Origin of the sequence: Pleomorphomonas sp. NRK KF1 (assembly GCF_023721755.1) — a bacterium.
Taxonomy (GTDB): domain Bacteria; phylum Pseudomonadota; class Alphaproteobacteria; order Rhizobiales; family Pleomorphomonadaceae; genus Pleomorphomonas.
Genome location: NZ_JAMDLH010000001.1, coordinates 797,055 through 853,956, shown reverse-complemented (window position 1 = coordinate 853,956; position 56,902 = coordinate 797,055). Strand labels below are relative to the sequence as shown.

Sequence of the window (56,902 nt, the reverse complement as noted above, 5' to 3'; positions counted from 1 at the left end):
AAGGTTAGCGGCGAGTCGAAGAACACCCTCTACTGTTCGTTCTGCGGCAAGAGCCAGCATGAAGTCCGCAAGCTCATCGCGGGACCGACGGTGTTCATTTGCGATGAATGCGTTGAACTCTGCATGGACATCATCCGTGAGGAGTCGAAGTCCAATCTCGTGAAGTCGCGCGACGGCGTGCCGACGCCTTCGGAAATCCGCAAGGTGCTCGACGACTACGTGATCGGCCAGGACAAGGCCAAGAAGGTGCTGGCTGTGGCTGTCCACAACCACTACAAGCGCCTCAATCACGCCTCGAAGAACAACGACGTCGAGCTGGCCAAGTCGAACATCATGCTGATCGGTCCGACCGGCTCGGGCAAGACCTTGCTCGCCCAGACGCTCGCCCGCATCATCGACGTGCCGTTCACCATGTCCGACGCGACGACGCTGACCGAAGCCGGTTACGTCGGCGAGGACGTCGAGAACATCATTCTGAAGCTGCTGCAGGCTGCCGACTACAACGTCGAGCGTGCCCAGCGCGGCATCGTCTACATCGACGAGGTCGACAAGATCTCGCGCAAGTCCGACAACCCGTCGATCACCCGCGACGTGTCGGGCGAGGGCGTGCAGCAGGCCCTGCTCAAGATCATGGAAGGCACCGTGGCCTCTGTGCCGCCCCAGGGTGGGCGCAAGCATCCGCAGCAGGAGTTCCTGCAGGTCGACACCACCAACATCCTGTTCATCTGCGGCGGCGCCTTCGCCGGCCTCGAGAAGATCATCTCGGCGCGCGGCAAGTCGACCTCGATCGGCTTCCAGGCGCAGGTGACCGCTCCCGAGGATCGGCGCACCGGCGAGCTGTTCGCTCAGGTCGAGCCGGAAGATCTCCTGAAGTTCGGCCTGATCCCCGAGTTCGTGGGTCGTCTCCCCGTGCTTGCCACGCTGGAGGATCTCGACGAGGCGGCGCTGGTGATCATCCTCACCGAGCCGAAGAATGCCTTGGTCAAGCAGTACCAGCGCCTGTTCGAGATGGAGAACGTCAAGCTTTCCTTCCAGGACGATGCGCTCTCCGCCGTGGCCCGCAAGGCGATCGATCGCAAGACCGGCGCCCGTGGTTTGCGCTCGATCATGGAGGGCATCCTGCTCGAAACCATGTACGAGCTGCCGAACCTCGAGGACGTGACAGAAGTGGTGATTTCCGGCGACGTCATCGCCGGCAAGGCCAAGCCGATCTACGTCTATGGCGAGCGCCTCGACGACACGGGCACGGGTGCCTGATCGTTTTCCATGGGTGGCGGCAGAGTTTCCGCCGCCCATTCTTCCCGGCCCGGCGGGTCGGGAGCGTCGTGCGTCGGGTCAATGACGCTTTCGTGTCAAGACCTTGAAAGCACAGTCGCCGCGATCCATGTATCCGCTTACGCGGCGGCGACGGAAACGGGAACGGCGTCCGGCCTCGCGCCCATCAAGGGGCGGACTGGGCGGCCACGTAGCGGATCATCTTCTCCGGTCCTCTTACCCGTTGCCGAACTGGGGCATTCCGATCTTCCGGTCGGCAGCCCTTGCCGAAAACCGCGTGCGACGGACGCCGGTGCCGACAGGCTGAGCCGGCGGGCCACCAGAAAGGAAACCACTCCATGGCCGCATCCACTCCCGCGACCGGCGCCGAACGGGACGTCTTTCCTGTCCTGCCGCTTCGTGACATCGTCGTTTTCCCGCACATGATCGTGCCGCTGTTCGTGGGCCGCGAGAAGTCCATCCGCGCCCTTGAAGAGGTGATGACGGCCGACAAGCAGATCCTGCTGGCAACCCAGCGCAACGCGTCCGACGACGACCCCACGTCCGGCGATATCTATACGGTCGGCACTCTGGCAACGGTGCTTCAGCTTCTGAAGCTGCCCGACGGCACCGTGAAGGTGCTGGTCGAAGGCGCCCGCCGGGCCGAGGTGATCAATTTCATCGACCGCTCCGACTACTTCGAGGCCGAGGTTCGGCCGATCGAGGAAGTGGAGAGCGACCGCGTCGAAGTGGAGGCGCTTGCCCGCTCGGTGCTGGTCGAGTTCGACAACTACGTCAAGCTGAACAAGAAGGTGTCTCCCGAGGTGCTCGGCACCATCAAGGAGATCGACGACTACGCCAAGCTCGCCGACACCATCGCCAGCCATCTCGCCGTCAAGATCTCCGAGAAGCAGGACGTTCTCTCCCTGAAATCGGTGGTCGAGCGGCTCGAGCGGGTGCTCGGGCTGATGGAGAGCGAGATCTCCGTGCTGCAGGTGGAAAAGCGCATCCGCAGTCGCGTCAAGCGGCAGATGGAGAAGACGCAGCGCGAGTACTATCTCAACGAGCAGATGAAGGCGATCCAGAAGGAGCTGGGCGACGGCGAGGAAGGCAAGGACGAGCTTGCCGAGCTCGAAGAGCGCATCAAGCGCACCAAGCTCTCCAAGGAAGCTCGCGAGAAGGCGACGGCCGAGCTGAAGAAGCTGCGCCAGATGTCGCCGATGTCGGCCGAGGCCACGGTTGTCCGCAACTACCTCGACTGGATTCTCGGCATCCCCTGGAAGAGCCGCTCGAAGACCCGCGACGATCTCGCCTATGCCGAAGCGGTGCTCAACGAGGATCATTTCGGCCTCGACAAGGTCAAGGAACGCATCATCGAGTATCTGGCGGTGCAGAGCCGGGCCAACAAGCTGAAGGGGCCGATCATCTGCCTCGTCGGCCCTCCGGGCGTCGGCAAGACCTCGCTCGCCAAGTCGATCGCCAAGGCGACCGGACGTGAATACGTGCGCATGTCGCTCGGCGGCGTGCGCGACGAGGCGGAAATCCGTGGTCACCGGCGCACCTATATCGGCTCGATGCCCGGCAAGGTCATCCAGTCGATGAAGAAGGCGAAGAAGTCCAATCCGCTCTTCCTGCTCGACGAAATCGACAAGATGGGAATGGACTTCCGCGGCGATCCGTCGTCGGCTTTGCTTGAGGTTCTCGACCCCGAGCAGAACCACACCTTCATGGATCACTACCTAGAGGTCGAGTACGACCTTTCGGACGTGATGTTCGTGACGACCGCCAACACGCTGAACATTCCCGGCCCGCTGATGGACCGCATGGAGATCATCCGGATCGCCGGCTACACCGAGGACGAGAAGGTCGAGATCGCCAAGCGGCACCTGCTGCCGAAGTCGATCGCCGACCATGGTCTTCGCGCCGGCGAGTACGAGATCACCGACGACGCCATTCGCGCGGTGATACGCCAGTACACGCGTGAAGCCGGCGTTCGTAACCTCGATCGGGAGATGATGTCGCTCGCCCGCAAGGCGGTGACCGAGCTCCAGAAGTCGAAGGGCGTGCTGAAGTCGGTCACCGTGACGCCGGAGAAGGTCGAGCAGTATCTCGGCGTGCCGCGCTTCCGGCATGGCGAGGCGGAAGGCACCGATCAGGTCGGCGTCGTCACCGGTCTCGCCTGGACCGAAGTCGGCGGCGAGCTGCTCACCATCGAAAGCGTGCGCCTGCCCGGCAAGGGCCGCATGACGGTGACCGGCAACCTCAAGGACGTGATGAAGGAATCGATTTCCGCGGCGGCGTCCTACGTGCGCTCGCGGGCTGTCGATTTCGGCATCGAGCCGCCGCTGTTCGACAAGCGCGACATTCACGTGCACGTGCCGGAAGGCGCGACGCCGAAGGACGGCCCGTCGGCCGGTATCGCCATGGTCACCTCGATCGTGTCGGTGATGACCGGCGTGCCGGTTCGCCACGACGTTGCCATGACCGGCGAAATCACCCTGCGTGGCCGGGTGCTGCCGATCGGCGGTCTCAAGGAGAAGCTGCTCGCCGCTCATCGCGGCGGCATCAAGACGGTGATGATCCCCGACGAGAACGCCAAGGATCTCGCGGACATTCCCGAGAACGTCCGGAACGGAATGGAAGTCATTCCGGTCGCTCATATGGACGACGTGCTGAAGGTGGCGCTGGTGCGGCCGCTTGAGCCGATCGCCTGGGACGAATCGAAGGAAACGCCCCCTGCGGCGGTCGCCGAAGGCGAAGCTGGCGATTTGGGCGTGATCACCGCGCACTGAACCAACGTGGGACACTTGTCCAACAAATTACCGACCCGGGCCTCCAAAGCCCGGGTCTTTTTCGTCTTCGGTCAAAAAATCGCGCATAAGCGGTCTTTCCGCACTTGATTTTCCCCGGAAATCCGGGAAACGTGCCGCCGGGGTGACGGGCTAACTCCTAAACGGCAAGTCCGCTACCGACAGAGTCAGACAAAGGGACACGACATGAACAAGAACGATCTGGTCACGCAGGTCGCCGAGAAGGCGTCGCTCAACAAGGCGCAGGCCGGTGCCGCCGTCGACGCGGTCTTCGCGACGATCACCGAGGCGCTCAAGGCGGGCGACGAAGTTCGCATCGTCGGCTTCGGCAACTTCGTTGTGACCGAGCGCGCCGCCTCCGAGGGCCGCAACCCGCAGACGGGCGAGCCGCTCAAGATCGCTGCTTCCAAGCAGCCGAAGTTCCGCGTGGGCAAGGGCCTCAAGGACGCGGTCAACGGCTGACGTCCCGAATCGGCCCAGCCCGAAACAGGGTTGGGCCGACGTGACTTTGAACGGCGCGATCGGTAACGGTCGCGCCCTTTTTGCTCTGCCGTTCATGCTTGGGACGATCCGCGCGACGACCTTGCAATCGGCTGCCCGAGTGGGTAGAGCAGGAAACCTTCCGTCGTCATCCGGCGGTTTTGGGGCGGTTAGCTCAGTTGGTAGAGCGCCAGTTTTACACACTGGATGTCGGCGGTTCGAGACCGTCACCGCCCACCATCATTCCTTTGGAACTCAACATTCTCGAGGGTCGTGCGCCCTCTTTCGGCGCAGAAGGCCCCTGCCGTGAGCTCGCAGGCTCGTTCACGCAGCCGAAATGGCCGAGTCATCGCCCTCTTCGAACATGCGTGCGACGTCGTCGGCCGGTACCGGCATGCCCAGAAGGAAGCCCTGCACGGTGTCGCAGCCCTCGGCCCGCAGACGCTCGAACTGCTGCTCGCTTTCCACGCCCTCGGCGGTGGTTGCGATATTGAGATTGGACGACAGGCTGGCAACCGCCCGGATGATCGCCAGCGATTCTTGGTCGCCTTCGTCGAGATCGGCGATGAAGGAGCGATCGATCTTGATGCGATCGAAGTGGAACCGGCGCAGGTAGCCTAGGCTTGAATAGCCGGTGCCGAAGTCGTCCATGGCGATGCGGATGCCGATCTCATGCAGGCGTTGCAGGATGGCAAGCGTCATCGAGGTGTCGGCGATCAGCACGCGCTCGGTGATCTCGATCTCCAGGCGATGCGCTTCAAGACCGGACGTGGCGAGCGCCGCCACCACCTGATCGGCGAAGGTCCGGTCGCGGAACTGCACCGGCGAGACGTTGACGGCGATGCTGATATGGCCGGGCCAGGTCGCGGCGTCGCGGCAGGCCTGCTCAAGCACCCACTGGCCCATCGGCACGATCAGACCGACTTCCTCGGCCAGCCAGATGAACTCGTTGGGCGGAACCATGCCGCGCTTCGGATGGTCCCAGCGAAGGAGCGCCTCGAAGCCGATGACCTCGCGGTTGTCCATGCTGAACATCGGCTGGTAATGAAGGCGGAACTCCTCGGCGGCCAGGGCGCGGCGAAGTTCCAGCTCCAACAAGCGCCGCGTCTGGGAGCGGAGGCTCATCTCGTCGCGGAAGAAACGATAGACGCCTCGGCCGTCGGCCTTCGCCGTGTAGAGCGCCATGTCGGCGTTCTTGAGCAGGGTGTCGGCGTTCGTGCCGTCGAGCGGGGCGACGGCTATGCCGACGCTGGCTCCGATGATGATCTGCTGGCCGTCGATCTCGTAGGGCTCGCCCACGATCCGGACGATGCGGCGGGCGAGATCGGTGGCCTCTTCCGGTTGCTGGACGGGGCCGAGCTGGATGATGGCGAACTCGTCGCCGCCGAAGCGCGCCGCTATGTCGTTCTGGCTGATGCAGGATCTCAGCCGGTCCGCGACGGCCTGCAAAAGTGCGTCGCCGACGGGATGGCCGAGCGTGTCGTTGACGTTCTTGAAGCGATCGAGATCGATGCAGAGAACGGCGACGCTTTCGTTGCCGGTCAGTCCCGACAGTGCTTCTTCGAGACTGTCGCGGAACAGCAGGCGGTTGCCCAGGTCGGTCAGGGCGTCGTGGCGCGCCATATGACGGATCTTTTCCTCGACGCGGCGCCGGGCCGTAATGTCCTCGTGAATGGCGACCCAACCGCCACCGGCGATATTCTGGATTCCCAGCGCCAGAATGCGGTCGTCGCTCGTCTCGTACACGAAATGGGTCGTTCCGCCGAGATTGGCGCGCGATTCCGCCAGGACCTCTGATACCGGCGCGTAGATGCCGCCGTCCTTGAAAGCTTCGGCGAAGATTTCGTGGTAGGTGCGACCTCGCAAGGTATCCTCGGGCGCCAAACCGTACATGTCGCAGTAGATGCGATTGCAGATGATGAGCCGGTCGGCAGCGTCGAACATCGACAAGCCGACGGGCATGTTGGCAACCGCCGCTCTCAGACGCTCCCATTCCCGTTCGGCGTTGCGAGCGAACTCCCGGCTGTGGATGAGCGCGTCGCGATAGCCGGCGAGGGCGCGCACGAGCACGCCGATCTCATCGCGTCTTGGTGTCGGCTCCGGAATCGGAGTCGTGTGATCGCCGATCGTCAGTCGACGCATGGCGTGAGCGATGTCGCGGAGGGGTCCCGATATGTTGCGCTGGACCCATAGGATCGCTCCCAATGCCGCGAGGCTGGCGATCACCAGGGCGATCAGCGACTGGGTAATGGCACGCGACACCGCCGTGGAAGCGCGCGCCGCCGCGTCCTGCGACTGTGTCTTGGCGTAGGCGATGAGATTCTCGAGCTCGGTGACGGCGGCCTGGTACTGAAGGCGTGTCGTGCCGTTGGCGTACTCGGTCGCTTGTTCCAGTTCGCCGCTTTCAACGGCGTCGTTCACCTGATCGAGCGAGGCGAGATAGATTCCCCAGGCTTCGGAGAAGATCGCGAACAGCCGCTCTTCTTCGGGCGAACTGATGGTCGCCTTGAAGTCGGTCGCGGCCTGGTTGAGTTCGAGGCGCGTTTCGTTGAGGTTGGCGTCAATCTCAGCGAGATTGTGGTAGTCGATCACTTGCAAGCGGCGCATGACGACCAGGTTGTGCTGCAAGGCGAGGCGGCGGAGCTTTTCGAGCAGCTCTACCTGCGGAAGCCTGATCTCGCGGATTTCCGTGGTGACCCTGTTGACCGATATCACCTGCACGACGCCCAATGCGCTGACGGCGGCGATGAGCAAAAGAACAAAGACGACCGCTCCGGACAGTTTGGTCCGGATGCTCGCGGTCTTCGCGCTGCCGATCGGCTCGTTATGCCAGCTCATCGGTCTCGGCTTCTCCTCTTGAGTGCCTCGACGAACTCAGTGAAGATAACTGAAACGCTTCCAGAACCCATATTGGTTCCGAAAACGTACATACGACTCGTAAATCTGCTTGAATCTCGGATTGGCGGCCATCTCCTCCTCGGCGACCTTCGCCCAGGTCGCTTCGAAGGTCAGGAGAAGATCAGGCGACCAGCGGCGAAGCTTGATGCCGCGCCTTTTGATCTCTTCCAAAGCATCGGACTGCATGATCTCCGCTCGCCCGATGCTATCGCGCATGACGGCCGCGCAGACCGTTTCGATCGTCTCCTGTTGCTTTGCCGTCAGCGCGCGCCAGGTCGCTTCGTTGAAGTAAAGCTCATAGAGCGTCGACGGCTGATGCCAGCCGGGAAAATAGTAATACTTTGCGACGTTCTGAAGGCCAAGCGTCAGGTCCATGGACGGCAACGAGTACTCGGCCGCCTCGATCTCGCCCTTCTTCATGGCGTCGACGATCTCGCCGGGGGATTTCTGTATGACGTCGGCACCAAGGCGGGCGAGGACCCGACCGCCCAGACCGAAGAAGCGGATGCGCAAGCCGTTCAGGTCGTTGATGCTGCGGATTTCCTTCGAAAACCAGCCGGCTCCCTCCGGTGGAAGCACCATGCAGGGCACATTGTGGATGCCGTAACTGGCAAAGAGTTCACTCGATAGCGTGAGGCCGCCTCCCTCCAGGAACCAGGCCATGTATTCCATGGTGTCAGGCCCAAAGGGAATGGAGCTGAGAAGCTCGAAGGCGCTATCGTGGCTGGAGAACTGGCCGGCTGTGGACCAGGCGGCGGCAAGTTCGCCGGTTGCGACCCGGTCGACTGTGCTGGACGCCGGCGCCAGGTTGCCGGGCACATGAAACACCAGTTGCACGTCGCCGCCGGTCAAGCTGTCCACCTGCGCGCTCAGACGGCCGGAGGCTTCCGAGAACAATGGCAGCGACAGAGGGAAGGTGCTGGCGACATGGATCACCGTTGGGGCGCCTGCATATGCAGGAGCCACGAGGCTGGCAAACAATGCCAGTCCGGCGATCGCCGACAGCCTGATCATTCGTCCCCCCGGAGGCGCACAACCACCCGCAACCTTGTAGATAAATATATGCGAACAACGCTAGATAATAGTTAACTCGCGGAGCGTGGGGTAGTGGCTTTTTCGAATTATGTGAGGAAACGCTGCTTCGCGGGGAAAAGCAATTCCGTTTCAACTTGCTCCCCAGAGGATATCTTGCCTCACGGTCGGGCGGGCGCAGATAGTTTCACGTTCTGTGGGTTCGGTTGAGGAATGCGATTTCTGGGGATTGAACCGCCATCCTTTGCGGATCTGCCTGCTGCTCGGTTGCTCGGCTCTGCCAGGTCTGTGTCGGCGATTTGATAAGCGGGAAGAAAACCCGCCTCGCATGAGCCGAGGAAATCGAGTATCAGTCGGTTGCCCGCCTGGTAGGGACCATATGGACGCGAACGTAACCTTGATTGCAGCATTTGGCGCCGGACTGCTCTCTTTCGTGAGCCCCTGCGTGCTGCCGCTCGTTCCGCCTTATCTCGGTTTCCTGACTGGCGCATCGATCGAGGAACTGACCAGTGAAGAAATGAGTCGGCTGGCTGCAAAGCGGCGAGCGGCCGAGGTCTCCCTTTGCTTCATTCTGGGGTTTACCTGCGTTTTCGTGACGCTTGGCGCCACGGCGTCGGTATTCGGGCAGCTTCTTCGCCAATGGTCTGAAGTGCTCGGTGTTCTGGCCGGTCTGTTCATCATCGTCATGGGCTTGCATTTCCTTGGCCTGTTTCGAGTGGCTCTTTTCTATCGCGAGGCCCGGTTTCACCAGTTCCGGATTAAGGCCGGTCTCGGCGGAGCGTTTCTGCTCGGCCTCGCCTTCGCTTTCGGCTGGACGCCCTGCATCGGGCCGGTGCTCGCGACCATCCTGTCGGTGGCCGGAAGCCGCGATACCGTCGGCGATGGAGCTCTGCTGCTCGCCGTCTATTCGCTGGGCCTGGGCGTTCCCTTTCTGATCGCCGCGCTTTTTGCGGCAAAGTTTGTGCTGTTCATGCGCCGCTTTCGCCGGCATTTTCCGCTGGTCGAGCGAGCTATGGGCGGCGTGCTGGTCATTACCGGCGCGCTGTTCCTGTCAGGCGGCATGCAGCGCGCGTCGTTCTGGCTTCTGGAAAACTTCCCGGCCCTCTCCACAATCGGCTGATTCCGTGGCGGGCCGGGCAGGGCGGCTCCACAACGGCGGCTTTTTGGAGAGATCGGTCGGCGACCGGCCAAAAGCCACTTTCCCCTCCGCCCGAAATTGATCTAGAAGCACAGACCCGCCTGCCGGCGCGGGGCGAAAACCGCCGGCTTCCACGACCACACTGAGGTCAAGTCCATGAGCAACAACGAGTTCCACAAGATCAAGCGCCTCCCGCCGTATGTCTTCGAGCAGGTCAACCGGCTCAAGGCTTCCGCGCGAGCTTCGGGCGCAGATATTGTCGACCTTGGCATGGGCAATCCCGACCTGCCAACGGCGCGCTACGTGGTCGACAAGCTGATCGAGACCGTGCAGCGGCCCGACACGCACGGCTACTCGGCCTCGCGCGGCATCAACGGTCTTCGCAAGGCGCAGGCCGCCTATTACGCTCGCCGCTTTGGCGTGAAGCTCAACCCCGACACGCAGATCGTGGCCACGCTTGGCTCCAAGGAAGGCTTTGCCAACATGGCGCAGGCGATCACCGCGCCGGGCGACGTCATTCTGTGCCCCAATCCGTCCTATCCCATCCATGCCTTCGGATTCCTGATGGTCGGCGGAGTCATCCGTTCGGTGCCGGTCACGCCGGGGCCGGAGTTCTTCCACGCGCTCGAGCGCGCGGTCACCCACTCCATTCCGAAGCCGCTCGCCCTCATTCTCTGCTATCCGTCGAACCCGACGGCCGAGGTGGTCGATCTCGATTTCTACAAGGACGTGGTGGCCTTTGCCCGAAAGCACGAAGTGTTCGTGCTTTCGGACCTTGCCTACTCGGAGATCTATTTCGACGGCGTTCCGCCGCCCTCAGTCTTGCAGGTGCCCGGGGCGATGGATGTGTGCGTCGAGTTCACCTCGATGTCCAAGACCTTTTCCATGGCTGGCTGGCGCATGGGGTTCGCGGTGGGCAACGAGCGGCTGATCGCCGCGCTGTCGCGCGTCAAGTCCTACCTCGACTACGGCGCTTTCACGCCCATCCAGGTGGCGGCGACGGCCGCGCTGAACGACCCGGAGGCGGATACCCATATCGAGGAGGTCCGTCAGACTTACAAGCGCCGCCGCGACGTCATGGTCGAGAGCTTCGGCCGGGCGGGCTGGGAGATTCCTGTTCCGCGCGCCTCGATGTTCGCCTGGGCGCCACTGCCGGAGCGCTTCAAGCCGCTCGGAAGCCTGGAGTTTTCCAAGCTGCTGATCGAGAAGGCCGAGGTTGCCGTCGCTCCCGGCGTCGGCTTCGGCGAGCAGGGGGACGATTACGTCCGCATCGCCCTTGTGGAGAACGAGCAGCGTATTCGGCAGGCGGCGCGCGGGCTTCGTCGATTCTTCGACACGGCCGACGAAACCATGCATAACTACGCTCCGGTCGAGCGGGACCGCTGATCGGCGTTTCGCTCTCCCGGCAGTCCGGCAAAAGCGCACGGCGGCTTTGCGTCAGGACCGCATGACAAAGAACAGTCAGGCATTCCCGGCGATCCGATTCCCGGGAATGCCCACGCAGACAGAAAGTTTCGGAAAAGCACCATGGGTAAACCGCTTCGCCTCGGCATCGCCGGTCTCGGGACCGTCGGCGCGTCCGTCGTTCGCATCGTCCAGTCCAACCTCAGCTCGTTGACGCTGAGAGCGGGGCGGCCGGTGACGATTACGGCCGTGTCGGCGCGTAACCGCAACCGCGACCGGGGTATCAGCGTGGACGGGTTTGCCTGGTACGACGATCCCGTGGCCATGGTCGCCGATCCTAACGTCGACGTGGTGATCGAGCTGATCGGCGGGGCCTCAGGGGCTGCCGAGGCCGTGGTGCGTGCCGCGTTCGCCGCCGGCAAGCCGGTGATCACGGCCAACAAGGCGCTGCTCGCCCGTCATGGCGTCGAGCTTGCCCGTCTCGCTGAAGAAGCCGGTTTGTCGATCGGTTTCGAGGCGGCGGTGGCAGGTGGCATTCCGGTGATCAAGACGCTGAAGGAAAGCCTCGCCGGCAACACCGTCAACGGTATAGTCGGCATTCTGAACGGCACCTGCAACTACATCCTGACCCGGATGGAGAAGGAGCAGCTCTCCTTTGAAACCTGCCTGTCGGAAGCGCAGCGGCTCGGTTACGCCGAGGCCGATCCGACGTTCGACGTCGGCGGTTTCGACACGGCGCACAAGCTCGCCATTCTGGTGAGCTTGGCGTTCGGTACGGAGATCGATGCCGATGCCATCTATGTGGAGGGCATCACCTCAATCTCGCTGGAGGATATCAAGGCCGCGGACGAGCTGGGCTATCGCATCAAGCTTCTTGGCGTTGCCCGGCGCACTGACTCCGGCATCGAAGCTCGGGTCAACCCGGCCATGGTGCCGAAGAAGTCGGTGGTGGCCCAGACCTCGGGGGTTCTCAACGCCGTTGCCTTCGACGGGGATGCGCTCGGCGAGGTCGTGCTGGTCGGTCCTGGCGCCGGTGGCAGTGCCACGGCGTCGTCGGTCATAGCCGATATCGTCGACGCGGCGCGCGGACATCGCACGCCGGTGTTCGGCTTGCCGGTCAACGAACTCGGGCTCTACCAGAAGGCGGAGATCCAGGCCCACAAGGGCGGCTATTACGTTCGTCTTTCCGTCTATGATCGACCGGGCGCCTTCGCCGGCATCGCCAAGAGCATGGCCGACCGCGACATATCGCTCGAGTCGATCGTTCAGCATCGCCGGGGAAATGACGACGCGGCACCCGGCCATACAGGTGCGCCGCAGCCCGTGGTGCTCATCACCTACGCCACGCGCGAGACGGAGATCCGGGCGGCGCTCGCCGCGATCGAGGCGGCCGGCCATATCGCCGAGAAGCCGACGCTGATCCGCATCGAGAGTTTGTGAGACCCTGTTGGGCCTGTGCATGTTTACAGGCCCATCTTAGGGAATGCTGCTATCGACTTTTTGCATGTCTAGCGGTCGAACGGGCGAAAAGTGCCGGTAAATGGCGCTATTTCGGCAAGTATCGATGAAGACTCCAGGTCGCGGCATGGTTAATTCATCCGCGGAACATCCGTATTGCGTCCTATGGCGCATTGACCTCCATCGTCGGTTCTTCCTACCTCGCTAAGGTATCGACCGGGTTTCCTCCCCGTTCGCGCGCGGCCACAAGACCTCCCTCGGCCGCAGCGACGAATTCGGTCGGCTGCACGAACCGCGGGTTGTTTCATGTCGCAAAAGTTATCCAATTCTCTCGACCGTATTCTAACTCTGGAGATTGTTCGGGTTACCGAACGCACGGCCATGGCCGCCGCTCGCCAGCGTGGCCACGGTGACGAGCGCGCCGCCGATCAGGCGGCCGTGGACGCCATGCGTTCTGAGCTCAACCAGTTGCCGGTTCAGGGCACGATCATGATCGGCGAGGGCGAGCGAGACGAAGCGCCGATGCTCTACATCGGCGAAGAGGTCGGCAGCGGCAAAGGGCCACGCGTCGATATCGCCGCCGACCCACTTGAGGGCACCACAATGTGTGCCAAGAACCAGACCAACTCGCTGGCGTGCATCGCGATCTCCGAGCAGGGAGGTCTTCTGAACGCTCCCGACGTCTACATGGACAAGATCGCCATCGGCCCTGGCTTCGCGCCTGGCCTGGTCGACCTCGACGCCACGCCGACCGACAACATTCGCGCGCTCGCTAAGGCCAAGGGTGTGCCGGTATCGGCCATTACCGCCTGTATCCTCGACCGGCCGCGCCATGCCCGCCTGATCGATGAGGTGCGTGGGCTCGGGGCTTCGATCCGGTTGATTGGCGATGGCGACATCGCGGGCGTCATTCAGACGACCGACCCGGAGGAGACCGGCATCGACATCTATCTCGGCGTCGGCGGCGCACCCGAGGGCGTGTTGGCGGCGGCGGCGCTGCGGTGCCTCGGCGGCCAGATGCAGGGCAGGTTGATGATCAACCGGCCCGACCAGGTCGAGCGCGCCCGGCGCATGGGGATCTCGGACGTCACCAAGAAATACGTCATGGAAGACATGGCTCAGGGTGACGTGCTCTTTGCTGCCACCGGCGTGACCAAGGGCAATCTGCTCGACGGCGTGCGCTTCAAGAACGGAAAGATCATCACCGACACCGTGGTGATGCGCTCGTGGACCGGTACCGTTCGGCGGATCAAGGCCGAGCACATCGACCGCGACAGGCACGACGCCATCTGACGCGCTGCATATGCATGAAGAGGGGCGCCCAACCGGCGCCTCTCTTCATGTCAGCTCTTCGTTGCGTCCAGCTCGGCGGCAATTCGGCGCAAGGCGTCGACCAGAACCTCGGAAGTCTGGGCGCCGGAAATGGCGAACTTGTTTTCGACGATGACCGTCGGCACGCCGGTGATGCCCATGCGACCGGCATGGGCGATGTCGGCCTTCACCGCGTCAAGGTCGACGCCGTCTTCCAGTTTCATGGTGACCTCGTCCTCGTCGAGGCCGACTTCTTCGGCGGCAGCGATCAGAGTTTCTGCATTGGCAAGATCGGCGCCTTCCTCGAAGAACAGGGAGAACAGCCGTTCCAGCATGGGGTCGCCGAGGCCCTCCGCCGCCGCCCAGCGAACAAGGCGATGGGCATCGAGCGTGTTGGGGGTCTTCTCGATGAGATCGAAGGCGTAGGTGATGCCGACATCGGCGCCGAGGCTGAAGAGACGGGCGTGTGCCTCGTCCAGGGCATCGGCACTGCCGAACTTGCCGATGATGTACTCCTCGCGCTCGATGCCTTCCGTGGGGATGGTCGGGTCGAGCTGGAATGGCCGGTAGCGAACCTCGATGTCGAGGTCGTCGAGCTCGGCGATCGCCGCGTCGAGTCGCCGCTTGCCAAGGAAGCACCAGGGACAGACGACATCGACGATAACGTCGAGGTGGAGCTTGGTTTTCTGCATGGGTACTCCCGGGTGATTGCCCTGACGGGCGACTTTTCGGCCACCCTACCACCGATTACGGACGAGGGTGGACACGGACTCGACCATTGTTTCATGGCAGAGGGGTGCTTTGCCCCTTTACATAACGGCCGGTTATAGAGGGCCCGACGTGATCGAGAACCGCATCAAACATAGGCATCTGAGCTCCTTTGTGGAAGTTGCCCGCCTGAAAAGTATCGGCAAGGCGGCGGTGTCGCTATCCATCAGCCAGCCGGCGGTATCGAAAACCATTCGGGAACTTGAGGAAATCCTGGGCGTCGAGCTGTTCGATCGCAGTCACCGGTCGGTGGTTTTGTCCTATTATGGCGAGGTGTTCCTTCGCTTCGCCGGGGCGTCCATCGCCGCGCTTCGCCAGGGTGTCGAGTCTGTCGAGCTGGCGCTGAAGCAAGGCGCCTCGATCGTTCGGGTCGGCGCTCTCGCCTCGGCTTCCTCGCGTGTCCTGCCCGGGGCGGTGACGCGCTTCCTCGGCACCAGCGTCGGAACGACGCCCGTCATCATAACCGCCGACAATGTCTCCATCCTTGGTCAGCTGAAGGCCGGAGACTTTGATTTCGCCTTGGGGCGCATGGGTTCGCCCTCCGACATGGTCGGGCTTGCCTTCGAACACCTCTACACCGAGAGGGTGGCCGTGGTGGCGAGGCGGGAGCATCCCTTGTTCGCCATGGGAGGCGGACTCGCTCGTCTGTCCGACTATGTGGTGCTTGTGCCGCCACCCGGTTCGATCATCCACGACCACGCCGTGGAACTGTTGATCAGGCTTGCCGTCGGACCTCAGCTTCGAAGGGTCGACACGGTATCCACCGTGTTCGGCCGGGCTTTCGCCACCACCACCGACGCCATCTGGATCGCCCATTATGGCGAGGTGGCCGGCGACCTCGCCGCCGGCACGCTGCGCGAACTGCCGGTCGACACATTGGATACCTTCGGACCGCTCGGGCTTATCGTCAGGTCGGGGGCGTCGCTCACGCTGGGCGCCGAACTGATGATGGCGGCGATACGAGAAGTCGCCGCCGACGTGCGGGCCGAAGGCGAGCGCTAGAGCGCTGTTCGATCTGATTGAATCAGATCGGCGCCCTAGGCCTTTGTTTGCAAAGCATCATCTTTTCGATCCTCGTTTCACTCCGGTGGGATGATGCTCTAGGCGCCTCTTCAACCGGCGCGGATCAACCGTACCGCTTCATCGCGGCCGAACAGATAGAGCAACAGCCGCAGGGCTTCCCCGCGCGGCCCTGCCAAGCCGGCGTCGCGGGCGAGAAGCAAGGCGGCGTCGTCGCGGGCGGTTTCCATCAGCGCGCCATGGTGCTGGGCGCGAACGAAGCGAAAGCCGGGCAAGCCGCTTTGCCGGGTACCGAGCAACTCGCCCCCGCCGCGCAGCTTCAGGTCTTCCTCGGCGATGCGGAAGCCGTCTTCGGTATCGCGCATCACCTTCAGACGCGCTTTCGCCGTCTCGCCGAGCGGCCCCTTGTAGAGAAGCACGCAGGCCGATGACTTGTCGCCGCGCCCGACCCGACCCCGCAACTGGTGCAACTGAGCAAGGCCGAAACGCTCGGCGTGCTCGATGACGATGATGGTCGCATCCGGCACGTCGACGCCAACCTCGATGACGGTGGTGGCCACCAGGATATGGGCCTCGCCGGCCTTGAAGCGGGCCATGGCGGCATCCTTCTCGCCAGCCTTCATGCGGCCGTGGACGACGGCCACGTCGTCGCCGAAGTGTTGGCGGAGGTCGGCGTAGCGCTCCTCGGCGGCGGCAAGGTCGATGCTCTCGCTTTCCTCGACCAGCGGGCAGACCCAGTAGACCTTGGCGCCTTCCAGGCGAATGGCCGAACCGATGCGCCCGACGATCTCGCCGATGCGTTCCTGCGGCACGGTGACGGTGGCGATCGGCTTGCGGCCGGCAGGCTTCTCGGTAAGGCGGGAGACGTCCATGTCGCCGAAGTAGGCGAGCATCAGCGTGCGCGGAATGGGGGTCGCCGTCATGACGAGAAGGTCGGTGGTCGATCCCTTGGCGGACAGCGCCAGGCGCTGGTGAACGCCGAAGCGGTGCTGCTCGTCGACAACTGCAAGGGTCAGGTTGCTGAACTCGACCGCCGACTGGAACAGGGCGTGGGTGCCGACGACGATATCCACCTCTCCGGAGGCGATCCGTTCCAGCGTCTCCCTCCGGCCTTTCGCCTTGTCGGCGCCGGTCAGTAGCGCGAGGCGCAGGCCGGCTGCCTCTGCCAGGCTCGACATGGAGCGTGCATGCTGGCGGGCCAGCAGCTCCGTCGGTGCCATCACTGCCACCTGGCCGCCGGCTTCCACGGCGGCCGCCGCGGCGAAGAGGGCCACCATGGTCTTTCCCGAGCCGACGTCGCCCTGGATGAGCCGCACCATGCGCGAGGGTGCCGAAAGGTCGGCGACCGCGTCGGCGATGGCCGCCTCCTGCGAAGCCGTCAGGGAAAAGGGCAGGGCGGCGAGGAGACGGCGGGCGATATCGCCTGTCGGCAGACTTCGACGGTCTGCTACTCCCTTGAGCTGCCGACGAACCAGGGCGAGGGCCAACTGGTTGGCGAGCAGTTCGTCGTAGGCGAGGCGGGTCAACGCCGGGCTCGGCGTGTCGGTCGTCTCCGGTTCTTCCGGCTTGTGGAGATGCCTCAGTGCCTCCGCAAAGGTCGGCCACCCCTCCCGGCGGAGGTGGGCTTCGTCGAGCCATTCGGGTAGCTGTGGCAGTCGGGCAAGAGCGGCGTCGGCGAGGCGAGCGATCAGTCGGCCGCCTATGCCGTCGGTCATGGGATAGACCGGCTCGAAGCGAGGTAGCTTGTCCGCCTCGGCCTCCAGCACCACGTGGTCGGGATGGCTCAGCTGGAGCGCGCCGTTGAAGCGTTCGACGCGCCCGGAGACGAGCACCGTCTCACCCGGAGGATAGAGCTTTTCGAGCCAGCCCTTGTCGGCGCGGAAATAGGTGATGGTGAGCTCGCCGCTCTCGTCGTGGACTGAGATGCGATAGGGCGCTCGCGATTGCGGCGGCGTCGGCCGGTGGCGGTCGACATGGACACGCAGCGTGACGATCGCGCCTTCGGGCGCTGACTCGATCAACGCCTCATGGCTGCGGTCGATCAGGCCGGTCGGAATATGAAAGAGAAGATCGAGCACCACGGCGTCGCGCGCGGTTTCGCCGCCGGGGCCGACAAGCTTCTCAAGTTTGGGCGCCGTGCGCGGCCCGACACCGGGGAGCGACGTGAGCGGTTGGAACAGCGGGTTGAGGAGATCGGGACGCATTGGAGGATGTTAGGGCATCCGCCCGAAAAGTTGCAGACTTTCTGGACAGGCGGATGCCGGGAGAAGTGCACATCCGCCCGAAAAGTTGCAGACTTTCTGGACAGGCGGATGCCGGGATGCCTGTGGATCCCCTGGCCGCGTCGGCCCAAAAAAACGGACGCCCGAAGGCGCCCGAAAATGTGGCTGGCGAAAACAGCCGGCTGCTGTCAAATGCTACAGGCAAAATTTACGGTTGCGCGGCCGAATGAATGCCGCAACCGCAGTTTATCTAGCTGCCCGAGGTGAGAGTTTTGTGACGATCGGCGCGCAGCGCGGATCAGCCCGACACTCGCCGCTGCTCGACAGCGCCGGTGCGAGCGGCTATGTCGGAACGATCCCTTGTTCTATTGCGTTCAGCTCCAATGATCGTCGACAGCCACTGCCATCTCGAATTTCCCGATTTCGCCGGTGAGACGGAGGCGCTTCTGGCGCGAGCTGCGGCGGCCGACGTGCGCCTCATGGTGACGATCGGCACGCGTGTCCGCGATTTCGCCACGGTGCGGGCGATCGCGGAGGCCCATCGTCAGGTCTACTGCACGGTCGGAACCCATCCGCACGAAGCGGAGAAGGAGGCGAACGTCGGCGTCGACGAGCTGGTGGCGCTGGCCTCCCACCCCAAGGTGATCGGGATTGGCGAGGCGGGACTCGACTACTTCTATGATTCCTCGCCCAGGGACGTACAGGCCGAGGTCTTTCGTCGGCACATCGCTGCGGCCCGGATCACCGGCTTGCCGCTCTGCATCCATTCGCGGGATGCCGACGACGACATGATCGCCATTCTGGAGGAAGAAACAGGGAAGGGCGCCTTTCCGATCCTGCTCCACTGTTTCTCGTCCGGCCGCGAGTTGATGGAGCGGGCCGTGGCGCTGGGCGCCTTTGTCTCCTTCTCCGGCATCCTGACGTTCAAGCGGTCCGACGACCTCAGGGCCATCGCCAGCGACGTGCCGGCTGACCGTTTGCTGGTCGAGACCGATGCACCCTATCTGGCTCCGTTGCCGTGGCGCGGCAAGCGCAACGAACCAGCCTATGTGGCGCATACCGCCAAGGTTCTCGCCGAGGTAAAGGGCGTCACGCCGGCCGAAATGGCCGACACGACGACGGCCAACTTCGCTCGGCTGTTCGCCAAGGTGCCGCGCGAGGTGTTCGCGTGATGACGGAACGGATGCGCTTCACCGTTCTCGGCTGCGGCGCGTCGCCTGGCGTGCCGCGCATTGGTAACGACTGGGGCGCCTGCGACCCCAACGAGCCGCGCAACCGTCGCCTCCGGTCGTCGCTCATGGTCGAGCGGATCGGAAAGGGCGGCATCACCCGTATCATCGTCGACACCGGTCCGGATTTCCGCGAGCAGGTCCTGCGGGCGGGGGTCGGCGAGGCCGACGCGGTGCTCTATACCCACTCCCATGCCGACCATATCCACGGTATCGACGAGCTCAGGCAGTTCTTCCACAACAGCGGTCATCGCGTGCCTGTCTACGCCGACGAGGCGACGGCGGCCCGGCTGAAGGAAGCCTTCGGCTACTGCTTCCAAACCCCGCTGGGATCGGGTTATCCGCCCATCGTCGCCGAACATCGCGTCGAAGCCGGTGTGGCCTTCTCCATTGAAGGCAAGGGTGGAACGATCGAGGTCCTGCCGTATGTCCAGACGCACGGCGATATCGTCAGCATCGGCTATCGCTTCGGTTCGGTTGCCTATTCCTCGGATGTCAGCGCCATTCCCGAGGAAAGCTGGTCGCGGATCGAAGGCGTCACCGTGTTCATCGTCGATGCGCTCCGATACAAGCCGCATGTCAGCCATTTCTCGGTGGATCAGGCAATCGAGGCGGGGCGCCGCGTCGGGGCCGAGCTGATCGTCCTCACCCACATGCACCACGACCTAGATTATCGCACGCTGGCTTCCGACCTTCCGGCCGGGGTCATTCCGTCCTTCGATGGCATGGTGATCGAGGACGGGGCGGTAGTCGGCGCGGTCGATTGACGACCGTCTCGTGACGTTACGGAAACTTGCGAGAAGAACTGCGCTTTGCGGTGCGGTTAAGTTTGCCCGAACGATCGATGAAGAAATTATGTCGTGTTTTCCGTCTTTCGCATGGCTGGCTTGCATGACCACTTCTGGTATCTCTACGACCAAAGTCTATATAAGCGACTGAGGCGATGAGAACGGAGGTCCCATTCGGGCTCCTGAGTTCGTCGCCGATCCGTATCGTTGAGAGAAGTGAAAGCCATGTTTGGTCCGCTCAAGAAGGTTGCCCGCGCCTTTCGTGTTCCCACGACCGAAGAACGCGAGCTGCAGTATCTTAGCGCCGCTGGCGACCGTATCGAGCTTGAGTATCGCCAGCGCGAGATCGATCGCGGGCTGTTTCGGCGCGGTCCCTACGGCCTTTGATTGCAAACTGTCCGTCCCGATTGGGGCGTCGTTCCATGTACACGACCTGCCAAGCGCTCCGGACCCGAAAGGGTGGGGCGCTTCGTCGTATCGGGGCGGCAATCCCCGTTGCTTGCTGGCTCGTAAGTTTATCTGAAGCCGAGCTTCAGTTCTTCTTCAAATCGGCTTTCGTCGAGCGCATGGCGGCGTTGCGATCTACGCGCTGGTACGATCAGCAAAAATAGCTATGTTGTGTCTTGCAAAAGCAAGAAACGAACGCCGGAACAATGATGATCCCGGCGGCACCCAAGAAAGGATGCAGCTATGTTTGCCAACCTGAAGAAGGCCATCCGTTCCATCAGCGCCTCCGAACGCGAAGCGGCGTACCTCAACGAGGCTGGCGATCGCATCGACCTCGAGCTTCGCCAGCGTGAAGTCGACCGTGGTCTGTTCCGTCGCAACCGGAATCTCGGTCTCTGATATAAGTGGCTGAATAATAAGACAAAAGGCCAGCGTGTCTCGACGCTGGCGCAATGTCGACGGAGGATGACCAGGCAAACCCCAGGGCTTGGATCTCCCGAGACGCAGTTACTGACCTTATGACGAGCGCCCGCCAGGCTTGATGGCCCGGGCGCTTTTGTCGTTTCGGCGTCGACCTTTCTCACCAACGCTCGGCGGCTGCTCCGACGAAGGTTCTGGCGCATTAATGGCTCGTTAAGATCTTCCTGGTGGGCCAAAGTGAAATGAAGTTTCTCTGAAACCCTGCAAAAGAAAATCTATTGAGACCAATTCGCAGGATGCATGCGCGGCATGCAACATTCGATCTGGTCCAAAGTACAGAATGTATTATCTTCATGACTGTCAGGACAGAGGAACGGATCGCTGGGTCCTGAAGCAAAACCGGCGGTTCGTGGATCGAAAGGAAGAAAGAATGTTCACTCACCTTCGCAAGGCCGCTCGTGCCCTTCGCCCCGCCACCGCTGCCGAACGCGAGCTTGCCTACCTCAACGAGGCCACCGACCGCATCGACCTCGAGTATCGTCAGCGCGCCGTTGACCGTGGGATGTTCCGCAATGCCGGTTTCTGAGCGTCGCCACATCGATCCCGTGATCGGGATCGCGCGCCAGTTGCCCCGGACCACGAGCCGCAGGCTCGAAGACGGTCCGGCCCCGAGAGGATTGTGAAACCCGGCCTCCGAGCCGGGTTTTGCTTTATGTGGGAGTGACTGTCGTCAGTCTTCGCTTTTGGCTTCCTGCCACAGGGCTTCCATTTCATCGAGCGTCGCCTCTGCCGGCCGTCGTCCGGTTTCTTCAAGCTTCCGTTCGATGTAGGAAAAGCGCTTCCTGAACTTTTCGTTGGTCGCCCGCACCGCCGCTTCCGGATCGATATCGAGATGTCGGCCAAGGTTGGCGAGGGCAAACAGTACGTCCCCGAGTTCAGCCTCGATTGAAGCGCGCGCTTCGGCTTTGTCGAGTTCCTCTCTGTCGGCGCGATCCAACTCCGCTTCCAGCTCGTCGAGCTCCTCACGGATTTTTGCGACAACGGCGTGCGGATCGTTCCAGTCGAAGCCGACCGTTCCGGCCTTTTGTTGCAGCTTGACGGCCCTCAGCATCGGCGGCATGGCCACCGATACGGCGTCGAGCAGGCTCCCAGGCATTTCGCCGCCATGGCGTGCCGCCTTCTCGGCCTTTTCCTCGGCCTTGATCTTCTCCCACAGTCCCTTGACGAGATGCGGCGTGCGCGCCTCCTCCGGTCCGAACACGTGAGGGTGGCGACGGATCATCTTGCGTGTGACCGCTTCCACGACATCAGGGAAGGCGAAGGTACCTTCCTCTTCGGCCATGCGGGCGTGGAACACCACCTGCAACAACAGGTCCCCTAGTTCGTCGCAGATGTCGTGCCGGTCGCCCCGGGTGATTGCCTCGGCCACCTCGTAGGCCTCCTCGATGGTGTAGGGCGCTATGGTCTCGAAGGTCTGCTGGATATCCCAGGCGCAGCCGGCTTTTGGATCGCGCAGCCGGGCCATGATGTCGATCAGGACGGAAATGTCGCGTCCGGGCTGCATGGTGGAGACTCCTTGGCTGTGCGGGAAGGCGGCCGAGACTTCGCGCGGTGGGGCGCCTGAGTCAACGCCAAACTCGCGACGATGCCGCCGTGTCAGCTTGCGCTGCGGGACGCGAGGAAATCCGGGAGCTCGCCGATGTCGGTGAGGCAGGCGTCGGCAATGGGTTCAAGCGTGGCGGCATCGCCGGTTCCGCTCAGCACGCCGATGACAAGGCCGGCGCCGGCGCTGCGTCCCATGTCGATGTCATGGCTGTTGTCGCCGACAACGGCGATCTCCGACGGCTCCAGGCCGAGCGCCTCGGCAAAGGCGAGCGCCATGCCGGGTCCTGGCTTCACGCCATGACCACTGTCATAGCCGGCGACGAAGGCGACGTGATGGGCAAGCCCGAGGTGGTCCAGCATCAGGCGGATGGACGCCTCGTTGTCCGACGAGGCGATGCCAAGCGTCAGACCCGCCGCGCGAAGGATCGAAAAGCAGGCGTCGAGATCGCCGATCGGGACCGAGCCGGCGGCGGAGGCAGTGAACAGCGCGTCGAGCCGCTCGACCAGGTCTTCGAGGGGAAGGGGGCTGCCGGCTTTTACCCAGGCGGCGGCGATTTCGGTGGTGTGGGCGGCGGCGAGCAGGCTGCCGGGACGGGTGACCATGCTCGCCCTTTCCATGCCGCCCAGGGCGAGCAGACGATCGGCCAGGTCGCGATTGCCGGCTGCCGCAAGCTCGGCGGCCGCGAGGTTGATGGGTCCCCAGGTCCGGTGATAGTCAAGAAGGGTGCCGTCCTTGTCGAACAGCACGGCGCGGATCGGCATGTCTGGTCCTCGCAGAGGGGGCGCACGACAGTGCTTAAACGGAGCTCCGGGCGACGGCAACAGCGGCGCTTCAGGGAGAAGCGATACATGGTGCAAACGGCGGTCACCACCCTCGGCTTCGATGCCGACGATACGCTCTGGCAGAACGAGCAGTTCTTTCGCTACACCGAGGGGCGCTTTCTCGATCTCCTTGCAGATTTCGGCGACCGGGCGACTCTGTCGAGCCGGTTGTTCGCCGTCGAGAAGCGCAACGTTCCCGTCTACGGTTTCGGCATCAAGGGCTTCGTGTTGTCGATGATGGAGACGGCGCTGGAGGTGAGCGACGGCCGCCTGGATCAGTCGGTGATCGCCAGCATATTGACCATGGGTCGGGAGATGTTGGGCCACCCCGTCGAACTACTGCCGGACGTGCGCGAGACGTTGGAGAGACTGGCGGACCGTTATCCGCTTGTCCTCATCACCAAGGGCGACCTGTTCGATCAGGAGCGCAAGCTCGCCGCGTCCGGCCTCGCCGATCTCTTCACCTCGGTGGAAATCGTCTCCGAAAAGTCTGCTTCCACCTATGCTCGCGTGTTCGCTGCCCGCGGCGACGGGGCAGACAAAGGACTGATGGTCGGCAACTCATTGCGCTCCGACATCTTGCCGGCGCTCGAGGCCGGCGCCTATGCCGTGCATGTTCCTCACGACCTGACCTGGACCTACGAGCACATCGACGAGCCGATCGTACATCCGCGTCTCTTCATCGAGCAGTACATTAGAAACGTTTTGGAAATAATTGATAAGATTAACGAAAATACCGATGGTCTTAGACTTTGATTCCTGAGCTTCGCATGGCGATTCCGGTGCATCTCGCACGGCGCACTTCACTTCGTGCATTGATTCAGGTGGAATGGCTATCCGTCCGCGCTTTCGCGTAAGTATACCAAAGTCGCGCTTTTGCCTTTGCCAAATGCCGCGCCCGTGGTAGAGACCACCGCCAACTTCATTCGGTGATGAGTGCTTGCCCCGAGTCGCGAAACGCGATTTCGGACAGGCTTATTTTCATTTCGTCGCCTGCGAGCCCAAGGAGTTGGTCATGGCCTCATTCTTCGTTCCCTCCGCCGGTGGCGATCACGCGTTGACCTTCGATGACGTGCTGCTGATGCCGGGGCACTCCGAGGTTCTGCCGGCTGACACCGACGTTCGCACCCGCTTGACCCGCAGCATCGAGCTGAACATTCCGCTGCTGTCCTCAGCCATGGATACGGTGACGGAAGCACGGCTGGCGATCGCCATGGCGCAGGCCGGCGGCATCGGCGTCATTCATCGCAATCTCGATGTCGAGACCCAGGCCGAGCATGTCCGGCAGGTTAAGAAGTTCGAGAGCGGCATGGTGGTCAACCCGGTGGTCATCGGCCCGGAGGCGACGCTGAAGGAGGCGCTCGACCTCATGAAAGGCCACAACATCTCCGGCATTCCGGTGGTGGAGAATGCCGGTGAGGGCAGTCGCACCCACGGGCGTCTCGTCGGCATCCTGACCAACCGCGACGTTCGCTTTGCCTCCGACCCCAATCAGCGCGTCTATGAGCTGATGACGCGGGAAAACCTCGTCACGGTGCGCGAGGGCGTCAGCCACGACGAGGCCAAGCGCCTGCTTCACCAGCACCGCATCGAGAAGCTGCTGGTCGTGGATTCCGCCTACCAGTGCGTCGGCCTCATCACCGTCAAGGATATCGAGAAGGCCCGCCTCAACCCGAACGCCGCCAAGGACGAACAGGGCCGCCTGCGCGTTGCCGCCGCCACGACGGTGGGCGACAAGGGGCACGAGAGGTCGCAGGCGCTGATCGATGCCGGCGTCGACGTTCTGGTGGTCGACACGGCCCACGGCCACTCCGAGTATGTTCTGAAGGCTGTCACCAAGGTGAAGAAGCTGTCCAACCACGTGCAGGTGATCGCCGGCAACGTGGCGACGGCCGACGGCGCCAAGGCGCTGATCGACGCCGGTGCCGACGCGGTCAAGGTGGGCATCGGCCCCGGCTCCATCTGCACCACGCGTATCGTCGCCGGCGTCGGCGTGCCGCAGCTCACGGCCATCATGGAAGGCGTTTCGGCGGCGCAAGAGGCCGGTGTACCGGTGATCGCCGACGGCGGCATCCGCTTCTCGGGCGATTGCGCCAAGGCGCTGGCGGCCGGCGCCACGGCCTGCATGATCGGCTCGCTTCTCGCTGGTACCGACGAGAGCCCCGGCGAGGTCTATCTCTACCAGGGGCGCAGCTACAAAAGCTACCGCGGCATGGGCTCGGTGGGCGCCATGTCGCGCGGTTCGGCCGACCGTTACTTCCAGGCGGAAGTGCGCGATCAGCTGAAGCTGGTGCCTGAGGGTATCGAGGGGCAGGTGCCCTACAAGGGACCGCTCGGTTCGGTCGTCCACCAGTTGGTGGGCGGCATCCGGGCCGCCATGGGCTATGTGGGCGCCAAGACCATCCCTGACCTGCAGGAGAAGGGGCGGTTCGTTCGCATTTCCTCGGCCGGCATGCGCGAAAGCCATGCCCACGACGTGACCATCACGCGCGAGAGCCCGAACTACCCCGGCGCTGCCTGAAGCACCGGTTTCGAAAACAGGATTGCACCATTGTCGAGAGGCCGCCGGGCTTGCCCCCGGCGGCCGTCTCATTCATATGTCGGCCACAAGATTGGACGGGTAACCGAAGGATATCGCTATGAGAGACGGCGGCAGGATCGCGGCGGCGATCGAGGTGCTGGAAGATGTCGAGCGCACGCGGCGACCGGTTCAGGACGCGCTGAAGGACTGGGGGCTGAAGCACCGCTTTGCGGGCTCCAAGGACCGCAGCGCCATCGGCAATTTGGTGTTCGACGTATTGCGCCGCAAGGCGTCGCTCGCGACCATCATGGGCTCCGACAGTCCGCGCGCTCTGGCGCTCGCCGCCGCCGTTCGCCTGTGGGGGCGTAGCGTACCCCAGCTCGACACGCTGTTCTCGGAAGACAAGTTCGCTCCGTCGCGGCTGACCGACGACGAGCGTCGTGCACTTGCCGAGGGCGTCGTTCCGGCCTCTGCGCCGGACTGGGTGAAGGGCGACTATCCCGAGTGGCTGGCCGGATCGCTGGCTCGCGCTTTCGGTGATCGCGTGGTCGAGGAAGGAGAGGCGCTGGCGGGACGCGCCGACGTCGACCTTCGCGTCAACACGCTCAAGAGCGAGCGGGAGAAGGTGCTTGCCGGGCTCAACCATCTCAAGGCCGAGCCCTGCCGCTGGTCGCCCGTCGGCATCCGCATTCCGGCCGTCGACGGCGACCTTCGCCCCGGGCATGTTTCATCCGATCTCGCCTACAAGAAGGGCTGGTTCGAGGTTCAGGACGAAGGCAGCCAGCTTGCGGCGCTTGTCGCCGCGGCCGGTGGTGGTCGGCAAGTGGTCGACCTCTGCGCCGGCGCCGGCGGCAAGACGCTGGCCTTGTCGGCCGCGCTGGGCAACCACGGTCAGATCTACGCCTACGACAGCGACAAGCGCCGCTTCGGCGACATTCTCGACCGTATCGACCGCTCCGGCAGCCGCAACATCCAGATCCGCGAGCCGCGCCGCGACCAGGATGTGCTTGCCGACCTCGCCGACAAGAGCGATCTCGTACTGGTCGATGCGCCGTGCACCGGCTCGGGTACCTGGCGACGGCGGCCGGATGCCAAGTGGCGTTTGGCGCCCGGGGCTCTGGATATCCGCCTCAGGGAGCAGGCGGCCGTGCTCGACAACGCCGTGCAGCTCGTGAAGGCCGGCGGGCGGATCGTCTATATCACCTGCTCGGTACTGCCGGAGGAGAACGAGGAGCAGATCGCCGCTTTCCTGGCTCGCGCACCTGATTTCGCCCTGGGAGACGCGGCTGCCGCTTTCGCGACGGTGACGGGCGTGGAGGCGCCGGAACTCGCCCGTCTCCACATCGAAGGCAGAGACGGGTCGATGCTGCGCCTGACGCCCGCGCTGACCGGTACGGACGGCTTTTTCGTCGCCATCCTCAACCGGGTGGCCTGATCGTCTTCAGGCGCTTGCCGGTTCGGCTGCCACTGGGGCCTTGCGGTCTCCGGGGCGGAGCGAGCCGGTGAGCAGCAGGCTGAGGAACAGGACCGGGATCAGAAACATCAGGCCAGCCCGGATTCCGAGGAACTCGGCAAGGCCGCCTATCACCAGCGGACCCGCCAGGAAGCCGAGCACGTAGATCGCCGAGAGTATGGCGACATTGCCGGCCGCCGTGCCCGGGATCGAGGTGACGGCCGTCACCGCCATCGGGAAGGCGGTGGAGATGCCAAGACCGATCATGCCAAAGGCGATGGCGCCCATCCAGAAGTTGCTGGCGACGGACAGAAGCAAGGCGCCGCCGAGGGCGATGGACACGAAAAGGCGGCCCATTGCCACCATGCCGAGACGCTGGCGCAACGTGTCGCCCACGAACCGGCCGGCCGACAGCAGCGCGGCGAAAACGGCGTAGCCATAGCCGAGCATGGCGGTGGGCGTGCCCGCTTCGTCGCGCAGGAAGATGCCCGACCAGTCGCCCATGGCGCCTTCGGTGACGGCGAAACCGATGCTGAAGATGCAGACCAGAAGCAGTGCCCTCGGTGGAATGGCGAAGAAGGAGGGTGCTGGCGCGTCGGCCGCGGCCGGCTTGACCGGCCCGGCCGCAGGCAGCTTCAAACCGGCCCAGACGGCAATCGGCAGCACGACCACCACGGACAGCGCCAACGCCTGGGTGACCGACAATCCCAGCGTCGCCAACGTGGCGCCGGCGAAGCTGCCGACGCCGATACCGACGCTCCAGCAGCCGTGGCAGGTGCTCATGATCAGTCGTCCGGCCTGCGCCTCTATGCGCGACGCCTCGACGTTCATGGCCAGTTCCGCCAGTGCCAGCAGGGCGCCGCAGGAGGCGAGGATCAGGAACAGCGAGGGAATGTTGAAGGCCAGGCCCGGCAAGGTCAGGATCAGCAGCATGCCGGCGAAGGTGGAGATCAGCAGGTTGCGGGCGCCGACGGCATCGCAGATCCGGCCGGCAAACGGCAGGATCAGCAAGTTGGAGATCGGCATGCCCAGAAGGGCGAGCGCGAGCTGTGCCGGGCTGAGGTCAAGGCCCGCCTGCACCTCGGGGATACGCGACAACCAGTTGCCGAAGACGAGCGGCTCCAGGAAAAAGATCAGCATGATCAGGCGGACTTGGGTCATCGCATCACCGGATGAGAAAGCTTGATGATAGAATCGATTCAATCGGACATTTAGCGCCAAATCCCGGTCGGCGCCAGATGGGAAAGCGCGGTGGGAGGGCATGGCTTCACATTGGCAGTTTACCTGGGCCGGATGTGTCAGCAGCCACGCCCGATGGCGGGCGCTCAGTCGATGGCGACAATGACGTGTCCGGCGTCGAACAGGGCAAAGGCGGGAGCGCCTTCCTCGAGAGACAAGGACTGGGCGGAGCGGGCGGTGATCGATGCGGCGATGGACTTGCCGCCGCCGACGTCGAGCACGACTTCGGCATTGACGGTGCCGACCTCGATGCGGGCGATGCGGCCGGCGATGCGGTTGGCGACCGAGACGGCCGGCGGCTCGGTCCCTGGAGCGATCATCACGAAAGGAGCCTTGATGAGAACGATGGCCTCGCGACCGACGACCAGACCGAGGTCCCTGAGACTGCCTGCGGTCACGGTGGCGTGGATGGTGGTTTCGCCGGACACGGCCACCGCGACATCGGCGTTGAGGGCATCGGAATCGATGGAGATGATCGTGCCGCGAAGGACGTTGCGCGCCGATGTTCGCATGAAGTAGCCCGAGAAAAGGTTGAGTGGGGAGATGCCGCTGCCGGCCAGGCCCGGTTCGATCAGGCGGACCACGCGGGCCATCTCGGCCTCCATGCGGCGATAGGCCTCGATCACCTTGGCGCCTGCCGGCGTGAGCGTTGCGCCACCGCCGGCCCTGCCGCCGGTTCGGGTCTCCAGCATGGGCTGACCGAACAGGTTGGCGAGCGCGTCGAGCCAGTCCCAGGCCGCCTTGTAGGTAATGCCGACCGCCTTGGCGCCGGCCGAGATGCTCCCCTCGCGAGCAACCGCCTCCAGCAGGCGGATGCGATCGCCGTTGACGGAGGACGAGCCGTCGCTTCGGAGAGTGATCGAGGCATTGATTGGCATCGACGATCGTTCCTTCATTGAGGACGGCGTACGATCGACCGCGCTCGACCGGTCATCCGCCTGCCTCTTCTATCTCGATGCGGCCACGAGGGGAATTCCTTGTCTCACTCGGCGGCCAGCGCCTCCCTGAGCCGGCGGATGACCTTGGCGCGTGCCTTCTCGTCGGCGGCCTTGCCGATTTCCGCCTGGATGTCGAGAAGGAGCCCCTGGAAGTCGTTGTGCCAGTCGGTGTGGCCAACCTGTCTCGGATCGAGGCGCGGCGTCCTCGCGGGGTCCAGGATCTCGACGGCGGTGGCGTGGTCTAGACGATAGGAGGCGTCAAGGCGTGGGTCGACGAGGCGCTCGTCGGGGAGGCTGCTGGCAAGCCGGGCCCTGAGGCCTTCGATCGCCTTCTCCTCGCCATGCACCATGAACACCGTACCGGTCACCGGCAGGCGCTTCTTGAGCCAGGTGGCGAGTTCCGGCCCGTCGGCGTGGCCGCTGTAGAGATCGAGCTTGCGAATACGGGCGCGGACATCGATCTGCTCGCCTTTCATGCGGACCACCGGGGCGCCGTCCGAGAGCAAACGTCCCAGCGTGCCGGCCGCCTGATATCCGACCAGCAGCACCGTCGCCTCCTCCCGCCACAACCAGTTGCGAAGCCGATGGCGGATGCGGCCGGCTTCGCACATGCCGGATGCCGAAATGACGATGTGGAAGCCGTGCATCTGATCGAGCGCCATCGACTGCTCGACGCTTTCGGTGAACCGCACGTGGGGAGAGGCGAAGGCGCGCAGCAGAAGGCCACCGTGATCGAGGCTTCTGGCGTAGGAACGGAAGATCTGGCTCGCCCGATTGGCGAGCGGCGAGTCGATGATGATCGGGCAGGGCAGCAGTTCGCCGGTCTCGATCAGGTGAACCAGATCGGCCAGCAACTCCTGAGTGCGCTCGACCGCGAAGGAGGGGATCAGAAGCGCGCCGTCCGGATTGATGGCTGCCTTGACCTCGGCCTTGAGCGCCGCACGGCGACGGGCTTCCGTTACCTCCTGCCGGTCGGTGTCGCCATAGGTCGATTCCATGACCACATGGTCCCAGCCCGTCGGCGCCTCGGGGCTTGGCTGCAGAAGCTTGTTGTCGGGGCCAAGGTCGCCCGAGAACAGGATGCGGATCGGTCGCTCCTCCCCCGCGGCTTCCAGCTCGACCGAGGCCGAGCCGAGCAGATGGCCGGCATTCCACAGGCGGAAGCGGATGCCCGGCGCCGCGTCGCGCCAGTCGCCGAGTTGCGTCGTCCGCATCTGTTTCACCGCTTCCATGGCGTCGAGCAGCGAGTAGATCGGCGTCACTTCCTTTCGGCCGCGCCGCTTGTTCCGCCGGTTGAGCTGCTCCACCTCCATCTCCTGGATATGGGCGGAGTCGGGCAGCATCACCTTGCAGAGGTCGACGGTCGGCGCCGTCGCGAAGATCGGGCCTGTGAAGCCGTCTTTCACCAGCTTGGGGACGAGGCCGGAGTGGTCGATGTGGGCATGGGTCAGAATCAGGGCGTCGATGGTGCGCGGGTCGAACGGAAAAGCGCGATAGTTGAGTTCCTTCTCGGTCTTGGAACCCTGGAACATGCCGCAGTCGATCAGTATGCGATGCCCGGCGGATTCGACCATGTGGCAGGAACCTGTGACGGTCTCGGCGGCGCCGTGGAATGTGATGACGGGCAGGTTGGACATCGGGACACCTCGAAGGAAACGGCCGGATCGCGTGCCGGCTCCTCCTTCATACTGGGGCGTCGGGATGGCTTGGCAAGGGCGACCGGCTGCATCTTAAGGCCAAGCTTGGGCCGTTAGGCTTTACGGAGCCTTAGCCTCCTTGTGGGAAAATAGGAACATGTCGCGGAAGTTCCCGTCCGCGCCTGGAGGACGAAATGGCGACCGCTCCCAGAACCGACCGCGACGAAGCGGAGCCGACGGCCGTGCCGGCGCGGCCCAGCCGCATCGCCCACCTGCCTTTCCCCCTGTTCTCCGCACCGATGGGCATCGGCGGCCTTGGTCTCGCCTGGCGCGAGGCGACGGCCCATTTCGGCGTGCCCGCCTTTCCTGGCGAGGCGCTGCTTTCGGTCGCGGCTCTAGTCTGGGCTTTGCTCACCCTTCTGCACATCTGGCGTGAGATCCGCCATCCGCGGGCGCTGTTCGCCGATCTCGCCCACCCCGCGCGCGCCGCGTTCGCCGGTGCGTTCACCATCGGCTTGATGATGGTGTCGGCCATGCTCATCCCGACGCAGCCCGGCGCTGCCTTCTGGGCCTGGACGGTCGCCGTGGTGCTGCATCTCCTAGTGGCGCTCCTGACCGTGCGGGGCCTCATGCTGACACCCCGCCACGATCCCATGTCGCTGATGCCGCCGACGCTGATTCCGCTGGTCGGAATGCTGCTGGCTCCGGTATTCGGGGTGCGGCTCGGTCTCGTCACGCCGTCTTGGCTGCTGTTCGGCATCGGCATGATCTTCTGGCTGACTGTGCAGCCGCTGTTGTTCCAGCGCATCGCGGCCGGACCGGCCTTTCCCGAGAAGCTCAAGCCGACGCTCGTGATCTTCCTCGCGCCGCCCTCGGTGGGCTTTCTGTCGCTGGTGGCGCTTGAAGGGAAGGTCGACTGGCCGGCGCTCGCGCTGTTCGGCTACGCTGCCTTCCTGGCGATCGTCTTCCTCACCATCCTGCCGCGCTTCCTGAAGGCACCGCTTGCGCTGTCCTGGTGGAGCTACACCTTTCCGGCGGCGGCCTTCACCGTGGCGTTCTTCACCCTGGTGCGAGCCTATCCCTTCCCGTTTGCCGACTGGCTGTTGTGGGCGCAGCTTGCGATCGCCACGCTCCTCTTGCTGGTGGTGGCCCTGGCGACGCTCCTCGGTCTTGCGAACGGCAAGCTGTTCGTTTCCGACTGAGCAGCCATGCCGTGCGACTCCGTCGTTGCTTGTAGGTAATTGAACGGATAAGGCTGCGAGGGTCGACAGGCCTTCTCGGAGCCCTCCATGGTCAAGTCCATCATCATCGATACAGATCCGTCGCCCGACGATGCCGTCGCCTTCCTGATGGCGCTCGGCTCGCCTGACGAGCTCGAACTTCTGGCGATCACCACCGTCGGCGGAAACGTGCCTTTGCATCACACCACCCGCAACGCGCTGAAGGCGCTGGAGCTGGTGGGGCGGGAGGCGGATGTGCCGGTCTACGCCGGGGCCGCAGGACCGATGGTCCGGACGCTGGAGACGGCGGAATACGTGCACGGCGAGACCGGGTTCGAAGGCTATGACTTGCCAGAACCTGTCGCGACGGCTGCCGAGGGATTTGCGCCGGACAAGATCGTCGAGCTCGTGATGTCGCGGCCGGAAAAGACCGTGACGCTCTGCTGTCTCGCGCCACTCACCAACATCGCGCTCGCCATGGCGCGGGAGCCGAGGCTTGCAGCCCGTCTCGAAGGCATCGTGCTGATGGGCGGCGCCCGCTCGGAGGGCGGCAACGTCACACCGGCGGCCGAGTACAACATTTACGTCGATCCGGAGGCGGCGAAAAAGGTGTTCGAGTGCGGCGCGCCGATCGTCATGATCCCGCTCGACTGCACCCACACGGCGCTCACCAGGAAGCCTCGTCTCGACAAGCTGCGCGCCATGGGCGGACCGCACATGGAGGCCTTCTACCACCTTCTCGAGTGGAACAAGCGCTTCGACGAGAAGGCCTGGGGCATGGACGGCGGGCCGCTGCACGACCCCACCGTCACGGCCTATCTCCTGAAGCCGGAGCTGTTCGAGGGCCGCCTCGTCAATGTCGAGATCTCCTGTGACGAGCTGACGCGCGGCATGACCGTCGTCGACTGGCATTCGGTGACGAGCCGGCCGAAGAACGCGCTCGTCCTGACCGAGATCGACGCCGACGGCTACTTCGACCTGGTGATCGAGCGACTTCACGCCGCGCGCAAGGGCTGAACGCCTTCAAGCGATTGCCGTCAGGCGGAGGAGCGTGCCGCGATCCGGCGGATCAGCGCCAGCGCCTCACCGGACGGCTTTCGCTCGACCCGTCGATACTCCCGCCCGTCCGGCGTACGAACGAGCAAGCCGACGTCGATCATCGCCCGGCGGACCAGAGCGTGGTCTCCGAAGCGATGGTTGTTTCGGATGACCCTGCTGACGTCGAACTCGCTATAGACGGTGCCCGCGTCGAGGCGCGACCAAAGCACCCAAAGCGCGAGGCTCTGGTGGCCGTAGCGCGAGGGCCAGCGCAGAAGCAGCCCCTCCTCGTCAAAATGGCCCGCCACGCGCTCGACCAAGGCGTGATCCACCGGCTCTGGCGCCGGCGGCGGTTCGGAGAGGCGATCCTCGGCGGTGGCAGCCGAGCGAAAGTGCTGGAAGTTGCGATAGCCGCCTGCGCGCGCCAGCATGTTGAGGAGCTGAACATGGCCCGGTTTGCCTTCTATCAAGGCAAGCTCGCGGCCGAGAGCTTTTGCAAGAGCTGACACGTCGGGTACCGTCAGCGGCAGGATATCTCTGGACATGACCTATCCTCGCGCGTGCCGATCATTGCTGACTGTCGCTGGTCGCTGGCTTGCGGCGGGGCACGCGAGGAGTGTCCGTCGACTTCCGAAACGGAGTGGCAGGTTTAGCTTCCCCCTGGGGGACAGCGACGCCTCGGTGAACTGCCGACCAGAGCCCTGTTTAGCCCTGAACGCCTGCGGAGACAAGCCGTCCGCCGCTGGCTTCTAGCGCAACTTCAGCACAAGTGGGAACCGGTTTTGCGTCCGGAGTTGCGTGAAAACAATGGGATAGAGCATGTTGGCTTTCGCCGGACACTCTAGGTCCGGAGGGGTCGACGGTCGCCTGTTGTCGGCTCGCCTTGGCTGAGCATCAAGCCGGCCAGCTGATCGGCGCTCATCGGCCGGCCGAGCGCGTAGCCCTGCAGCGTTTGGCAGCCGAGATCTCGAAGGATGTCGGCTTGCTCGATGGTCTCGACGCCTTCGGCGACGACGCCGATGCCTTGCGTGCGACCGATTTCCACGATCGACCGGATGAGCTGGCGTTGCGATCCGGACGCCGCGACCGTGGCCGTCAGCTGGCTGGCAATCTTGAGACGCTTTGGCTGCAAGCGCATCACACTGACGATAGAGGCGTAGCCGGTTCCGAAATCGTCGATCTCTATGTCGATGCCAAGCTTCTTGAGACAGTGGATATTGTCGGAGACCACCTGGTCGCTGTCGTCGAGATAGATCGCTTCGGTCAGCTCGAAGGCCAGCGTTCCCGGCTGGATCGTCATTTCCCTGAGCCGGTCGACGAGGCGTTCGTCGCGCAGTCGGCCCATCGATACGTTGACGGCAATCCTTGGCACCTCGATGCCGGCCGCCACCCAGCTCAGGCGATGGGCGAGGGCCGTTTCGAGCACGATATGATCGAGCACGGGGAGCGCATTGATATCCTCGGCGACGCCGATGAACCGGGCGGGAGGCAGAAGCCCTTCCGTCGGATGTTTCCAGCGGATCAACGCTTCGAGCCCGACCAGCTCGCGGGTCGAAGCGTCGAACTGTTGCTGGTAATGGGCATCGAACTGTCCTTCGTCGATGCCGGTCAGGATCTCGTCGGCCAGACGCTTGGCGCTGACGACTTCCGCCTCCAGCGCCCTGGTGAAGAACTCGAAGCGATTTCGCCCAAGTTTCTTGGCGCGATAAAGAGCAATGTCTGCATCGATCAGCAGCTTAGACGACGGGCTGCCGCGAAGGCTGGAGCAAGCAATGCCGATCGACAATCCGCTGCGGCAGCGAACCTCGCCGAGGTCGATCGGATGTCGAAACCCGGCAATCAGCTTGTCGGCCAGGGTCCGGGCCAGATCCTCCGGTGCATCGCTGACGCAGACGGCGACGAACTCGTCGCCGCCGATGCGGGCCACGATGTCGTCGGGTCGAAACACAGTCCGCATGAGATCGGCGGCATGCTGGAGTAGCCGGTCGCCCGCCGCATGCCCGTAGGCGTCGTTGACCTGCTTGAAGCGATCGATATCCAGGTGGAGGATGGCGATCCGGCCTTCCAGCGTCAGCGCCTCGGAGTCAAGCCGGCCCAGATGATCCATGAGATGGCGGCGGTTGGGCAAGCCGGTCAGTGCGTCATGCAGCGAGGTATGACGAACACGCCGGTTCGCCTCCTCAAGCTGGGTGTTGCGCGCCTCCGCCAGCCGCTTGGCTTCGCTGAGCTCGTCGAGGTTGCGCCGACGTTCGGCATAGAGGTGACCGGTGACCAGGATCGGCAACACGACAAATGCGCCGATGAGCGCGATCATGAAGCGGAAGCTTGTGGTGTTGGGCGGCGCCGGCCAGCCTCCCTTCGGTGTGGCGGCAAGCTCCCAGGTCCCGCCGGGAATGCTGACCGTCGTAATCAGCGGGTTCTGCGCCAGAACGTCGTCCGAGCCGAAGAAGACCTCACCGGCGGCGCCTTTTCCATCGCGCCCCCGAATGGTCAGATCGAGGTCAAAATCGGCGGCGGTCAATCCGCTGTTGCCATAGAGTCGCTCGAGGTCGATCACTGCGGAGACGATGCCCCAGAACACAGGCGGCCCGGCCGGTCGGCTGACCAGCACGGGGAACCGGCCGATGAGGCCGACGCCTCCCTGAACCAGATCAAGCGGCCCGGCCAGAACGAGGTGGCCGGTCGTCCTGGCGCGCAGGACGGCGTCTCGCTGAGCGGGCGTGTTCATGTAGTCGAGGCCCACGGCCCTTTCGTTGCCGACGAGCGGATGAACCATGCTGACGACCATGTCCGGCGCCGCGGCGATCAGACGAAGATCGGAGCCGTCTGCGAGGAGATGTTCGACAAGCGTGGTGAACTCGTTCTTGTCGAGAGTCGGACGCGTGGCGAAGGCGGCCGCGACAGCGCGGCCGATCTGGATGTCCCGGCTGATATTGCCCTCAAGGCGCGCCCGAACGACAGACAGGCGATCGGCGACGGCCGCTCGGGCGTGCTGTTCGAACAGCTGGTGGTTCTGGTGATCGGCGAGCAGGCCGAGCAACCCGACGGCGACGAGAGCGATCAGGGCCGGCAAGCTCGCGGGCCGGAGAACCAATCCGTTCACGCGGCACAAAATCCGAAGCAACCCGCCAGAAGCCATCGTCCGCATTCCAGAGATAGAGGCTGCTTCTGTATAAGCCAGATTTTCCTTTTGTAATTATTACTGACGCAGCAAATGCTTCTTTCGGTTGAGGAATCTCCGGGTTGCCAGTTGCACGTCGCCTCAGCCGAGCCAGTCGGCCAGGTCGTCCAGCGCCCGACGGCAGATCGCCTGCCGCTTCGCGATGGTTTTCTCGTTGCCTCTCAACCGTCGGCCGGGTTCCTTTGGCAGCTCGACGGGAGGAAAGAGGCCGAAGTTGACGTTCATGGGTTGGAACGAGCGTGGGGCGCCCTCGGCTTCCGTGGAGATATGGCCGCCCGTGATGTGGCCGAGAAGCGCGCCGAGCGCTGTGGTCGGTGGCGGAGGAACGGCTGCCGCGCCAAGTCGCTCGGCGGCGGCGAAGCGACCGGCCAGCAGGCCGATGGAGGCCGATTCGACATAGCCTTCGCAGCCGGTGACCTGGCCGGCGAATCTGATGTGAGGCGCCGCCTTGAGGCGAAGCACCGGATCGAGCAGACGCGGGCTGTCGAGGTAGGTGTTGCGGTGGAGGCCGCCGAGTCTTGCAAACTCGGCTTTCTCCAGCCCGGGGATCATCCGGAAGACGTCGGCCTGAACGCCATACTTCAGCTTCGTCTGGAATCCGACCATGTTGTAGAGTGTGCCGAGCGCATTGTCCTGGCGGAGCTGAACGATGGCATAGGACTTCACGGTTGGATCGCGAGGGTTGGTGAGACCTACCGGTTTCATCGGTCCGTGACGCAGCGTCTCCCGGCCGCGCTCGGCCATCACCTCGATCGGCAGGCAACCATCGAAGTAGGGCGTCTTCTCGAAATCCTTGAACTCGGTCTTTTCGCCGGCGAGGAGCGCGTCGATGAAAGCCTCGTACTGCTCGCGGTCGAGCGGACAGTTTATGTAGTCCGCACCGGTGCCGCCCGGGCCGGGCTTGTCATAGCGCGACTGGAACCAGGCCTTTTCCATGTCGATGCTGTCGAAATGGACGATGGGCGCGATGGCGTCGAAGAAGGCCAGTGAAGCGGCGCCGGTGGTGGCGCGGATGGCTTCGGCCAGCGACGGCGAGGTGAGCGGGCCGGTCGCGACGATCGTGCTGCCCCAGTCCTCCGGTGGCAGGCCATCCACCTCTCCTTCGACGACCGTGACAAGCGGATGGGAGCGCAGCGTCGCGGTGATCTTGTCGGAGAATCCATCCCGGTCGACGGCCAGTGCCCCGCCGGCGGGTACCTTGTTGGTGTCGGCGGAGGCCATGATCAGCGAACCGGCCCGGCGCATCTCCTCGTGCAGCAATCCGACGGCATTGTTCTGATGGTCGTCGGAGCGGAAGGAGTTGGAACAGACCAGTTCGGCGAAGCCGCCGGTCTTGTGCGCTTCGGTTCCGCGTCGCGGCCGCATTTCGTGAAGAACGACCGGAATGTCGCGGGAGACGATCTGCCAGGCGGCTTCCGAGCCGGCCAGGCCGGCGCCGACGACGTGGATGGGGGCGTGGGGCTGATTGGTCATGGCGGGGAGATAGCATGTCCGACGGGCGCCTGCAGCGCTTTTTCCGGACGTTCGCCCGCAATGAATCGGATCTGGGAAGCCTCGAAATGCAAACGCCCACCGGGGGAGGAGATCCGGTGGGCGCTGCAATTTTCTGTAGACGGCATGGGAGGAGGTATGCCGCTACAGCTAACCTGCGATGCGGGAGGAGGAGCATCGCAGGACGGTCGTAGCAAGGGAGGAGGATTGCCACGACCAAACCGACATTGCCCAGGGAGGAGGAAGGGCAGGTCGGTACTCACAAATCCGGCGAAATGGCCCTGGGAGGAGGAAAGGACCATCGTCGCCTAAGGGAAAGATGGGGGAGGAGGACCATCTTTCCAAGACACCGGCCGGAGGGAGGAGGAACCGGCAGGGTGTCTATCAGGATCGCCGCGGAACTGGGAGGAGGATAGTTCGGCTGGCGAGCCTAATTTCGTGGTTCAGAGCGTGGCCTTGCGGGCGACGTTCGAGATTTCACCGCGGGAGATGCCCAGGTCGGCAAGCTCGCGGGTGCTCAGACGGGAGAGCTCGCGATAGGTCTCCTGATACTTGCGGTAGGAGCGGAGCTTGTTGACAACGGTGTCCAGCATTTCATTCATCCATTCGGGTTGTGAGGCGCTGCGCTCTTCAGTCTGTCGTCTGCTGCGCTTCGCTCTCGACACCCCGATAATTAGGCGAACGAGGCATGCGGGGCTAGAGGGTGGTCTGCATGTCAGGAATGCAGTTTTCGCGCGGCAGCATTCTTGGCCACAAACCAATCCGTACGCCGGGTCGAAATGCGGCTGAAATACGACTTTCGACGAAGGGTGAGCCGCATATTTGCCGTTATTTGGCTTCCATGAGGTTCTTTTTGATGGAATTCGCTCAAAATTGGGCAATTGCTGCGATGCAGCATAAACCTTGCCTAAAACCGCCCGAAAGATTTTTTGAATGTGCCGGGCGGTTATGGATGCGGGTTCAAGGTTTGGAAAGTCTCAAAAAACTCTACGCAAATGTGCTGACGGTGCTGAATCGGTTTTTTGGCTTGCCTGTTGGCAGGGACTGTTTCGTCTTGAATCGTTTTCGTTCTCCGGCCGCAACACCATGGACGATCGCCCGGCAATGACAGCGATGTCATGGACGATGCTGCTGGAATGACCGGTTGCCAGGCTTCCTCTCTGTCGAACGGGCTGGCGCTAGCGCGATCTTGCGCGCGAGAGAGTCCGAAGCAACTCGATCAGAGAGGCTCTCGGCGCGGCGGGAAGGGGCGACTTCCGGAGGGGAGGCTATTGTTCGACTGAGACCCGCACCGTCGACGGTCCATATTGCCGGACCAGGGCGAACAATGCCTTGGCGTTGTCCGGGTGCAGGCGTACGCAGCCATGCGAAGCGGGCTTGCCGAGGCGCTTGACGTGGGGCGTCGCGTGAATCGCATACCCCCCATGAAAGAATATGGAGTGGGGCATCGGCGCATTGTCGTACTTGCGAGAATGCCACATGACATGCATGCGATAGGGCGTCCAGAACCCGGTGGGCGTGACGTAGCCGCGTCCGGCCGTCGATACCTTCCAGACGTGTGCGACCTTGCCGTGAACCAGAACGGTCATGGTCTGAGAGGATATGTCGACGCGTATCTGAACCTTCGGACCAAGAGCCTGCCGTGTCGTCGGTCCCGTTCCAAGTGCCTCCGCAATGTCGGCGGTGGGCGGGAGCGTCATCGCCAACTCGCCTGCGTTGTCATTCGGGGAGAGCGACGGTCGCATGGGGACGTTGTCAAAACCAGATCGATCGTCGGTCGCGGCGCGGGCCGGCGCTGCAACGGTCAAGCATAAGGACAGTCCCAACAGGGCGAGGACTCGATACATGACATCCCCCGTAAAGATGGGGATCACTATTGCACGCAAGCGTTAATTCATTATGGTCATGAACGTCTTTGCGGATTTCATTGCTTTATAGCCTTTTCGAGCCGATGGGAGCGCCGAGGGCCATACTCGGATCTCGGTTGGTATTTGGGCCGTCGGCCAGTTCGCGTTTCGTGTTCAAGGAGCAGGGAATGTCCATTTTCCTCGTTGGCCTCGTTCTCTTCATCGGCATCCACTCGATCTATATCGTGGCGCCCGGTGTGCGGGAGGCGGCGATCGCCCGCATCGGCTACAATCCCTGGCGCGGCGTCTACTCGCTCGTTTCTCTCGCCGGCCTCTTGCTCCTGATCTACGGTTACGGTCTCGCGCGTCAGGACCCCGTGCCGCTGTTCGAGCCGCCGTCCTGGGCTCGCCTGTTCGCCTTCGCACTGATGGTGGTGGCGTTGCCGTTGCTCGTGGCTTCCTTTTTCCCGGTGCCGACGCGCATCGGTCGCTTCGTTCGTCACCCGATGCTGATGTCGGTGACGCTGTGGTCGGTCGCCCACGCGCTGGCGGTCGGGACGCTGGCCGGCGTGCTGCTCAGCGCCGTCTTCTTTGTGTGGACGCTGGCCGCCCGATTTTCGCTTGTCGCGCGGCCGATGACCACTGCGCCGGTAGCCGCTCCCGAACCCCTGAACGACTGGATCGCGGTGGCCATCGGACTTGCCGTCTGGGCGGCGCTGATGTTCGTGCTGCACGACTGGCTGATCGGCATGCCGTTGCTGTAGGCCCTCGGGCGCTGCCCACATGAAGAGGTGGCGTCGTCGTGAAAAAGGCTGTAAACGGCGTCGATGAGTTGCGCTGGCACAGCGCTGCGCGAACAATGTGTGGGTGGCGACCGGCAGGGTCGCGAGCCGATAGTTGGATTGAAGATGTCTGATATTTTCGACGAAGTCGGTGAAGACCTGCGCCGCGACCGGCTGACGGGATTGTGGAAGCGTTACGGCTGGATCCTCTACGTAGCCGCCGGACTGATCGTCGCTGGTACCGCCGCCTGGCGCGGTTATGACTACTGGGCGACCAGTCGCGCCAATTCGGCCGGCGATGCCTATTCGCAGGTGCTCGCTTCCGCCAAGGCCGGGGACCACAAGGCGCTTGCCGAGTCGCTTGCCGTCTACGGCAGCGGTGCGCCCGAACAGTATCAGGTGCTTGCCCGCTTTCGTGCCGCTTCCGAGCATGCGGCAATGGGCGAGACCGACAACGCGCTCGCCGCTTTCGAAGACCTTTCCAAGGCGTCCGGCGTCGACCAGCCGTTTCGCGATCTCGCCGCGGTCCGTGCCGCTTTGATTGCCGTCGATCGGGAGAGTCTCGACCAGATCAAGGCGCGCGTCTCCAGCTACAACAACGACATTTCTCCGTGGCGTCACGCGGCACGTGAGATCGTCGCCCTCGCGGCCGTTCGTGCCGAGGACTGGAAGATCGTCGGCGAGGAGGCCCGCAAGCTCACCGATGATCCGACGACGCCGTCGGATGCGCGGAACCGGGCGCGCATTCTGCGTGATCTTGCGATCTCGCAAACCGGCAACGCCGACACTGGAGCCGCCGGATGACGGCTCTCCTGCGCCTTTCCTCCGTGGTCTTCGCACTGGTCGTCACCGTGACGCTCGGCGGTTGCGGCTCGGATTCGGCGATGGACTCGTTGTCTTCTCTCAACCCCTTCAAGAAGGACCAGCCGGTTGCCGAAGGCAATCGCACCTCGATCCTGGCTGTCTCGGACCCGACGCGTGGCGTCACCAATGGCCGGGCCAGCATCGGTGCGGCGACGGCACTTGCTTCGTGGTCTCAGGCCGGCGGCACGGCGACCAACGATCCGGGCAATGTTGCCGGCGCCCTGAAAGGTGTGCATTTCTGGTCGATCAAGGGCGGCAAGTCCGGCTTCGGCAACGGCATGATGGGGCTTTCGACCAGCAAGGGACGTGGCATTTCCGCCCGTCCGGTCGCGGCTGACGGGGTCGTCTATGTCTATGACTCCGCTGGCATCGTTTCTGGTTTCAAGGTGGCCAATAGCGGTGCGACGTGGCACGTCGGCGTATATCCGTCCGGTTCGCGTGATCCCGTCGGCGGTGGCGGGCTTTCGGTGTCGGGTGGCCGCGTCTACGTGGCGACGGGCTATGGCGAACTTCTGTCGATCGATGCGGCGACCAGTTCGATCCTGTGGCGGGTGAAACTCGATGCGCCGGCGCGCTCCGCTCCGGCGGTCGGCGGTGGCAAGGTGGTGGTCACCGCCCAGTCGGGTGTGGTGCAGGCCTTCGATGCCGCGACGGGCGCAGCCGGTTGGCGCGCTTCCACCGAGGTTTCCGGTGCCTCATTGGCCGGCGCCGGCAGTGCGGCGATCTCGGCCGATACCGTCGTGGTTGCCGGGTCGACCGGACAGATTCAGGCCTTTGATCTCGCCACGGGCAGCGTCAAGTGGCAGGCATCGATCACCGGCAGCGGCTCGATCTCGGCGATCACGGGGCTCCGGGATGCATCGGCAAGCCCGGTGATCCATGGCGACGCCGTCTATGCCACGGGCATCGGTGGCGCTCTGGTCGCCCTCGATCTCAAGTCCGGCGACGTTCGGTGGCAGCAGCCCATCGGCAGCGCAGAGACGCCCATCGTCTCCGGCGGTAGCCTGTTCCTGATCGATCTTGAGAACAGAATGATCGCCATCGATCTCAAGACAGGCAAGGTGATCTGGGCGCAGACGCTGCCGCTCAGGCCATCCTCGAACCGCAAGGGTTCGTGGGCCGGACCGGTGATGGCAGCCGGCAAGCTCTGGGCCTCCTCGAATGACGGTCGCATCGCATCGGTGGATGCAGCAACCGGTGCGCTCGGCGTCACCACCGAGATCGGTTTCAGTGGCGCCATTGCGCCGATCCTGAGCTCTGGCAAGATGATGGTTCTCGCCGGAGACGGTACACTCATCGCCGTGAACTGATCGCGGCGCCATAGGATAGAGGACGAGCGGCGGCGGATCGGTTGATCCGGCGCCGCGATGTCTATTGAAGGAAGTCTCGACCATGTCCGCGCAACCGACCGTTGCTCTCGTCGGCCGCCCGAATGTCGGCAAGTCCACCCTGTTCAATCGCCTCGTCGGCAAGAAGCTGGCGCTGGTCGACGACACGCCGGGCGTCACGCGCGACCGCCGTGTCGGCGGCGGCCGGCTTGGCGATCTTGTCTTCCAGGTCATCGATACTGCCGGTCTCGAAGAGGCCGATCCGGAATCGCTGGAAGGCCGGATGCGCGCCCAGACCGAGATGGCGATCCGCGAGGCGGATGCCATCCTGTTTCTCTATGACGCTCGGGCGGGCATCACGCCGCTCGACAAGCACTTCTCCGACATGATCCGCCGTATGGATCGAGAAGTGATCCTGATCGCCAACAAGGCCGAAGGGCGTGGCGTCGAACCTGGATTGATGGAGGCCTACGAGCTCGGCCTTGGTCAGGCGATTCCCATCTCGGCTGAGCATGGCCAGGGAATGTCCGATCTCTACGATGCGCTACGCGAAGCGCTTGAAGGGCGTCTCGGCTTTGCCGAGCCCGATAGCGAAGAGGCGGTCGTCAACCTTGATGTCGACGAGGAGGGCAACCTCGTCCGCCCGCAGGAACAGCGTCCGTTGCGCGTCACCGTCACCGGACGCCCCAACGCCGGCAAGTCGACGCTGATCAACCGGATGATCGGCGAAGATCGATTGCTCACCGGGCCCGAAGCGGGCATCACGCGGGATTCCATCTCGGTCGATTGGACGTGGCGGGATCGCGAGGTGAAGCTGTTCGACACGGCCGGCCTCCGCCGTAAGGCGCGCGTGCAGGAGAAGCTCGAAAAGCTGTCGGTCGCGGACGCGCTTCGAGCCATCAAGTTGGCCGAGGTGGTGGTCGTTCTCCTCGATGCCACCATTCCCTTCGAGAAGCAGGACCTGCATATCGTCGATCTGATCGTCCGCGAGGGCAGGGCGCTGGTGATCGGCCTTAACAAATGGGATCTCGTCGAGGATCGCGCCGCCAAGCTCAGGGAACTGCGCGAAGAGTGCGAGCGGCTGCTGCCACAGGTGCGCGGTGTCGAACTGGTGACGCTCTCCGGCCTCAATGGCCAAGGCATCGACAAGCTGATGCAGGCTGTCCTGCGTGCTTATGACGTATGGAACACGCGTATTTCCACCGGCCGCCTCAACCGCTGGCTGACCGGGCTCATCGAACATCATCCGCCGCCGGCCGTGGCCGGTCGTCGCCTGAAGATCCGCTACATCACCCAGGCCAAGACCCGGCCGCCCATGTTCGTGATATTTGGTTCGCGGCCGGATGCCATGCCGGAAAGCTACATGCGCTATCTCGCCAACGGGCTCCGGGAAACCTTCGATATGCCGGGTACGCCGATCCGGGTACAGATGCGCTCCGGCGACAACCCCTATGACAAAAAGGATTGATCGGAGCGGAGCCGTGGCCGTTCGGGCTGCTTGGAGTGGCAGAGGTCTTGCCTCAGGGGCGCGGCGATCCGCCATGCCGGCCCCGTTTGGAGCAAAGAACAGGCGGGGCTCTTCTTGCTCTGCTTGAGGCCACCAAAAAGCCCGAATAATCTGTTGATGTGAAAAGGTAAATTTGCTTGTGGCGATGGCTGTTGACGGGGGCGAGTCGCAATGGCTTCCGCCGTCAGAATCGGCTAGAACGAAGCATATCCGGCAGGTCCGGTCGCAAAGGACGATGCGTTGTCCGACCGGGCAGTAAAGACGTAAAGACAATCCCTGCCTCCTTCATGTCGTTTGACTGGGCGGCGGAGTAGTTCAGGAAGTTTAAGCCATTGGCTGAAGAGACGAAGACACCCGACGGCGCCGAGCCGACCGACATCAAGCCGGTGTCGATCATCGAGGAAATGAAGCGCAGTTATCTCGATTACGCCATGAGCGTGATCGTGTCCCGCGCCCTGCCGGATGTGCGCGACGGCCTGAAGCCGGTTCATCGTCGCATCCTCTATTCGATGAGCGAGAACGGCTACGACTGGAACAAGCCGTATCGCAAGTCGGCGCGCGTGGTCGGTGACGTCATCGGTAAATACCATCCGCACGGCGACAGCTCGATCTACGACGCCCTGGTGCGCATGGCGCAGCCCTTCTCGATGCGGCTGCCGCTGGTGGACGGACAGGGCAACTTCGGCTCCATCGACGGCGATAGCGCGGCCGCCATGCGTTACACCGAGGTTCGCCTCGAGAGAGTGGCGCAGGCGCTCACGGATGACCTCGACAAGGATACGGTCGACTTCAATCCCAACTACGACGGGTCCGAGCGGGAGCCGTCTGTGCTTCCGGCGCGCTTCCCCAACCTTCTGGTCAACGGCTCCGGCGGCATCGCCGTCGGCATGGCGACCAACATTCCCTCGCACAATCTCGGCGAGGTGGTCGACGCGACCATCCGCCTGATGGACAATCCGGACGCCGACATTGAAGAGCTGATGGAAGTGCTGCCGGGCCCCGATTTCCCGACCGGCGCCATGATCCTCGGCCGCTCCGGCATCCGCCAGGCCTTCATGACCGGACGTGGTTCCGTCGTCATGCGCAGCCGCGTCACCATCGAGCAGGTCCGCAAGGACCGAGAAGCGCTGATCGTCACCGAGGTTCCCTATCAGGTGAACAAGTCGGTGATGGTCGAGAAGATCGCCGAGCTGGTGCGTGAGAAGCGCGTCGAGGGCATCGCCGACCTTCGCGATGAGAGCTCGCGAGACGGCATTCGCGTCGTCATCGAGCTGAAGCGCGATGCCGTCGCCGATGTGGTGCTCAACCAGCTCTATCGCTTCTCCCAGCTGCAAACGTCCTTTGGCGTCAATATGGTGGCGCTGAATGGCGGCCGGCCGCAGCTGATGAACATCAAGGACGTGCTGTCGGCCTTCATCGCCTTCCGCGAGACGGTGGTGACGCGTCGCACGCGCTTCCTGCTCGGCAAGGCGCGCGACAGGGCCCACGTGTTGGTCGGCCTTGCCATTGCCGTCGCCAACATCGACGAGGTGATCGCCGTCATTCGCAATGCGCCCGATCCGGGCACTGCCCGCGAGCAGTTGATGACCCGTCGCTGGCCGGCGGCCGATGTCGAGGCGCTGATCCGCCTGATCGACGATCCGCGCCACGAAGTGAACGACGACGGGACCTACAATCTCTCGGAAGAGCAGGCGCGCGCCATTCTCGATCTTCGCCTACAGCGTCTCACCGCGCTGGGCCGCGACGAGATTTCCGACGAGCTCAACCAGTTGGCCGAGGAGATCAAGGGGTATCTCGAGATCCTCGCCTCGCGCGATCGGGTGCTTGAGATCATCCGCAACGAGCTCGTCGAGATCAAGACGGCCTACGCCACGCCTCGCCGGACCGAGATCGTCGAGTCCGACGCCGACATGGAAGACGAGGACCTCATCGCCCGCGAGGAGATGGTGGTTACCGTGTCTCATGAGGGCTACATCAAGCGGGTGCAATTGTCGCAGTATCGTGCGCAGAACCGGGGTGGCAAGGGCCGCTCGGGCATGGCGACGAAGGAGGAAGACTTCGTCACCCGCCTGTTCATCGCCTCGACGCACGCGCCGGTGCTGTTTTTCTCCTCGCGCGGCATTGCCTACAAGTTGAAGGTCTGGCGTCTGCCCCTCGGCACACCGCAGTCGCGAGGCAAGTTCATCAAGAACATCCTGCCGCTGCAGGACGGCGAGCGCATCACCTCGATCCTGGCGCTGCCGGAGGATGAGCGGAGCTGGGCGGATCTCGACGTGGTGTTCGCCACCCGTCTCGGCACCGTGCGCCGCAACAAGCTCAGCGACTTCACGCAGGTCAACCGTAACGGCAAGATCGCCATGAAGTTCGACGACGAGTTGGACGGCATCGTCGGTGTCGAGACTTGCACCGAGGACGACGACTTCCTGCTGGTGTCGGCGCTTGGCCAGTGCATTCGCTTCCCTGTTGGGGACGTGCGTGTCTTCAAGGGGCGTGATTCCACCGGCGTGCGCGGCATTTCGCTCGCCGATGGCGACGAGCTGATCTCGATGACCATCCTGCGTCATTTCGACGCGAGCCCGGCCGAGCGCACCGCCTTCCAGAAGCAGTGGACGGCCGAGCAGCGCGTGGCCGGCGACGAGGAAACCGACGTCGAGGATGTGGTCGCCGACGAGACGGAAGAGGAGGGCAACGGTATCGATGCCCTGTCACCTGAACGCTATGCCGAGATGATGCTGGCCCAGCAGTTCGTGTTGACGGTCAACGAACACGGCTATGGCAAGCGCTCGTCGTCCTACGAGTTCCGTATCTCCGGCCGTGGCGGCAAGGGCATCAAGGCGACCGACCAGAGCAAGCTCGACGAGATCGGCAAGCTGGTCGCCGGCTTCCCGGTGGAGCCGACCGACCAGATCATGCTGGTGTCCGACGGCGGGCAGCTGATTCGCGTGCCGGTCGGGCAGGTTCGCATCGTCTCGCGTGCTTCGAAGGGCGTTCGCATCTTCAATACGGCCGAGGGCGAGAAGGTCGTGTCGGTCGAGCACATCTCCGACATCGGCGAGGAGAGCAGCGAGGAGAATGGCGTCGAGGAGTGATCTCGACGCTCCTTTAGCTCCGGTCGAAAAAAGTCAGGGCGCAAGACGGTGGCCAAACGTCTTGCGCCCTTGCCGCATTCTGGACCGAGGCACGAGCGTGCCTCGCTTGATCTGTCACTCGACGATGGTCAGGCCCGCCGCCACGGTTGTGATCGTGACGGCGGTATCGTGCCGCGCCTCCCTGGCGCATACCTTCAAGCCATCGATTGTTTCGACGGCGCAGTTGGAGAGATTCGCCATCTGATCGCCCCGGCCGATTTCCGGATAGGTGGGTTCGGTGGCGCCGATCGAGAGAACGGCAGCCGAGAGCCCGGCCATGACGAGGGCCATCTTCCTCCAACGCGGTACTCGATGCTTCGTCATGTCAGTCCGCCTTCCTGCGCGAGACCCACTGTAAGGGGAGAGTTTCGGGCGGGATCGTTACGCAGCAGTTAACGTGATCCGGACGATTGGACGTATCGGGGTTAATGCTTAATGAGTGGTAAATACGACCAAGTGCCTAATCTTCGCCGCCAAGCCAAACGCGTTTCCCGATAGCGGCGGTGCAGTTGTTAACAGGCGGCGAACCGGCTATTCAGGTGACCATGACGACTGCTCTTTATGCCGGCTCGTTCGATCCGGTCACCTACGGCCATCTCGACGTGATCGAGCGCGCTTCGCGCCTGTTCGACAGGCTCGTGGTGGCCATTGGCGTTCACCACGAGAAGAAGAGCGAGTTCGACGCCTCCGAACGCGAAGCGATGATGCGCGATCTGGTCGCGCCGATCGCCGCGCGGACCGGAGGGGAAATAGAGGTCGTCACCTTTGCCTGTCTGGCCGTCGATATTGCGCGCCGACATCAGGCGCGCGTGATCGTTCGCGGTATCCGCAACAGTTCCGATCTCGACGTCGAGGTGGGCATGGCGGGCATGAACGCGGCCATGGCGCCGGAAATCGACACGGTTTACTTCGGGGCTTCCTCGGGCGTTCGCCATGTCGCGTCGAGCCTCGTCAAGCAGATCGCCAAGTTGGGCGGCGACGTCACTGCCTTTGTTCCGCCGCAGGTGGCGGAGAAACTCCGCGCCCGCTACCCGGCCGGCTGACCGGCTACAACAGGAAACAGGGAGATCGATGTGATCCGCAGGACCTTTCTCGCGGCGCTTGCCGCCTCCGGCATCATGCTGACGAGCGGAGTTTTGTCCACCGGCGCTTGGGCCGCCTCGCCGGACAACACGCTGATCCTGGAAACCAGCAAGGGCAAGGTGACCATCGAACTCAGGCCCGATCTTGCGCCCAAACACGTCGAGCAGATCAAGACGCTGGTCGGCAAGCACTTCTATGACGGCATCATCTTTCACAGGGTGATCGATGGCTTCATGGCGCAGACCGGCGATCCCACCGGTACCGGTATGGGCGGCTCCGACCTGCCGGATATCCCGGCCGAGTTCTCCAAGGCGCACTTCGGGCGCGGTGCCGTCGGCATGGCGCGCGCGCAGGATCCCAACAGCGCCAACTCCCAGTTTTTCATCATGTTCGACGACGGCGGCTTCCTCGACGGCCAGTACACCGTTTGGGGACAAGTGACCGACGGAATGGACGTGGTCGACAAGATCAATCGTGGCGAGCCGCCGGCAAACCCCGACAAGATCGTCAAGGCGCGTCTCGCTTCCGATCCGAACTGACCGATCGAACTTTCCGTCCGGCCGTGATAAGAGCGCTGCCGGCAACAAGACCGAAAGGAGGCCCGCGTGGCCGATATCAAGGATCCCGAGAACACCCTCGTCATGGAAACCAGCAAGGGCACCGTCGTCATCGAGATGCGGCCCGACCTCGCGCCCAACCATGTGGCTCACATCAAGAAGCTGGTGCGCGAGAAGTTCTACGACGGCATCGTGTTCCACCGCGTGATCGAAGGCTTCATGGCCCAGACCGGCTGCCCGCACGGGACCGGTACCGGTGGTTCGAAGTATCCCGACCTGAACCAGGAGTTCAACGCCGAGCCGCACGTGCGTGGCACGGTGTCCATGGCCCGCGCCATGAACCCCAACTCGGCCAACTCGCAGTTCTTCATCTGCTTCGACGACGCCCGCTTCCTCGACAAGCAGTACACGGTGTGGGGCAAGGTCATCGAAGGCATGGACAACGTCGACAAGATCAAGCGCGGCGAGCCGGTGCGCGATCCCGACAAGATCGTGTCGGTCGTCGTGGCCGCCGACGCGGCCTGACGTTTCCGTTCGATTGAGTTTGCGCCGACGAAGGTTTCTTCGTCGGCGTTTTTGTGGGAGGCGGCCATTCTTCCCGAGCCGGAACATGCCACTGGCCCGTTTCTGGAGCCGTTACGCCTGGCCCTGCGACGTCTTCTGTCGCGCCTGCCGGTTCCGATCGCAGAGTTCCTTCTGTTCGGTCTGAAGCAGGCATGGTCGTGCCTGTTTGGTGGCGTGATGCTTTCGGCGCTCATTGCCACCAAGTTTCTCTGGTCGGCGGATTGGCCTGTTCACCGCTACGACTTTCTCTTCGCCTTCGCGCTGACGGTTCAGGTTCTCATGCTGGCGTTTCGCCTTGAGAACCTTTCAGAGCTGAAGGTTATTGCCGTCTACCACGTGGTCGGCACGGCCATGGAAATCTTCAAGGTTCATATGGGCTCATGGAGCTATCCGGAGCCCGCGGTGATGGCGATCTCCGGCGTGCCCCTGTTCTCCGGCTTCATGTACGGTTCCGTCGGTAGCTACATGGCGCGCGCCATCCGCGTTTTCGACATGCGCTTCACCAACTTCCCTGGACGCAACTGGACCTTTGCCCTGTCCGTGGCCATCTACGCCAACTTCTTCGGGCACCATTTCATTCAGGATTTCAGGTGGTTCCTGTTCGCGGCGACGGTTGTTCTGTACGGGCGCGTGCGGATCTATTTCACGGTCGACAAGACGCCACGCTGGATGCCGCTCGTCGTCGCGGCCCTGCTGACCTGCTTTTTCATGTGGGTGGCCGAGAACGTCGGAACTTTCACCGGAACCTGGCTCTATCCGGGTCAAGCGGACTGGCGCCTGGTTTCCCTCGGAAAGATGGGGTCTTGGTACCTGTTGCTGTTCGTGAGCTTTACCCTAGTCACGCTCGTCCTGCCGCCCCGCCCGCCAGATGACGAGCCGGTGACGGAGGATGATGAGGTCATTCAGACGAACAGGTTGACCAGCCAGTAGGAGCAGGCGGCGATGGCGGCGCCGGCCGGCATCGTGATGATCCAAGCGATGACGATGTTGCCGGCGATTCCCCAGCGGACGGCCGACACGCGCCGCGCCGCGCCGACACCGACGATGGCGCCAGTGATCGTGTGGGTGGTCGACACGGGAATGCCGAAGTGCGTGGCGATGAACAGCGTGATGGCGCCGCCGGTTTCAGCGCAGAAGCCCTGCATCGGATTGAGCCGGGTGATCTTCGAGCCCATGGTGTGGACGATGCGCCAGCCGCCCATCAGGGTGCCGAGCGCCATGGCCGACTGACAGGCGATTACCACCCAGAACGGCACGTAGAACTCACCACCCAGATAACCCTGCGAGTAAAGCAGCACGGCGATGATGCCCATCGTCTTCTGGGCGTCGTTGCCGCCGTGGCCCAGCGAGTAGAACGAGGCCGAGACGAACTGCAGGTGCCGGAAAGTATTGTCCACTGCAAAGGGCGTTCGTTTGACGAAGGTCCAGGACACCGCGAGCACCAGCATCAGCGCGAGGAAGAAGCCGAAGGCCGGCGACAGGAAAATCGCGCCCGCCGTCTTCAGCAGGCCGGCCCAGACGATGGAGCTGAAGCCGGTTTTGGCGAGACCGGCGCCAACTAGGCCGCCCACCAGGGCATGCGAGGACGACGAGGGAATGCCGGCAAGCCAGGTGATGACGTTCCAGGTGATCGCTCCCATCAGGGCGGCGAACACCACATGCGGCGTGACGATGGACGGATCGATGATGCCTTTGCCGAGCGTCGTCGCCACGTGAAGGCCGAAGAACAGGAAGGCGATGAAGTTGAAGAAGGCCGCCCAGAACACCGCGTACTGCGGCCTGAGCACGCGCGTCGACACGATGGTGGCGATCGAGTTGGCGGCATCGTGCAGACCGTTGAGGAAGTCGAACAGCAGCGCGATGCCGATCAGGCCGACCAGCAGCGGAAGGGCGAGCGTCTCCATCAGACGTTCTCGATCACGATGCCGCTGATTTCCTTGGCGACATCCTCGAAGCGGTCGAGTACCTTCTCGAGCTCGCCATAGATTTTGCTGCCGATGATGTAGCCCATGGCGTTGCCCGTGCCATGCCGCCGATAGAGATCCTTGAGGCCGTTGTCATGCAGGAGGTCCGAGTGGCCCTCGACGCGGGTGACTTCTTCCGACAGAGCTGTCAGACGAGGGGCGTTGGAACCGACGCTCTTCAAGAGCGGGATGGCCTCGGAAACCAGCTTTGACGCCTGAAGGATGTCGAGCCCCATGTCGCGCATACCGGGATCGAAGGCGCGCTGCTCGAACAGCAGGATCGTCTTCACCACGCGGTGCATGGTGTCGATGGTGTCATCCATCGACTGGATGAGGTCCTTGATGTCGTTGCGGTCGAACGGCGTGATGAAGCTCCGCCGAACGGCAAGCAGCACCTCACGAGTGATTCCGTCGGCCTTGTCTTCGAGGGCGACGATTTCCGCGATGCGCGCATCGCGGTCGTCACCCGACAGAAGGGCGTTGAGGGACTGAGCGGCGTTGACGACGGTTTCGGAGTGTTGTGCGAACAGATCGAAGAATTGCTCTTCGTGCGGGAGGAGCTTGCGGAACCACTCGAGCATGGTCGGTCCTTGTTTTCTGGACTTTTCGGCACGCGGTTTATCCGATGACTCCCGTGGGCGCTAGTCGCAGTTCCCCAATGGTGCTGTTTTTTAGGCGGATATCCTTTAGGCCTTGCGCGCAGGGGTGGCAGAGCTTGTGCGGGAACTCGCAACGGGCCCCCTCGCTCGCGCTGGCTGTTGCCTTTCTCTGAGGCCATGCCTATGCAGGGTCATGCAAGTTTCAGCCTTCGATTTCGATCTGCCGCCCGAAAGGATTGCGCTGCGCCCGGCCGTCCCGCGTGACGCCTCGCGCCTGTTGGTGGTGACGCCGAGCGCCCCATTCGAAGATCGGCACGCGTGCGATCTTGCCGAGCTTCTATCGCCTGGTGACGCGCTGGTGTTCAACGACACCAAGGTCATTCCGGCCCAGCTCGAAGGCCGCCGCGAGCGCGAGGGCGCCGAGCCGGTTCGCTTTTCCGCCACGTTACACATGCGCGAGGCGCCGGATCGCTGGCGCGCTTTCGTGAAAGGCGCGCGCAAGCTGCGCGCTGGCGATCATGTGGTGTTTTCCGGCGCCGACCCAAGCACGCCCGCTCTGGGCGCCGTCGTTGCGGAGAAGGGCGATGACGGAGAGGTTACTCTGGCCTTCGATCGTGCCGGCCCGGATCTGGATCTGGCGTTGGTGACGGTCGGCCACATCCCCCTTCCGCCTTATATCGCAGCCAAGCGAGCCGAGGATGAGCGCGATCGGGCCGACTATCAGACGGTTTATGCCCGCGAGAGCGGTGCTGTTGCCGCGCCGACTGCCGGACTCCACTTCACGCCGGATCTCTTCGACCGGCTGGAAGTGCGCGGCATCGGCCGCCATTTCGTGACGCTGCACGTGGGGGCCGGCACGTTTCTGCCCATGAAGGTGGACGACACCGAAGACCACAAGATGCATTCCGAGATCGGTCACGTCTCGGAGGAAACGGCCGATGCGCTCAATGCCGTTCGTGCAGGAGGGGGCAGGGTGGTGGCCGTCGGTACGACGTCGCTGCGGCTTCTGGAAAGCGCCGCCGACGAGGACGGCCTTATCCGACCGTTTGCGGGTGCGACGGACATCTTCATCACGCCAGGCTACCGCTTCCGTGCCGTCGATCTGCTGATGACCAACTTTCATCTGCCGAGATCGACGCTGTTCATGCTGGTATCGGCCTTCTCCGGCCTCGACACCATGCGTGCCGCCTACGCCCATGCGATCGCCAGCGGCTACCGCTTCTATTCCTACGGCGACACGTCGCTGCTCCATCCCTCGCCGGAAAGCCGGCTGGTAAGATAAGTCGGGCCGCACTCTCGACGACGACATAACGAAAAGGGGCGCCGTAGAGCGCCCCATTGCCGGTTCAATGCCGACGACGATCAGTACCGGCGCATCAGAGCCACGAGACGGCCCTGGATTCGAACCCGATCGGGTCCGAAAATGCGGGTTTCATAGGCCGGGTTGGCAGCTTCGAGCGCGACGGAGGCGCCCTTGCGCCGAAGCCGCTTCAGCGTCGCTTCCTCGTCGTCCACCAACGCCACGATGATGTCGCCGGAGTCGGCCGTGTCGGACTTCTTGATGACGACGGTGTCGCCGTCGAGAATGCCGGCCTCGATCATCGAGTCCCCCCGCACTTCGAGGGCGTAATGCTCGCCGCCTGCAACGAGATCGATCGGGACATGCAAGATATGCGACTGGTTCTGGATGGCGGCGATCGGCACGCCGGCGGCGATGCGCCCCATGACCGGCACCGGCACCGTGTCGCGACTGTCGAGCGAAGGCGTGGAGACGCTGGCGGGCGCCGCCTTGCGGCCGGCATCGCCCTCGATCACCGATGGCGCGAACCCCTTGCGCGTCCGGCCAATGCCCGGCTGCATGGTCTCCGGCAGCTTGATGACTTCCAGCGCCCGCGCCCGGTTGGGAAGCCGGCGAATGAAACCGCGCTCTTCAAGCGCGGTAATGAGACGATGAATGCCGGACTTCGACTTGAGGTCGAGCGCATCCTTCATCTCGTCAAAAGACGGCGGAACGCCGGACTCCTTCAGGCGTTCATGAATGAACATCAGGAGTTCGAGCTGTTTGCGCGTGAGCATCGTCTGGTCCCCGCTGGTCGGCCGGCGCACCGAAACGCGAATCGGTACAAATCACGAACAGAGTTAACATGTTCCGTGTGTGTTCCGCAACGACTATCGCCGCTTCGGGTTCAGAAGCAGCCGGAAAACAGTGGGATCACCGCGACGTAAATCGCACCGCCCGGTCGCATGCCGGCGGAGAAACCGGTCCGCGATGGGGTGCCAGCTTCAGGAGAGCGACGTCCTGATGGCATCGATCGCATCGGCCGCATAGAGCTTGCATACGCCGCGCTTGCCGACCGGCTCGATCTTCAGCGTCTCGATCGCCTTCTTTACCTTGGCGTCGGACACGCCGATTTCCTTGGCGATGACGCCAACGGTCACGGTTGCCTGGTCGGTCAAGATGAGCACTCCACGTGGCGGGTTCTGCGACGGTGAAAGGTATGCGGCACCCGCGATCGGGTCAACGATCGAGCGGCCGGGATGCCTTCGGGGTAAATGCGTATGACCTATGCTTCGCCGTTGCCTCGAGCGTTCTTTGGCTGTGTCTTCCACTTTGTTCACGCCGGGCTGTCCAACAAAGGTCGAAGTGGTCGGTCTCTTAAGAGTTTCGTCCATGGAATTCATGGATGTAGCCATTCCCGCGTGGACATCCGCCACCTAGGCTGTTTTTCGCCGCGCAAGATCGTCCTTACTGAACGGACGAATGGCGCGGCGCGACCGGTTCAGCCGGCGGTGGGATGGCCGCCGGGAGGAAGCGTGGCTGCCGACAGGCTACAGGACGGGGGAAGTGGGGGATATCGGGGGAGGCATCGGCCGGCCCGTCTGGAATCGACGGCCAATCCGGCCTCGATCTCTTTGCCGATCAGTTCCGCTCCTCGTTCTGGTCAAGCAGCCACACAAGCCGCCGTTGCGGAGGGCTCCGGATGATCTGCGACAGCAGCAACACGGAATCGTCCATGATGGGGCTCTTCCGGTTCCGCCGCAAAGTCGATTGGAGTAGCGAAAGGCGCGCCGCGTTGGCGAGCGATCGTTGAAGAGAAAATGGAGGAAACGCCATGCTTCGTATTCTGAAGAGCATCGCCGCCGTCGGCATCGCCGTCGGGGCGCTGACCGTTGCGGCGCACGCCGCCGACATCAAGATCGGCTTCGTGGTCAAGCAGCCGGAGGAACCCTGGTTCCAGGATGAGTGGAAGTTCGCCGACGTCGCCGCCAAGGAGAAGGGCTTCACCCTGGTGAAGATCGGCGCCGAGGATGGAGAGAAGGTTCAGTCGGCGATCGACAACCTTGGCGCCCAGGGCGCACAGGGCTTCATCATCTGCACGCCGGACGTCAAGCTCGGGCCGGGCATTGTCGCCAAGGCCGAGGCCAACGGCCTCAAGATGATGACCGTCGACGACCGTCTGGTGAATGCCGATGGCTCGCCGATCGAGAGCGTGCCCCACATGGGCATCTCGGCGCTGAAGATTGGCGAGGCCGTCGGCACCGCCATCGCCGACGAGATCAAGAAGCGCGGGTGGGACATGGCGAGCGTCGGCGCGATCCGCGTCTCCTACGACCAGTTGCCGACCGCCGTCGACCGTGTCGAAGGCGCCATCTCCTCGCTGAAGGCGGCTGGCTTCCCCGAGGCCAACATCTTCGACGCCCCGCAGGCCAAGACCGACACCGAAGCGGCCCTCAACGCTGCCACGGTGGTGCTCAACAAGCATGCCGACGTCAAGCACTGGGTTGCCTTCGGTCTCAACGACGAAGCCGTGCTCGGCGCCGTCCGCGCCTCCGAGACCGTCGGCATCACGCCCGACAACTTCATCGGTGTCGGCATCGGTGGTGCGGACTCGGCGATCAACGAGTTCAAGAAACCTTCCGCCACCGGTTTCTTCGGCACTGTCATCATCTCGCCGAAGCGCCACGGCTACGAGACCGCGCTCAACATGTATGAGTGGATCGCCAACGACAAGGAGCCGCCGGCCGTGACGCTGACCGCCGGTGAGCTGGCTCTGCGCGACACCTATCAGGATGTCCGCAAGAGCCTTGGCATCGAGTAAGGCCGGACCTGCTGGGCCGCTGACATGACATGGAGCTGGCGATCTTCCGTCGCCGGCTCCCGAGCAAGGCGCGAGAACATGGCCGACTTTCTTAGCTTCTCCCACATTTCAAAGACATATCCGGGCGTCAAGGCGCTGTCGGATGTCTCCTTCGGGGTGGGAAAAGGCTCCGTTCACGGGCTGATCGGCGAGAATGGCGCCGGCAAGTCCACACTCATTCGTATTCTCTCAGGCGATACCGGGGCCGATGACGGCGAGATTTCCGTCGACGGGGTCGCGCAGCATTTCGGCTCTACCCGTGACGCCTTCGCGGCCGGCGTGGTGGTCGTGCATCAGGAACTGCAACTGGTGCCCGAGCTGACCGTGGCGGAAAACCTCCGGCTTGGCCGGTTTCCGAACCGGGCGGGCGTCATTGATTTTCGCTCGCTGAAAGACGAGGTGAACCGTCGTCTCAAGGAGATCGGCCTGTCGGTGGATGCCGACACCAAGGTGTCCAGATTGTCGCTGGGCGAGCGACAGATGATCGAGATCGCCAAGGCGATCATGCTGGATGCGCGCGTCATTGCCCTGGATGAACCGACGTCGTCGTTGTCATCGCAGGAGAGCGAGGTGCTGTTCCAGCTCATCGGCGAGCTGCGCGCCTCCGGCAAGGTCATCATCTACATCTCGCACCGTCTCGACGAGATATTCCGCCTTTGCGATGGCTGTACCGTCTTGCGCGACGGCAAGCTCGCCGCCCACCATCCTGCGATGGC

The 56,902-nt window shown here is 63.5% G+C and carries 50 protein-coding genes and 1 tRNA gene (2 of these 51 only partly in view); 32 read left to right on the top strand and 19 right to left on the bottom strand.

All coding sequences use genetic code 11. From position 1 onward, the window contains the following. The 4 genes from clpX to M4J39_RS03930 all read left to right on the top strand — a co-directional run. Positions 1-1,257 carry the 3' portion of an ATP-dependent Clp protease ATP-binding subunit ClpX gene (gene clpX, locus M4J39_RS03945; RefSeq protein WP_251726482.1) on the top strand. Its footprint begins 6 nt before the window's first position, so the window shows 1,257 of its 1,263 coding nt (coding positions 7-1,263); its start codon lies off the left edge, out of view; its stop codon occupies positions 1,255-1,257. Between the two features lie 356 nt (positions 1,258-1,613). Beyond that, on the top strand, positions 1,614-4,046 hold the full coding sequence (gene lon / locus M4J39_RS03940) for an endopeptidase La (protein ID WP_251726481.1): 2,433 nt from the start codon (positions 1,614-1,616) through the stop codon (positions 4,044-4,046). 120 nt (positions 4,047-4,166) lie between these two features. Beyond that, positions 4,167-4,526: an HU family DNA-binding protein gene (locus M4J39_RS03935; protein WP_371875395.1), complete on the top strand. Its 360-nt coding sequence runs from the start codon at positions 4,167-4,169 to the stop codon at positions 4,524-4,526. A 182-nt stretch (positions 4,527-4,708) separates the two neighbouring features. Beyond that, positions 4,709-4,784: transfer RNA gene (locus M4J39_RS03930), tRNA-Val, on the top strand. Between the two features lie 84 nt (positions 4,785-4,868). Here the strand turns inward: M4J39_RS03930 and M4J39_RS03925 are convergent. Both M4J39_RS03925 and M4J39_RS03920 read right to left on the bottom strand, forming a co-directional pair. Continuing rightward, positions 4,869-7,382, bottom strand: coding sequence for an EAL domain-containing protein (locus M4J39_RS03925; RefSeq protein WP_251726480.1), 2,514 nt, complete (start codon positions 7,380-7,382; stop codon positions 4,869-4,871). A 36-nt stretch (positions 7,383-7,418) separates the two neighbouring features. Then, positions 7,419-8,456: a TRAP transporter substrate-binding protein gene (locus M4J39_RS03920; protein WP_251726479.1), complete on the bottom strand. Its 1,038-nt coding sequence runs from the start codon at positions 8,454-8,456 to the stop codon at positions 7,419-7,421. A 397-nt stretch (positions 8,457-8,853) separates the two neighbouring features. Between M4J39_RS03920 and M4J39_RS03915 the strand changes: the two genes are divergently transcribed. From M4J39_RS03915 to glpX, 4 genes are all read left to right on the top strand, one after another. Further along, entirely contained in the window at positions 8,854-9,594 is a 741-nt protein-coding gene (locus tag M4J39_RS03915) for a cytochrome c biogenesis CcdA family protein (protein WP_251726798.1), read from the top strand. A 174-nt stretch (positions 9,595-9,768) separates the two neighbouring features. After that, positions 9,769-10,998, top strand: a complete 1,230-nt coding sequence (locus M4J39_RS03910) for an LL-diaminopimelate aminotransferase (protein ID WP_251726478.1) — start codon at positions 9,769-9,771, stop codon at positions 10,996-10,998. A 141-nt stretch (positions 10,999-11,139) separates the two neighbouring features. Next, a complete protein-coding gene (locus tag M4J39_RS03905; RefSeq protein ID WP_251726477.1) occupies positions 11,140-12,456 on the top strand; it encodes a homoserine dehydrogenase in 1,317 nt (438 codons plus the stop codon). 324 nt (positions 12,457-12,780) lie between these two features. Then, on the top strand, positions 12,781-13,767 hold the full coding sequence (gene glpX, locus M4J39_RS03900; RefSeq protein ID WP_251726476.1) for a class II fructose-bisphosphatase: 987 nt from the start codon (positions 12,781-12,783) through the stop codon (positions 13,765-13,767). A 50-nt stretch (positions 13,768-13,817) separates the two neighbouring features. Here the strand turns inward: glpX and M4J39_RS03895 are convergent, their stop codons facing one another. Continuing rightward, on the bottom strand, positions 13,818-14,477 hold the full coding sequence (locus M4J39_RS03895; protein ID WP_251726475.1) for a DsbA family oxidoreductase: 660 nt from the start codon (positions 14,475-14,477) through the stop codon (positions 13,818-13,820). A 148-nt stretch (positions 14,478-14,625) separates the two neighbouring features. Here M4J39_RS03895 and pcaQ point away from each other — a divergent pair, with 148 nt between their 5' ends. Continuing rightward, positions 14,626-15,555, top strand: coding sequence for a pca operon transcription factor PcaQ (gene pcaQ, locus M4J39_RS03890; protein ID WP_371875378.1), 930 nt, complete (start codon positions 14,626-14,628; stop codon positions 15,553-15,555). A gap of 110 nt (positions 15,556-15,665) precedes the next feature. Here pcaQ and recG read toward each other — a convergent pair whose 3' ends face one another. Then, positions 15,666-17,777: an ATP-dependent DNA helicase RecG gene (recG, locus tag M4J39_RS03885; protein WP_251726473.1), complete on the bottom strand. Its 2,112-nt coding sequence runs from the start codon at positions 17,775-17,777 to the stop codon at positions 15,666-15,668. Positions 17,778-18,178: 401 nt separating this feature from the next. On the opposite strand from recG, the gene M4J39_RS03880 reads away from it, so the two are divergent. The 5 genes from M4J39_RS03880 to M4J39_RS03860 all read left to right on the top strand — a co-directional run bounded on the left by M4J39_RS03880 (position 18,179) and on the right by M4J39_RS03860 (position 21,265). Further along, positions 18,179-18,967, top strand: a complete 789-nt coding sequence (locus tag M4J39_RS03880; RefSeq protein ID WP_251726472.1) for a TatD family hydrolase — start codon at positions 18,179-18,181, stop codon at positions 18,965-18,967. Then, a complete protein-coding gene (locus tag M4J39_RS03875; RefSeq protein WP_251726471.1) occupies positions 18,967-19,791 on the top strand; it encodes an MBL fold metallo-hydrolase in 825 nt (274 codons plus the stop codon). The genes M4J39_RS03880 and M4J39_RS03875 overlap by 1 nt, the downstream gene beginning before the upstream one ends. Before the next feature lie 246 nt (positions 19,792-20,037). Then, the gene (locus tag M4J39_RS03870) at positions 20,038-20,199 is read left to right on the top strand and encodes a DUF3563 domain-containing protein (protein ID WP_251726470.1); all 162 of its coding nucleotides are present in this window, start codon (positions 20,038-20,040) and stop codon (positions 20,197-20,199) included. Between the two features lie 303 nt (positions 20,200-20,502). After that, the gene (locus M4J39_RS03865; RefSeq protein ID WP_251726469.1) at positions 20,503-20,658 is read left to right on the top strand and encodes a DUF3563 family protein; all 156 of its coding nucleotides are present in this window, start codon (positions 20,503-20,505) and stop codon (positions 20,656-20,658) included. Positions 20,659-21,109: 451 nt separating this feature from the next. Beyond that, the gene (locus tag M4J39_RS03860) at positions 21,110-21,265 is read left to right on the top strand and encodes a DUF3563 family protein (RefSeq protein WP_251726468.1); all 156 of its coding nucleotides are present in this window, start codon (positions 21,110-21,112) and stop codon (positions 21,263-21,265) included. A gap of 144 nt (positions 21,266-21,409) precedes the next feature. On the opposite strand, the gene mazG is transcribed toward M4J39_RS03860, so the two are convergent. Both mazG and M4J39_RS03850 read right to left on the bottom strand, forming a co-directional pair. Next, complete coding sequence (gene mazG, locus M4J39_RS03855; RefSeq protein ID WP_251726467.1) at positions 21,410-22,243, bottom strand: nucleoside triphosphate pyrophosphohydrolase; 834 nt, start codon at positions 22,241-22,243, stop codon at positions 21,410-21,412. 92 nt (positions 22,244-22,335) lie between these two features. Then, positions 22,336-23,046, bottom strand: a complete 711-nt coding sequence (locus M4J39_RS03850; RefSeq protein WP_251726466.1) for an HAD family hydrolase — start codon at positions 23,044-23,046, stop codon at positions 22,336-22,338. A gap of 87 nt (positions 23,047-23,133) precedes the next feature. Here M4J39_RS03850 and M4J39_RS03845 point away from each other — a divergent pair, with 87 nt between their 5' ends. The 3 genes from M4J39_RS03845 to M4J39_RS03835 all read left to right on the top strand — a co-directional run bounded on the left by M4J39_RS03845 (position 23,134) and on the right by M4J39_RS03835 (position 27,062). Further along, positions 23,134-23,862 carry an HAD family hydrolase gene (locus tag M4J39_RS03845; protein WP_251726465.1) on the top strand — a complete coding sequence of 243 codons (729 nt, stop codon included), beginning with the start codon at positions 23,134-23,136 and terminating at the stop codon, positions 23,860-23,862. A 259-nt stretch (positions 23,863-24,121) separates the two neighbouring features. Next, positions 24,122-25,627: an IMP dehydrogenase gene (guaB, locus tag M4J39_RS03840; RefSeq protein ID WP_251726464.1), complete on the top strand. Its 1,506-nt coding sequence runs from the start codon at positions 24,122-24,124 to the stop codon at positions 25,625-25,627. Between the two features lie 118 nt (positions 25,628-25,745). Then, entirely contained in the window at positions 25,746-27,062 is a 1,317-nt protein-coding gene (locus M4J39_RS03835) for an RsmB/NOP family class I SAM-dependent RNA methyltransferase (protein ID WP_251726463.1), read from the top strand. A 6-nt stretch (positions 27,063-27,068) separates the two neighbouring features. On the opposite strand, the gene M4J39_RS03830 is transcribed toward M4J39_RS03835, so the two are convergent. The 3 genes from M4J39_RS03830 to M4J39_RS03820 all read right to left on the bottom strand — a co-directional run bounded on the left by M4J39_RS03830 (position 27,069) and on the right by M4J39_RS03820 (position 30,894). Beyond that, positions 27,069-28,241 (bottom strand): MFS transporter, encoded by a 1,173-nt coding sequence (locus M4J39_RS03830; protein WP_251726462.1) that lies wholly within the window; start codon positions 28,239-28,241, stop codon positions 27,069-27,071. A gap of 164 nt (positions 28,242-28,405) precedes the next feature. Continuing rightward, a complete protein-coding gene (locus M4J39_RS03825; RefSeq protein WP_251726461.1) occupies positions 28,406-29,197 on the bottom strand; it encodes a TOBE domain-containing protein in 792 nt (263 codons plus the stop codon). Between the two features lie 104 nt (positions 29,198-29,301). Further along, complete coding sequence (locus tag M4J39_RS03820) at positions 29,302-30,894, bottom strand: MBL fold metallo-hydrolase (RefSeq protein WP_251726460.1); 1,593 nt, start codon at positions 30,892-30,894, stop codon at positions 29,302-29,304. A 194-nt stretch (positions 30,895-31,088) separates the two neighbouring features. Here M4J39_RS03820 and M4J39_RS03815 point away from each other — a divergent pair, with 194 nt between their 5' ends. Continuing rightward, entirely contained in the window at positions 31,089-32,096 is a 1,008-nt protein-coding gene (locus M4J39_RS03815; protein WP_251726459.1) for an SLAC1 anion channel family protein, read from the top strand. Between the two features lie 87 nt (positions 32,097-32,183). Further along, the gene (locus tag M4J39_RS03810; RefSeq protein ID WP_251726458.1) at positions 32,184-33,131 is read left to right on the top strand and encodes a nucleoside hydrolase; all 948 of its coding nucleotides are present in this window, start codon (positions 32,184-32,186) and stop codon (positions 33,129-33,131) included. A gap of 20 nt (positions 33,132-33,151) precedes the next feature. Here the strand turns inward: M4J39_RS03810 and M4J39_RS03805 are convergent, their stop codons facing one another. From M4J39_RS03805 to M4J39_RS03790, 4 genes are all read right to left on the bottom strand, one after another. Then, positions 33,152-33,697, bottom strand: coding sequence for a DUF2087 domain-containing protein (locus M4J39_RS03805; RefSeq protein WP_251726457.1), 546 nt, complete (start codon positions 33,695-33,697; stop codon positions 33,152-33,154). Between the two features lie 296 nt (positions 33,698-33,993). Then, a complete protein-coding gene (locus M4J39_RS03800) occupies positions 33,994-36,255 on the bottom strand; it encodes an EAL domain-containing protein (protein ID WP_251726456.1) in 2,262 nt (753 codons plus the stop codon). A gap of 159 nt (positions 36,256-36,414) precedes the next feature. Then, positions 36,415-37,806 (bottom strand): methylenetetrahydrofolate--tRNA-(uracil(54)-C(5))-methyltransferase (FADH(2)-oxidizing) TrmFO, encoded by a 1,392-nt coding sequence (trmFO, locus tag M4J39_RS03795; protein WP_251726455.1) that lies wholly within the window; start codon positions 37,804-37,806, stop codon positions 36,415-36,417. A gap of 461 nt (positions 37,807-38,267) precedes the next feature. Then, on the bottom strand, positions 38,268-38,417 hold the full coding sequence (locus tag M4J39_RS03790) for a DUF1127 domain-containing protein (protein WP_084633142.1): 150 nt from the start codon (positions 38,415-38,417) through the stop codon (positions 38,268-38,270). A 119-nt stretch (positions 38,418-38,536) separates the two neighbouring features. Here M4J39_RS03790 and M4J39_RS03785 point away from each other — a divergent pair, with 119 nt between their 5' ends. Beyond that, positions 38,537-38,932: a hypothetical protein gene (locus M4J39_RS03785; RefSeq protein WP_251726454.1), complete on the top strand. Its 396-nt coding sequence runs from the start codon at positions 38,537-38,539 to the stop codon at positions 38,930-38,932. A gap of 160 nt (positions 38,933-39,092) precedes the next feature. Here M4J39_RS03785 and M4J39_RS03780 read toward each other — a convergent pair whose 3' ends face one another. After that, positions 39,093-39,524 carry a L,D-transpeptidase gene (locus M4J39_RS03780; RefSeq protein WP_251726453.1) on the bottom strand — a complete coding sequence of 144 codons (432 nt, stop codon included), beginning with the start codon at positions 39,522-39,524 and terminating at the stop codon, positions 39,093-39,095. 335 nt (positions 39,525-39,859) lie between these two features. Between M4J39_RS03780 and M4J39_RS03775 the strand changes: the two genes are divergently transcribed. From M4J39_RS03775 to gyrA, 5 genes are all read left to right on the top strand, one after another. After that, entirely contained in the window at positions 39,860-40,435 is a 576-nt protein-coding gene (locus tag M4J39_RS03775; protein WP_251726452.1) for an NnrU family protein, read from the top strand. Between the two features lie 144 nt (positions 40,436-40,579). After that, on the top strand, positions 40,580-41,257 hold the full coding sequence (locus tag M4J39_RS03770) for a tetratricopeptide repeat protein (RefSeq protein WP_251726451.1): 678 nt from the start codon (positions 40,580-40,582) through the stop codon (positions 41,255-41,257). Further along, the gene (locus M4J39_RS03765; protein WP_251726450.1) at positions 41,254-42,627 is read left to right on the top strand and encodes a PQQ-binding-like beta-propeller repeat protein; all 1,374 of its coding nucleotides are present in this window, start codon (positions 41,254-41,256) and stop codon (positions 42,625-42,627) included. Before M4J39_RS03770 ends, M4J39_RS03765 begins: the two co-directional genes overlap by 4 nt. A gap of 82 nt (positions 42,628-42,709) precedes the next feature. Further along, a complete protein-coding gene (gene der / locus M4J39_RS03760) occupies positions 42,710-44,113 on the top strand; it encodes a ribosome biogenesis GTPase Der (protein WP_251726449.1) in 1,404 nt (467 codons plus the stop codon). Between the two features lie 443 nt (positions 44,114-44,556). Beyond that, positions 44,557-47,241, top strand: coding sequence for a DNA gyrase subunit A (gene gyrA, locus M4J39_RS03755; RefSeq protein ID WP_251726797.1), 2,685 nt, complete (start codon positions 44,557-44,559; stop codon positions 47,239-47,241). 114 nt (positions 47,242-47,355) lie between these two features. Here gyrA and M4J39_RS03750 read toward each other — a convergent pair whose 3' ends face one another. After that, positions 47,356-47,604: a hypothetical protein gene (locus tag M4J39_RS03750; protein ID WP_251726448.1), complete on the bottom strand. Its 249-nt coding sequence runs from the start codon at positions 47,602-47,604 to the stop codon at positions 47,356-47,358. Positions 47,605-47,825: 221 nt separating this feature from the next. Between M4J39_RS03750 and coaD the strand changes: the two genes are divergently transcribed. The 4 genes from coaD (at position 47,826) to M4J39_RS03730 (ending at position 50,414) form a co-directional block, all read left to right on the top strand. Then, on the top strand, positions 47,826-48,323 hold the full coding sequence (gene coaD / locus M4J39_RS03745; RefSeq protein WP_251726447.1) for a pantetheine-phosphate adenylyltransferase: 498 nt from the start codon (positions 47,826-47,828) through the stop codon (positions 48,321-48,323). Positions 48,324-48,398: 75 nt separating this feature from the next. Next, positions 48,399-48,902, top strand: a complete 504-nt coding sequence (locus tag M4J39_RS03740; RefSeq protein ID WP_251726796.1) for a peptidylprolyl isomerase — start codon at positions 48,399-48,401, stop codon at positions 48,900-48,902. Between the two features lie 75 nt (positions 48,903-48,977). Beyond that, complete coding sequence (locus M4J39_RS03735) at positions 48,978-49,445, top strand: peptidylprolyl isomerase (RefSeq protein WP_251726795.1); 468 nt, start codon at positions 48,978-48,980, stop codon at positions 49,443-49,445. A gap of 51 nt (positions 49,446-49,496) precedes the next feature. Next, entirely contained in the window at positions 49,497-50,414 is a 918-nt protein-coding gene (locus M4J39_RS03730) for a DUF817 domain-containing protein (RefSeq protein ID WP_251726446.1), read from the top strand. Here M4J39_RS03730 and M4J39_RS03725 read toward each other — a convergent pair. Continuing rightward, positions 50,387-51,391, bottom strand: coding sequence for an inorganic phosphate transporter (locus M4J39_RS03725; protein WP_251726794.1), 1,005 nt, complete (start codon positions 51,389-51,391; stop codon positions 50,387-50,389). The two genes, M4J39_RS03730 and M4J39_RS03725, sit on opposite strands and share 28 nt — an antisense overlap. Then, the gene (locus tag M4J39_RS03720) at positions 51,388-52,029 is read right to left on the bottom strand and encodes a DUF47 domain-containing protein (RefSeq protein WP_251726445.1); all 642 of its coding nucleotides are present in this window, start codon (positions 52,027-52,029) and stop codon (positions 51,388-51,390) included. Before M4J39_RS03720 ends, M4J39_RS03725 begins: the two co-directional genes overlap by 4 nt. Positions 52,030-52,240: 211 nt before the next feature. Here M4J39_RS03720 and queA point away from each other — a divergent pair, with 211 nt between their 5' ends. Next, a complete protein-coding gene (queA, locus tag M4J39_RS03715; protein ID WP_251726444.1) occupies positions 52,241-53,329 on the top strand; it encodes a tRNA preQ1(34) S-adenosylmethionine ribosyltransferase-isomerase QueA in 1,089 nt (362 codons plus the stop codon). Between the two features lie 80 nt (positions 53,330-53,409). Here queA and lexA read toward each other — a convergent pair whose 3' ends face one another. Further along, the gene (gene lexA / locus M4J39_RS03710) at positions 53,410-54,123 is read right to left on the bottom strand and encodes a transcriptional repressor LexA (protein ID WP_251726443.1); all 714 of its coding nucleotides are present in this window, start codon (positions 54,121-54,123) and stop codon (positions 53,410-53,412) included. Positions 54,124-54,330: 207 nt separating this feature from the next. Continuing rightward, on the bottom strand, positions 54,331-54,504 hold the full coding sequence (locus tag M4J39_RS03705) for a hypothetical protein (protein WP_251726442.1): 174 nt from the start codon (positions 54,502-54,504) through the stop codon (positions 54,331-54,333). A 656-nt stretch (positions 54,505-55,160) separates the two neighbouring features. Here M4J39_RS03705 and M4J39_RS03700 point away from each other — a divergent pair. After that, positions 55,161-56,147 (top strand): arabinose ABC transporter substrate-binding protein, encoded by a 987-nt coding sequence (locus tag M4J39_RS03700; RefSeq protein WP_251726441.1) that lies wholly within the window; start codon positions 55,161-55,163, stop codon positions 56,145-56,147. Between the two features lie 78 nt (positions 56,148-56,225). Then, a protein-coding gene (gene araG / locus M4J39_RS03695; RefSeq protein WP_251726440.1) for an L-arabinose ABC transporter ATP-binding protein AraG crosses the window boundary here: on the top strand, positions 56,226-56,902 show its start. 844 nt of this gene lie beyond the right edge of the window; only the first 677 of its 1,521 coding nucleotides appear in the window; the start codon lies at positions 56,226-56,228; the stop codon falls past the right edge of the window.

Coding starts and splice junctions, on each gene's coding strand:
- lon (WP_251726481.1), top strand. CDS start 1,614: ATGGCCGCATCCACTCCCGCGACCGGCGCCGAACGGGACGTCTTTCCT.
- M4J39_RS03925 (WP_251726480.1), bottom strand. CDS start 7,382: ATGAGCTGGCATAACGAGCCGATCGGCAGCGCGAAGACCGCGAGCATC.
- M4J39_RS03920 (WP_251726479.1), bottom strand. CDS start 8,456: ATGATCAGGCTGTCGGCGATCGCCGGACTGGCATTGTTTGCCAGCCTC.
- M4J39_RS03915 (WP_251726798.1), top strand. CDS start 8,854: ATGGACGCGAACGTAACCTTGATTGCAGCATTTGGCGCCGGACTGCTC.
- M4J39_RS03910 (WP_251726478.1), top strand. CDS start 9,769: ATGAGCAACAACGAGTTCCACAAGATCAAGCGCCTCCCGCCGTATGTC.
- M4J39_RS03905 (WP_251726477.1), top strand. CDS start 11,140: ATGGGTAAACCGCTTCGCCTCGGCATCGCCGGTCTCGGGACCGTCGGC.
- glpX (WP_251726476.1), top strand. CDS start 12,781: ATGTCGCAAAAGTTATCCAATTCTCTCGACCGTATTCTAACTCTGGAG.
- M4J39_RS03895 (WP_251726475.1), bottom strand. CDS start 14,477: ATGCAGAAAACCAAGCTCCACCTCGACGTTATCGTCGATGTCGTCTGT.
- recG (WP_251726473.1), bottom strand. CDS start 17,777: ATGCGTCCCGATCTCCTCAACCCGCTGTTCCAACCGCTCACGTCGCTC.
- M4J39_RS03880 (WP_251726472.1), top strand. CDS start 18,179: ATGATCGTCGACAGCCACTGCCATCTCGAATTTCCCGATTTCGCCGGT.
- M4J39_RS03875 (WP_251726471.1), top strand. CDS start 18,967: ATGACGGAACGGATGCGCTTCACCGTTCTCGGCTGCGGCGCGTCGCCT.
- M4J39_RS03870 (WP_251726470.1), top strand. CDS start 20,038: ATGTTTGGTCCGCTCAAGAAGGTTGCCCGCGCCTTTCGTGTTCCCACG.
- M4J39_RS03865 (WP_251726469.1), top strand. CDS start 20,503: ATGTTTGCCAACCTGAAGAAGGCCATCCGTTCCATCAGCGCCTCCGAA.
- M4J39_RS03860 (WP_251726468.1), top strand. CDS start 21,110: ATGTTCACTCACCTTCGCAAGGCCGCTCGTGCCCTTCGCCCCGCCACC.
- mazG (WP_251726467.1), bottom strand. CDS start 22,243: ATGCAGCCCGGACGCGACATTTCCGTCCTGATCGACATCATGGCCCGG.
- M4J39_RS03850 (WP_251726466.1), bottom strand. CDS start 23,046: ATGCCGATCCGCGCCGTGCTGTTCGACAAGGACGGCACCCTTCTTGAC.
- M4J39_RS03845 (WP_251726465.1), top strand. CDS start 23,134: ATGGTGCAAACGGCGGTCACCACCCTCGGCTTCGATGCCGACGATACG.
- guaB (WP_251726464.1), top strand. CDS start 24,122: ATGGCCTCATTCTTCGTTCCCTCCGCCGGTGGCGATCACGCGTTGACC.
- M4J39_RS03835 (WP_251726463.1), top strand. CDS start 25,746: ATGAGAGACGGCGGCAGGATCGCGGCGGCGATCGAGGTGCTGGAAGAT.
- M4J39_RS03830 (WP_251726462.1), bottom strand. CDS start 28,241: ATGACCCAAGTCCGCCTGATCATGCTGATCTTTTTCCTGGAGCCGCTC.
- M4J39_RS03825 (WP_251726461.1), bottom strand. CDS start 29,197: ATGCCAATCAATGCCTCGATCACTCTCCGAAGCGACGGCTCGTCCTCC.
- M4J39_RS03820 (WP_251726460.1), bottom strand. CDS start 30,894: ATGTCCAACCTGCCCGTCATCACATTCCACGGCGCCGCCGAGACCGTC.
- M4J39_RS03815 (WP_251726459.1), top strand. CDS start 31,089: ATGGCGACCGCTCCCAGAACCGACCGCGACGAAGCGGAGCCGACGGCC.
- M4J39_RS03810 (WP_251726458.1), top strand. CDS start 32,184: ATGGTCAAGTCCATCATCATCGATACAGATCCGTCGCCCGACGATGCC.
- M4J39_RS03805 (WP_251726457.1), bottom strand. CDS start 33,697: ATGTCCAGAGATATCCTGCCGCTGACGGTACCCGACGTGTCAGCTCTT.
- trmFO (WP_251726455.1), bottom strand. CDS start 37,806: ATGACCAATCAGCCCCACGCCCCCATCCACGTCGTCGGCGCCGGCCTG.
- M4J39_RS03790 (WP_084633142.1), bottom strand. CDS start 38,417: ATGCTGGACACCGTTGTCAACAAGCTCCGCTCCTACCGCAAGTATCAG.
- M4J39_RS03785 (WP_251726454.1), top strand. CDS start 38,537: ATGTCAGGAATGCAGTTTTCGCGCGGCAGCATTCTTGGCCACAAACCA.
- M4J39_RS03780 (WP_251726453.1), bottom strand. CDS start 39,524: ATGACGCTCCCGCCCACCGCCGACATTGCGGAGGCACTTGGAACGGGA.
- M4J39_RS03775 (WP_251726452.1), top strand. CDS start 39,860: ATGTCCATTTTCCTCGTTGGCCTCGTTCTCTTCATCGGCATCCACTCG.
- M4J39_RS03770 (WP_251726451.1), top strand. CDS start 40,580: ATGTCTGATATTTTCGACGAAGTCGGTGAAGACCTGCGCCGCGACCGG.
- M4J39_RS03765 (WP_251726450.1), top strand. CDS start 41,254: ATGACGGCTCTCCTGCGCCTTTCCTCCGTGGTCTTCGCACTGGTCGTC.
- der (WP_251726449.1), top strand. CDS start 42,710: ATGTCCGCGCAACCGACCGTTGCTCTCGTCGGCCGCCCGAATGTCGGC.
- gyrA (WP_251726797.1), top strand. CDS start 44,557: ATGAAGCGCAGTTATCTCGATTACGCCATGAGCGTGATCGTGTCCCGC.
- M4J39_RS03750 (WP_251726448.1), bottom strand. CDS start 47,604: ATGACGAAGCATCGAGTACCGCGTTGGAGGAAGATGGCCCTCGTCATG.
- coaD (WP_251726447.1), top strand. CDS start 47,826: ATGACGACTGCTCTTTATGCCGGCTCGTTCGATCCGGTCACCTACGGC.
- M4J39_RS03740 (WP_251726796.1), top strand. CDS start 48,399: ATGCTGACGAGCGGAGTTTTGTCCACCGGCGCTTGGGCCGCCTCGCCG.
- M4J39_RS03720 (WP_251726445.1), bottom strand. CDS start 52,029: ATGCTCGAGTGGTTCCGCAAGCTCCTCCCGCACGAAGAGCAATTCTTC.
- queA (WP_251726444.1), top strand. CDS start 52,241: ATGCAAGTTTCAGCCTTCGATTTCGATCTGCCGCCCGAAAGGATTGCG.
- lexA (WP_251726443.1), bottom strand. CDS start 54,123: ATGCTCACGCGCAAACAGCTCGAACTCCTGATGTTCATTCATGAACGC.
- M4J39_RS03700 (WP_251726441.1), top strand. CDS start 55,161: ATGCTTCGTATTCTGAAGAGCATCGCCGCCGTCGGCATCGCCGTCGGG.